General features: G+C 73.0%; 46 protein-coding genes (2 of these 46 only partly in view). 15 read left to right on the plus strand and 31 right to left on the minus strand.

Features of this window, described 5'->3' with window-relative positions; translation table 11 throughout:
* Window positions 1–2,395, minus strand: partial view of a hypothetical protein gene (locus tag ACGFMP_RS19130; protein WP_393673689.1) — the 5' portion only. Its footprint begins 431 nt before the window's first position; 2,395 of the gene's 2,826 nt are visible here — the first part of the coding sequence; its start codon is at window positions 2,393–2,395; the stop codon falls past the left edge of the window.
* A 377-nt stretch (window positions 2,396–2,772) separates the two neighbouring features.
* Between ACGFMP_RS19130 and ACGFMP_RS19135 the strand changes: the two genes are divergently transcribed.
* Window positions 2,773–3,141 (plus strand): ATP-binding protein, encoded by a 369-nt coding sequence (locus ACGFMP_RS19135; protein WP_393673789.1) that lies wholly within the window; start codon window positions 2,773–2,775, stop codon window positions 3,139–3,141.
* A 124-nt stretch (window positions 3,142–3,265) separates the two neighbouring features.
* Here the strand turns inward: ACGFMP_RS19135 and ACGFMP_RS19140 are convergent, their stop codons facing one another.
* The 4 genes from ACGFMP_RS19140 to ACGFMP_RS19155 are packed head-to-tail and all read right to left on the minus strand — an operon-like array spanning window position 3,266 to window position 8,710.
* Window positions 3,266–5,653 (minus strand): glycoside hydrolase family 3 N-terminal domain-containing protein, encoded by a 2,388-nt coding sequence (locus ACGFMP_RS19140; RefSeq protein WP_393673690.1) that lies wholly within the window; start codon window positions 5,651–5,653, stop codon window positions 3,266–3,268.
* A complete protein-coding gene (locus tag ACGFMP_RS19145) occupies window positions 5,650–6,468 on the minus strand; it encodes a carbohydrate ABC transporter permease (RefSeq protein ID WP_393673692.1) in 819 nt (272 codons plus the stop codon). The genes ACGFMP_RS19140 and ACGFMP_RS19145 overlap by 4 nt, the downstream gene beginning before the upstream one ends.
* Complete coding sequence (locus ACGFMP_RS19150) at window positions 6,468–7,397, minus strand: carbohydrate ABC transporter permease (protein WP_393673694.1); 930 nt, start codon at window positions 7,395–7,397, stop codon at window positions 6,468–6,470. Before ACGFMP_RS19150 ends, ACGFMP_RS19145 begins: the two co-directional genes overlap by 1 nt.
* Before the next feature lie 14 nt (window positions 7,398–7,411).
* A complete protein-coding gene (locus tag ACGFMP_RS19155) occupies window positions 7,412–8,710 on the minus strand; it encodes an ABC transporter substrate-binding protein (RefSeq protein WP_393673696.1) in 1,299 nt (432 codons plus the stop codon).
* A 142-nt stretch (window positions 8,711–8,852) separates the two neighbouring features.
* Here ACGFMP_RS19155 and ACGFMP_RS19160 point away from each other — a divergent pair, with 142 nt between their 5' ends.
* The 3 genes from ACGFMP_RS19160 (at window position 8,853) to ACGFMP_RS19170 (ending at window position 12,721) form a co-directional block, all read left to right on the plus strand.
* Window positions 8,853–9,872 carry a LacI family DNA-binding transcriptional regulator gene (locus tag ACGFMP_RS19160; protein WP_393673698.1) on the plus strand — a complete coding sequence of 340 codons (1,020 nt, stop codon included), beginning with the start codon at window positions 8,853–8,855 and terminating at the stop codon, window positions 9,870–9,872.
* A gap of 60 nt (window positions 9,873–9,932) precedes the next feature.
* Window positions 9,933–11,093, plus strand: a complete 1,161-nt coding sequence (locus tag ACGFMP_RS19165; protein WP_393673700.1) for a PP2C family protein-serine/threonine phosphatase — start codon at window positions 9,933–9,935, stop codon at window positions 11,091–11,093.
* A 344-nt stretch (window positions 11,094–11,437) separates the two neighbouring features.
* Window positions 11,438–12,721: a chloride channel protein gene (locus ACGFMP_RS19170; protein ID WP_393673702.1), complete on the plus strand. Its 1,284-nt coding sequence runs from the start codon at window positions 11,438–11,440 to the stop codon at window positions 12,719–12,721.
* Between the two features lie 28 nt (window positions 12,722–12,749).
* Here the strand turns inward: ACGFMP_RS19170 and ACGFMP_RS19175 are convergent, their stop codons facing one another.
* Complete coding sequence (locus tag ACGFMP_RS19175; RefSeq protein WP_393673704.1) at window positions 12,750–13,268, minus strand: methylated-DNA--[protein]-cysteine S-methyltransferase; 519 nt, start codon at window positions 13,266–13,268, stop codon at window positions 12,750–12,752.
* A gap of 164 nt (window positions 13,269–13,432) precedes the next feature.
* Here ACGFMP_RS19175 and ACGFMP_RS19180 point away from each other — a divergent pair, with 164 nt between their 5' ends.
* Window positions 13,433–14,860: an SMI1/KNR4 family protein gene (locus ACGFMP_RS19180; protein ID WP_393673706.1), complete on the plus strand. Its 1,428-nt coding sequence runs from the start codon at window positions 13,433–13,435 to the stop codon at window positions 14,858–14,860.
* Between the two features lie 91 nt (window positions 14,861–14,951).
* Here the strand turns inward: ACGFMP_RS19180 and ACGFMP_RS19185 are convergent, their stop codons facing one another.
* Both ACGFMP_RS19185 and ACGFMP_RS19190 read right to left on the minus strand, forming a co-directional pair.
* Window positions 14,952–15,650, minus strand: coding sequence for a response regulator (locus tag ACGFMP_RS19185; RefSeq protein ID WP_393673708.1), 699 nt, complete (start codon window positions 15,648–15,650; stop codon window positions 14,952–14,954).
* On the minus strand, window positions 15,647–17,008 hold the full coding sequence (locus tag ACGFMP_RS19190) for a sensor histidine kinase (protein WP_393673709.1): 1,362 nt from the start codon (window positions 17,006–17,008) through the stop codon (window positions 15,647–15,649). Before ACGFMP_RS19190 ends, ACGFMP_RS19185 begins: the two co-directional genes overlap by 4 nt.
* Before the next feature lie 166 nt (window positions 17,009–17,174).
* Between ACGFMP_RS19190 and ACGFMP_RS19195 the strand changes: the two genes are divergently transcribed.
* Genes ACGFMP_RS19195 through ACGFMP_RS19205 form a run of 3 tightly spaced genes read left to right on the plus strand, consistent with a single transcriptional unit; the run spans window position 17,175 to window position 20,448 of the window.
* A complete protein-coding gene (locus ACGFMP_RS19195) occupies window positions 17,175–18,095 on the plus strand; it encodes an ABC transporter ATP-binding protein (RefSeq protein WP_393673710.1) in 921 nt (306 codons plus the stop codon).
* On the plus strand, window positions 18,092–19,684 hold the full coding sequence (locus ACGFMP_RS19200; protein WP_393673712.1) for an ABC transporter permease subunit: 1,593 nt from the start codon (window positions 18,092–18,094) through the stop codon (window positions 19,682–19,684). Before ACGFMP_RS19195 ends, ACGFMP_RS19200 begins: the two co-directional genes overlap by 4 nt.
* Window positions 19,681–20,448 carry an ABC transporter permease gene (locus ACGFMP_RS19205; RefSeq protein ID WP_393673713.1) on the plus strand — a complete coding sequence of 256 codons (768 nt, stop codon included), beginning with the start codon at window positions 19,681–19,683 and terminating at the stop codon, window positions 20,446–20,448. Before ACGFMP_RS19200 ends, ACGFMP_RS19205 begins: the two co-directional genes overlap by 4 nt.
* A gap of 45 nt (window positions 20,449–20,493) precedes the next feature.
* Here the strand turns inward: ACGFMP_RS19205 and ACGFMP_RS19210 are convergent, their stop codons facing one another.
* From ACGFMP_RS19210 to ACGFMP_RS19225, 4 genes are read right to left on the minus strand one after another with little or no spacing between them, the layout of a single operon-like run.
* A complete protein-coding gene (locus ACGFMP_RS19210; RefSeq protein ID WP_393673714.1) occupies window positions 20,494–21,102 on the minus strand; it encodes a GPP34 family phosphoprotein in 609 nt (202 codons plus the stop codon).
* 21 nt (window positions 21,103–21,123) lie between these two features.
* Complete coding sequence (locus ACGFMP_RS19215) at window positions 21,124–21,480, minus strand: UBP-type zinc finger domain-containing protein (protein ID WP_393673715.1); 357 nt, start codon at window positions 21,478–21,480, stop codon at window positions 21,124–21,126.
* On the minus strand, window positions 21,477–22,940 hold the full coding sequence (locus tag ACGFMP_RS19220) for an ATP-binding protein (RefSeq protein WP_393673716.1): 1,464 nt from the start codon (window positions 22,938–22,940) through the stop codon (window positions 21,477–21,479). Before ACGFMP_RS19220 ends, ACGFMP_RS19215 begins: the two co-directional genes overlap by 4 nt.
* A gap of 7 nt (window positions 22,941–22,947) precedes the next feature.
* Window positions 22,948–24,624 (minus strand): FAD-dependent oxidoreductase, encoded by a 1,677-nt coding sequence (locus ACGFMP_RS19225; RefSeq protein WP_393673718.1) that lies wholly within the window; start codon window positions 24,622–24,624, stop codon window positions 22,948–22,950.
* 159 nt (window positions 24,625–24,783) lie between these two features.
* Here ACGFMP_RS19225 and ACGFMP_RS19230 point away from each other — a divergent pair, with 159 nt between their 5' ends.
* The 3 genes from ACGFMP_RS19230 (at window position 24,784) to ACGFMP_RS19240 (ending at window position 27,377) form a co-directional block, all read left to right on the plus strand.
* A complete protein-coding gene (locus tag ACGFMP_RS19230; RefSeq protein ID WP_393673719.1) occupies window positions 24,784–25,254 on the plus strand; it encodes a hypothetical protein in 471 nt (156 codons plus the stop codon).
* A 69-nt stretch (window positions 25,255–25,323) separates the two neighbouring features.
* The gene (locus ACGFMP_RS19235) at window positions 25,324–26,286 is read left to right on the plus strand and encodes an SDR family NAD(P)-dependent oxidoreductase (protein ID WP_393673720.1); all 963 of its coding nucleotides are present in this window, start codon (window positions 25,324–25,326) and stop codon (window positions 26,284–26,286) included.
* Window positions 26,287–26,513: 227 nt separating this feature from the next.
* Window positions 26,514–27,377, plus strand: coding sequence for a DMT family transporter (locus ACGFMP_RS19240; RefSeq protein ID WP_393673790.1), 864 nt, complete (start codon window positions 26,514–26,516; stop codon window positions 27,375–27,377).
* 129 nt (window positions 27,378–27,506) lie between these two features.
* Here ACGFMP_RS19240 and ACGFMP_RS19245 read toward each other — a convergent pair whose 3' ends face one another.
* Genes ACGFMP_RS19245 through ACGFMP_RS19260 form a run of 4 tightly spaced genes read right to left on the minus strand, consistent with a single transcriptional unit; the run spans window position 27,507 to window position 33,837 of the window.
* On the minus strand, window positions 27,507–30,557 hold the full coding sequence (locus tag ACGFMP_RS19245; protein ID WP_393673721.1) for an alpha-mannosidase: 3,051 nt from the start codon (window positions 30,555–30,557) through the stop codon (window positions 27,507–27,509).
* A gap of 51 nt (window positions 30,558–30,608) precedes the next feature.
* Window positions 30,609–31,505, minus strand: a complete 897-nt coding sequence (locus tag ACGFMP_RS19250; protein WP_393673723.1) for a carbohydrate ABC transporter permease — start codon at window positions 31,503–31,505, stop codon at window positions 30,609–30,611.
* The gene (locus ACGFMP_RS19255) at window positions 31,505–32,455 is read right to left on the minus strand and encodes a carbohydrate ABC transporter permease (RefSeq protein WP_393673724.1); all 951 of its coding nucleotides are present in this window, start codon (window positions 32,453–32,455) and stop codon (window positions 31,505–31,507) included. The genes ACGFMP_RS19250 and ACGFMP_RS19255 overlap by 1 nt, the downstream gene beginning before the upstream one ends.
* A complete protein-coding gene (locus ACGFMP_RS19260) occupies window positions 32,452–33,837 on the minus strand; it encodes an extracellular solute-binding protein (RefSeq protein WP_393673726.1) in 1,386 nt (461 codons plus the stop codon). Before ACGFMP_RS19260 ends, ACGFMP_RS19255 begins: the two co-directional genes overlap by 4 nt.
* 225 nt (window positions 33,838–34,062) lie before the next feature.
* Between ACGFMP_RS19260 and ACGFMP_RS19265 the strand changes: the two genes are divergently transcribed.
* On the plus strand, window positions 34,063–35,298 hold the full coding sequence (locus ACGFMP_RS19265) for an ROK family protein (protein ID WP_393673728.1): 1,236 nt from the start codon (window positions 34,063–34,065) through the stop codon (window positions 35,296–35,298).
* 169 nt (window positions 35,299–35,467) lie between these two features.
* Here ACGFMP_RS19265 and gndA read toward each other — a convergent pair whose 3' ends face one another.
* The 15 genes from gndA to ACGFMP_RS19340 form a co-directional block, all read right to left on the minus strand.
* Window positions 35,468–36,967, minus strand: coding sequence for an NADP-dependent phosphogluconate dehydrogenase (gene gndA / locus ACGFMP_RS19270; protein ID WP_393673729.1), 1,500 nt, complete (start codon window positions 36,965–36,967; stop codon window positions 35,468–35,470).
* A gap of 129 nt (window positions 36,968–37,096) precedes the next feature.
* Window positions 37,097–37,900 carry a thioesterase family protein gene (locus ACGFMP_RS19275; RefSeq protein WP_393673730.1) on the minus strand — a complete coding sequence of 268 codons (804 nt, stop codon included), beginning with the start codon at window positions 37,898–37,900 and terminating at the stop codon, window positions 37,097–37,099.
* An 86-nt stretch (window positions 37,901–37,986) separates the two neighbouring features.
* Entirely contained in the window at window positions 37,987–38,874 is an 888-nt protein-coding gene (locus ACGFMP_RS19280) for an HpcH/HpaI aldolase/citrate lyase family protein (protein ID WP_393673791.1), read from the minus strand.
* Window positions 38,875–38,906: 32 nt separating this feature from the next.
* Entirely contained in the window at window positions 38,907–40,175 is a 1,269-nt protein-coding gene (locus ACGFMP_RS19285) for a CaiB/BaiF CoA transferase family protein (protein ID WP_393673731.1), read from the minus strand.
* 86 nt (window positions 40,176–40,261) lie between these two features.
* A complete protein-coding gene (locus ACGFMP_RS19290; RefSeq protein WP_393673733.1) occupies window positions 40,262–41,191 on the minus strand; it encodes a ribokinase in 930 nt (309 codons plus the stop codon).
* Window positions 41,188–42,753 carry an ADP-ribosylglycohydrolase family protein gene (locus tag ACGFMP_RS19295; protein WP_393673735.1) on the minus strand — a complete coding sequence of 522 codons (1,566 nt, stop codon included), beginning with the start codon at window positions 42,751–42,753 and terminating at the stop codon, window positions 41,188–41,190. Before ACGFMP_RS19295 ends, ACGFMP_RS19290 begins: the two co-directional genes overlap by 4 nt.
* Complete coding sequence (locus ACGFMP_RS19300) at window positions 42,750–43,892, minus strand: ADP-ribosylglycohydrolase family protein (protein ID WP_393673736.1); 1,143 nt, start codon at window positions 43,890–43,892, stop codon at window positions 42,750–42,752. Before ACGFMP_RS19300 ends, ACGFMP_RS19295 begins: the two co-directional genes overlap by 4 nt.
* Window positions 43,876–45,237, minus strand: a complete 1,362-nt coding sequence (locus ACGFMP_RS19305; protein WP_393673738.1) for an ADP-ribosylglycohydrolase family protein — start codon at window positions 45,235–45,237, stop codon at window positions 43,876–43,878. Before ACGFMP_RS19305 ends, ACGFMP_RS19300 begins: the two co-directional genes overlap by 17 nt.
* Window positions 45,234–46,337, minus strand: coding sequence for an ADP-ribosylglycohydrolase family protein (locus ACGFMP_RS19310; RefSeq protein WP_393673740.1), 1,104 nt, complete (start codon window positions 46,335–46,337; stop codon window positions 45,234–45,236). Before ACGFMP_RS19310 ends, ACGFMP_RS19305 begins: the two co-directional genes overlap by 4 nt.
* A 175-nt stretch (window positions 46,338–46,512) precedes the next feature.
* The gene (locus ACGFMP_RS19315) at window positions 46,513–47,835 is read right to left on the minus strand and encodes an ABC transporter substrate-binding protein (RefSeq protein WP_393673793.1); all 1,323 of its coding nucleotides are present in this window, start codon (window positions 47,833–47,835) and stop codon (window positions 46,513–46,515) included.
* Window positions 47,835–48,689 (minus strand): carbohydrate ABC transporter permease, encoded by an 855-nt coding sequence (locus ACGFMP_RS19320; protein WP_393673794.1) that lies wholly within the window; start codon window positions 48,687–48,689, stop codon window positions 47,835–47,837. Before ACGFMP_RS19320 ends, ACGFMP_RS19315 begins: the two co-directional genes overlap by 1 nt.
* A 53-nt stretch (window positions 48,690–48,742) precedes the next feature.
* Window positions 48,743–49,696, minus strand: a complete 954-nt coding sequence (locus ACGFMP_RS19325) for a carbohydrate ABC transporter permease (protein ID WP_393673741.1) — start codon at window positions 49,694–49,696, stop codon at window positions 48,743–48,745.
* Window positions 49,693–50,775, minus strand: a complete 1,083-nt coding sequence (locus ACGFMP_RS19330; RefSeq protein WP_393673743.1) for a LacI family DNA-binding transcriptional regulator — start codon at window positions 50,773–50,775, stop codon at window positions 49,693–49,695. Before ACGFMP_RS19330 ends, ACGFMP_RS19325 begins: the two co-directional genes overlap by 4 nt.
* Before the next feature lie 221 nt (window positions 50,776–50,996).
* Complete coding sequence (locus tag ACGFMP_RS19335) at window positions 50,997–51,914, minus strand: dihydrodipicolinate synthase family protein (RefSeq protein ID WP_393673744.1); 918 nt, start codon at window positions 51,912–51,914, stop codon at window positions 50,997–50,999.
* Window positions 51,914–53,371 carry a sialate:H+ symport family MFS transporter gene (locus ACGFMP_RS19340; RefSeq protein WP_393673745.1) on the minus strand — a complete coding sequence of 486 codons (1,458 nt, stop codon included), beginning with the start codon at window positions 53,369–53,371 and terminating at the stop codon, window positions 51,914–51,916. The genes ACGFMP_RS19335 and ACGFMP_RS19340 overlap by 1 nt, the downstream gene beginning before the upstream one ends.
* Before the next feature lie 83 nt (window positions 53,372–53,454).
* Here ACGFMP_RS19340 and ACGFMP_RS19345 point away from each other — a divergent pair, with 83 nt between their 5' ends.
* From ACGFMP_RS19345 to ACGFMP_RS19355, 3 genes are all read left to right on the plus strand, one after another.
* Window positions 53,455–54,213: a FadR/GntR family transcriptional regulator gene (locus ACGFMP_RS19345; protein ID WP_393673746.1), complete on the plus strand. Its 759-nt coding sequence runs from the start codon at window positions 53,455–53,457 to the stop codon at window positions 54,211–54,213.
* Between the two features lie 168 nt (window positions 54,214–54,381).
* Complete coding sequence (locus ACGFMP_RS19350) at window positions 54,382–56,703, plus strand: FUSC family protein (RefSeq protein WP_393673747.1); 2,322 nt, start codon at window positions 54,382–54,384, stop codon at window positions 56,701–56,703.
* Between the two features lie 519 nt (window positions 56,704–57,222).
* Window position 57,223: a 1-nt sliver of a DUF6381 family protein gene (locus ACGFMP_RS19355; protein ID WP_393673749.1), read on the plus strand. The gene runs 191 nt beyond the window's last position; only 1 of the gene's 192 nt is visible here; the start codon is cut by the window's right edge — 1 of its three bases falls inside, at window position 57,223; the stop codon falls past the right edge of the window.

A 57,223-nucleotide genomic window follows, 5' to 3' on the forward strand; every position in this document is an offset into this window, starting at 1 on the left:
CGATCTGGACGTTGCCCAGGTGCCGGGCCGCGGTCGCGGGCGAGCCGCCGACCTGTGCGTAGGGCAGCGAGGTGGTCGGCGACGAGGTCCGCTGCACCAGGTAGGACTGCCCGGACGACACGGGGACGTTGAGGGTGCCCGAGGTGGTGGCGGCCACCACGACCGCTCCCGACGAGCCGTTGACGACCTGGACCGACTGGCCGGGCCAGGGATTGCGCACGCGCATGGTCTGCGACGACCCGGCCTGGATGGCGACCGTGACCGGGGTGCCGCCCTGCACCTGCACATCGACCTTGGTGTTGCCCTGCACCGACACCGTGCCGCTGACGTCCCAGCCGGCCGGCCAGGCCGGCGCGATCCGCAGCAGCCCGTCGTAGTCCTGCACCAGCGCCTCGTCCAGCGCGGTCGCGACGCCTGACATCTGCTCGATGTAGCCCTCGGTGCCCACGCTGTTGCCGAGGTCGGCCAGGCCGTTGATGTAGACCTGGTGGCTCTGGGTGATGGACACCAGCTTGGCCGCGACCTGGTCGGCGAGACCGAGCCTGGCGGCGTCGATCGCGTCCATGCTCCAGTCGTTGCCGCCGGTGAAGATCCGGTGGTTGTAGGTGCGCACACCCAGGTCGTGCAGCGCCCCCGGGTCGTCGGTGATCAGGTTGTACGGCCACACCGGCTCCAGGTCGATGTTCTCGCCGTTCCTGGTCTGCGCGGTCGGCTGGTAGGACCAGGCGATCACGTCGTTGCCCGAGCTGTCCGCGGACGGCGGCAGCACCTGCGTGTGGCCGAAGTCGGTGCGCGCCCAGGCCGGGATCTGGCCCTGGGCGGTGGTCAGCTGGGACACCAGCGAGCTGTCGGTGTTGAGCAGCTGGGCGGCCTTGACCACCGCGGGGAAGAGTGCCGCGTCGGCCGCCAGGTCGGTGGTCGGGTCCTGCACCGCCCACTGCGTCTCGTGCGCGTTGGCGATCGCGTGCAGCTTCCCGTCCGAGCCGACCTTCTGGTAGGCGAGCAGGAAGACCGCGGACTCCTTCATCAGCGGGTAGTACGTGCGCAGGAAGTTCAGGTCGCCGGTGTCCTGGTACTGCTGCCACACGTAGAGGCTGATCTCGGCGCCCGAGGTGATGTCCAGCGCGTTCCAGTTGGGGCTGCCGGGCTGGCTGCAGGCGGCGTTGGCGCCCGGGTTCGGATCGCCGCCGTTGCCGTTGAAACGCATGACCTCGGGCACGCAGGCGCCTGGCAGGCCGCCCATCTGCTGCTTGGTCCAGGTCTCGATGGCGGCCAGGTTGTTCTGGTAGAGGTTGAAGATCGGGATGTTGAGTGCGAAGTTGCCCGAGGACATGTTCGCCGATATCTGGGTGCGCAGATTCCACAGCCAGGTCGCGGACGGCGTCCAGTTCTGGTGATCCTGGCCGAAGTTGAACATGTCGGCGACGCCCGCCTGGCTGCCCGGGATGGTGCCGCGCATCGACGCGGCCTCCATGAACAGGTAGACGGTGCGCAGCGTCTCCATGTACTGGGCCTGGCCGTCGGAGGAGTTGGCCTCCAGCAGGCCGGTGTTGGCCCAGTAGTTGGCCCACCAGGACTGCTGCGGGCCCAGCAGCGTGGATTCGGCGGCGGTCGCGTCGGAGCCGAGCAGGCTCGACGCGGTGCTGCCGGCGTTGCCGCCGGTCCAGGTCGGGGCGCCGGCGATCACCCGGAAGGAACCGTCGGTGTTGGGGGTGAAGTTGACCCGCACCTGGGTGCTGCTGACCACCTGGGCCGACACGTTGCGGCCGCCCGCGGTCAGCGCGGCGAGCGAGCCGAAGGTGCGCCCGGAGCTGCCGGCCTCCTGGTTGTCCACCCAGGTCTCGGCGAGGGTGCCGGTCGAACCGGACGCGGCGGCCTGGGGGTTGCGGCCCGACCACAGGCTGACCGTCGCGGACTGGGCGGTGCCGGGGTCGGCGCCGGTCACGTCGACGACGAGTTCGTCCTTGGTGGCCGACACCCACGCCTTGAGCGACATGCCGCCGCCGGTCTCGGTGAGCACCCCGGTGTAGAGGTCGAGGGTGCCCTTGAAGTCGGCGGCGCCGGTGAGCCGGGACAGGCCCGGGATCTGCACCTGGCCCGGCGACTTGCGGCCCGGCAGGGTGTCGGCCCTGTTGAGCTGCGCGGTGAAGCCGCTTGCCGCCCAGGCGGCGACCCCGAGCGAGCCGTTGCCGAGCGGCAGCGACTGGGCGGCCTGGTTGTTGGGCGCGCCGAGGACGATGTCGGAGCGGCGGACCACGTTGGGGGTGTCGACGTGGAAGGCGCCGTTCTGCCAGGCGGTGGTCGCGGTCGCCGCGGTCGCGGCCGGCGCGACGGCGGGTACCAGCAGGCCGGCCGCGAGCAGCGCGGTGCCGACGAGGGCGGATGGTCGGATCATTCGGCGTCGGCCGAAAGTGTGGGGCTTTCGGTTCACGGGTGGTTCCTCCTGAGGCAACAGGACGTGTGGCACAGGTAAAACATCCGACGGACACGGGGGATGAATGGGCCACACAGTGGCGGCAGGGGAGGGCCATGTCAAGGCTTCGATCCGACATACATCGGATCTATCAAGACCACCGTGGGAAGCGGTAGTTCACCGCACGACACCCCGGCACCGGCCCCCGCGGCGGTCCCGTCGCGGCCGGGACGGCGCGCAGGACTGGACCGGTCGGCGATGGGCATGCCTTACGACGGGGGGATCGGTCCGGACCAGAACGGGGGAGGCTCACGGACAGCACGGGGAATCACTTACGGTACGCGGTACGGCGCGCCGATCTGCGCGCCGTAGCGGACACCCGCAGGCGACTGCGGGACCAGTTGCGGCAGTGGGGTGTGGCGGCGCTCGCCGACACCGCGGAACTGCTCGCCACCGAGATCGTCACCAACGCGCTCAAGCACACCGGCGGGGGAGCGGTCCTGACCGCGACACTCTCGCCGGGCCCCGCGCGCCGGCTGCGGGTCGAGGTGCACGACTCGGCAGGCAGGCGCCCGAAGCCGCGCCCGCCCGGCGGTCTGCGGCCGCCCGACGACGCCACGTCGGGCCGCGGGCTGCTGCTCGTCGAGGCACTCGCCGACACCTGGGGCATCCAGGCGCGAGGCGCGGGCAAGATCGTATGGTTCGAACTCCAGCCGATGGCGGCCTGATCGGTGCCCGCGCGGGCCCGGCCGCCGTCCGTACGCAGGAGCGCGGTCCACACGCGGAGGGGGGGGGGGGGGGGGGGGCCGGCCCCCCCCCCCCCCCCCCCCCCCCCCCCCCCCCCCCCTCCGGTCATGCCACCGGCAGCTGCTCCGTCGACGCGCTGAACGTCGCGTGCAGCCTGCGGGTGTGGTCCAGCTCGCGGACCTCCCCGGTCAGCGTGGCGGCGACGGTCAGCCGCTGGTCGGTGGACGAGGCGCCGAGCCGCAGCTCGAGCTCGCCGGGCTCCACGATGCGCTGCCCGCCGCGCCCGGTGAAGGACGCCAGGTCGGCCGGCACGGTGACCTCGACCCGGGCGGACTGCCCGGGCAGCAGGTGCACCCGCCGGTAGCCGATCAGCCGCTGGACCGGCTGCACCACGGAGGCGACCGGGTCGTGCAGGTACAGCTGCACGAGTTCCGTGCCCTCCCGCTCACCGGTGTTGCGGACGGTGAACGCGAGACGGATCTCGCCGTCCGTGCCGGCCTGCAGGTCCGGCACGTCCAGATCGGTCCACTGGAAGGTGGTGTACGTCAGACCGTGCCCGAAGCCGAACGCCGGCGTCGGGTCGATGTTGGACGACTCGCTGGACTGGCCGAGCTTCGCCGCCAGGTAGGTGGTCGGCTGGGTGCCGGCCTGCCGCGGGATGCTGACCGGCAGCCGCCCCGACGGTTCGACACGGCCCGACAGCACGCCGGCGACGGCGCCGGTGCCCTCCTCGCCGGGGAAGAACGTCTGCACGATCGCGGCGGCCTCGGTCACCGCGCGGCCGAGCACGTACGGCCGTCCGGCGAGCAGGGTGACGACCACCGGCGTGCCGGTGTCGAGCAGCGTGTCGAGCAGCTGCTGCTGGACACCGGGCAGTGCCAGTGTCTCGGCGTCGCAGCCCTCGCCGCTGGTGCCGCGGCCGAAGAGCCCGGCACGGTCACCGAGCGCGAGGACAACGATGTCCGCGTCCGCGGCCAACCGCACGGCCTCGGCGAAGCCCCCGGTGTCGTCGGTGTCGATGCCGGACCCCGCCGCGGTGACGATCTCGCTGCCGGGGAACTCGGCGGCGAGCGCCTCGCGCAGGGTGGGCAGCTCGATGCCGAGCGGCATCTCCGGGTGCTGCCCGCCGACGTGCACGGGGAAGGAGTAGCAGCCGAGCACCGCGGTGGGGACCTCGGCGTTGGGGCCGATGACCGCGATCCTGGCCGGCCGCGCGAGCGGCAGCGTGCCGTCGTTGCGCAGCAGGACGACGCTCTGCTCGGCGATCTGCCGGGCGATGGCCCGGTTCTCCGCCGGGTCGAGGTCCACCGAGCCGCGCAGCGCGGCGGCGTCGTCGAGGTCCGTGCCGGCCAGTGCCTCGGGCACCGGGTCCCAGTCCGGGTCGAGGAGCCCGAGCTGCACCTTCTGGATCAGCACCCGGCGCAGCGCGCGGTCCACGTGCGCCTCGGGGACCTGACCGTCGGCCAGCGCCTTGAGCAGCGGCTCGCCGAAGGCCTTGACGGTGGGCAGCTCGATGTCGACGCCGGCGGCGAGCGCGGCGCCGGCCGCCTCACCGAGGGTGCCCGCCACACCGTGCAGGGTCTTGAGGAAGGCGACGCCGAAGTAGTCGGCGACGACCGTTCCCTCGAAGCCCCAGGTCTCGCGCAGCAGTCCGGTCAGCAGCTCCTCGTCCGCCGCCGACGGCACCCCGTCGGTGTCGGTGTAGGCGTGCATGACCGAGCGGACGCCGCTCTCGCGGAGGGCCATCTCGAACGGTGCGAGCATCACGTCGGCGCGTTCCCTGGTGCCCATGCCGACGGGCGCGAGGTTGCGGCCCGCCCGCGAGGCGGAGTAGCCCACGAAGTGCTTGAGCGTCGCCACGATCCCGGTGGACTCCAGGCCCTGGACGTAGGCGGTGCCGACCGTGCCGATGAGGTAGGGGTCCTCGCCGATGGTCTCCTCCACCCGTCCCCAGCGGGCGTCGCGCACCACGTCGAGCACCGGGGCCAGGCCCTGGTGCACGCCGACCGCGCGCATGTCGCGTCCGATGCGGGCCGCCATGGTGCGGACCAGTTCGGGGTCGAAGGCGGCGCCCCAGGCCAGCGGCACCGGGTACGCCGTGGCGGCCCAGGTGGCGAAGCCGGCCAGGCACTCCTCGTGCGCGACGGCCGGTATGCCGAAACGGTTCGCCGCGGCGATGCGGCGCTGGGTGCGCAGCAGCGACAGCGCGCCGAGCGCCGGGTCGACGGGAGCGGTGCCGTACGACCTGGTCAGCTGGCCGAGCCCCTGCGGCAGCAGGCTCTCGAGGGTGACCGGTTCCTCCATCTCGTGCTGGTACGGGGCGACCTCGCCGCCCTCGTCGGACGCACCCACCCAGATGCCGAACAGCTGCGCGACCTTTTCCGGCAGGGTCATCGCGGCGATCAGCGCGTCGGCCCGGTCTTCCGGGGCGAGGGAGGTGTTCCTCCATGGGGGAGTGGTGGACTTTTTCTCTTCGGCCACGGTGCCGGTCACTTTCCTCCGACGCCCATGAGTCCCTGGACCAGGGCACGGCGGGCGAACAGGTAGACGATGAAGATGGGCAGCATCGACAGCACGACCGCGGCCAGCAGGCCTGGGACGTCGATGCCGTGCTCGGTCTGGAAGTTGAACAGGCCCAGGGTGATGACCTTGGACGAGTCGGACTGGGTGAGGACCAGCGGGAAGAGGAACCCGTTCCATGCCTGCAGGGCGGAGAAGACCACGATCGTGGACAGCCCGCTCTTGGACAGCGGAACGACGAGCTGGAAGAACACCCGCCATGGCGACGCGCCGTCCATGGCCATGGCCTCGTACAGCTCGGGGCTGATCTCACGCATCACACCGGTGAGGATCAGCGCGCAGACCGGCAGCGAGAAGGCCGCGGTCGGCAGGATGACACCGATCAGGTTGTCGTAGAGGCCGGCCTTGCTGATGACGTAGAACATCGGCACGATCACCGCCTGCGCGGGGATCGCGAGACCCAGCAGGAACAGCCGGAAGACCCCGGCGGTGATCCTGCCCTGGCTGCGGACGATCGCGTACGCCAGCGGAGGCACCACCAGCAGCACGATCGCGACCACCGCGGCGGTGACCAGCAGGGTGTTCAGGAAGAAGTGGCCGAAGCCGTTCGAGAAGTCCTGGGTGTAGTTGTGCAGCGTGAAGTGCTTGGGGAAGGACAGCGGGCCGTTCGACGAGTAGTCGGAACGGTCCTGCAGCGTCGCCGCGAGCATCACGTAGAGCGGCAGGCCGATCAGGAACAGCCAGACAAGCGAGCCCAGCCCGGCCAGGTAATTGGGACGGCGCTTCATCACAGGCCTTCCGACGAGCTGCGCATCTTGTCGTAGCCGGAGACCTTGACGACGATCAGCGAGATGATGGTGGCGATGACGACCAGGACCAGGGCGATGGCCGAGCCGCCGCCGTAGTCGAAGCTCTTGAAGGCCTGCTCGTACATGTAGTAGGCGCTGATGGTGGTGTCGTTGCCGGGGCCGCCCTGGGTCAGGATCAGCACCGTGTCGAAGGTCGTGAGACCGCCGACCACCATCAGGATCATCGAGGTGATCATTGTCGTGCGCAGCTGCGGCAGCGTGATCGACCAGAACTGCCGGATGCGGCCGGCGCCGTCGATCGCCGCAGCCTGGTAGAGCACCGGCGGGATCGCACGGGTGGCGCCCTGGTAGATCAGGGTGTGGAACGGCGTGTACTGCCAGGCGCCGACGAAGACCAGTACCCCGATGGCACTGCTCTGGTGGCCGAAGAGATTGCCGTCGCCGAACAGCCACTTGGCCTGGGACGGCACGCCGAAGTTCGGGTCGAGGAGCGCGCGCCACAGGATGGAGATCGCGGTCGCCGACAGCAGCAGCGGGACGAAGTAGATCGCGGACAGGATTGCCCGGTTGCGCTGTTTGCCCGCCGCCCACACCCCGAGCAGGATGCTCAGCGGGGTCTGGACGACGACGCCGAGCACCGTGATCACGACGCTGAGCCAGAGGCTCTGGATCATGACGTGGTCGTGGATCAGCGCTTTCCAGTTGTCCAGACCGGTGTACTGAGGCGAGCTCAGGCCGTCCCAGCTGGTGAAGGAGAGCACCGCGACCAGGACCAGCGGAACTACGGCGAAAAGCAGGAAGAACAGAGTGGCGGGCGCCGCCCAGGCAAAGCCTGGGCGGGCCACGGCGGCGCCGGACCGTCGTACGGACCGGCGCCTTTCCACCCTGGGTTCAGCAGAGGTGGTCATGTCGGGATCCCGGTTCAGGATGTGGGCAGGGCCTGCATGGCCTTGATGAAGCCGTCGGCGTCGAGCTTGCCGTCGAAGAACTGCTGCACTGCCTTGTGCATGGCGTCGCTGGCCGTCTGGGGGTAGGCCTGGTCCCACGAGAGCTGGAACGAGGGGGCAGCCTTGACCAGGTTGTACTGGAACTTCGAGTAGTCCGGGATCGCCGCGGTGTCCAGGAAGTTCACGGTGTTGGTGGTGGTCGGCAGGTTGCCGATCGCCATCTGCGCCTTCACGAACTCGTCGGAGTACTGGAGCTTCAGGAACTGCGCGACCGCGTCCGGGTACTTGGTCTTCTTCAGCACCGAGTAGAAGTTGTTGGTGTTGCCGACGATGTCGGTCGGGTCGCCCTTGCCGCCCGCGACGGTCGGGAAGGAGCTGAAGCCGAGGCCGCTCTTGGCGAAGTCGGGGTTGTCCTGCTGCTGCTGGGAGTAGTACCAGGAGCCCATCAGTTCGAACCCGGCCTTGGCCTGGGCCACGAGGGCCACCGAGCCGCCGTCGGTGTACTTCACCGAGTCGTAGTTGCTGCCGAAGGCGCCGGCGTCGATGAGCTCCTTGAGCTTCGCCAGCGCGGCGCGGCTGTCAGCGCTGTCCCAGGCGGACTTGTCGCCGCCCATGGCCTTCTCGAACAGGCCGGGGCCCGCGATGCGGTCGTACATGTACTCGTACCACATCAGGGTCGGCCACTGGTCGCCGCCGCCCAGCGCGATCGGGGTGACGTGCTTGGCCTTGAGGACCTTGACCGCGTTCAGCAGGTCGTCCCAGGTCTTGGGCTCGGTCAGGCCCGCGTCCGACAGCACCTTCTTGTTGTTGAACAGCATGACCGGCTGGGTGCCGCGCATCGGTATGCCGTAGGACTTGCCGTCCAGCACCGCGCTGTTGAAGACGGACGGCAGGAAGTTGGACTTCAGGCCGGGGTCCTTGGCGATGAAGTCGTCCAGCGGAAGAAGGAGGCCGGCCTTGACGAAGGGCGCGATGCTGCCGCCGCCCCAGTTGAAGAAGACGTCGGGCGCCTGCTTCGTGTTGATGATCGTCTGCAGCTTCTGCTGGTAGTCCGCACCAGGGATGGTCTGGAGCTTCGCCTTGACCTTCGACGTCTTGTTGAACGTGTCGACGATCTGCTTTTCGACCTTGTTGCTCGCGTCGCCGTACACGAGAACCGTGAAGCTGCCCGAGCTGCTGCTGCCGGAGCTGCCGCCGCCGCACGCGGCCAGCGTCAGCCCGAGGGCGAGCACCACGCTGCCGGCCACGGCACGGGGAAGCCATCTCTTCTTCATCGTCCAGCCTTTCGAAATATTTCGGCACCGTCGCCGAAAATTGCTGCGCGGTGTGACGCTAAGGTGCCGCTACGAAAGGGTCAACCCTCGGGCTCCGGGTTATCAAAGCGTTACGCGGAGATGTGCCGTACGCTGCGCTCTTATGGATGAAGAGGTGGACGAGAGTCGGGTCACGCTCGCCCAGGTCGCCGAAACTGCCGGGGTGTCGATCTCGACAGTTTCGAAGGTGCTGAACGGTCGTCAGGATGTCTCCGCCCTGACAAGGTTGAAGGTCGAACGACTGCTGGAGCTGCACGGCTACCGGCGCACGTCGCGCGGCGCTCCCGAGGCGCCGCTGATCGAGATCGTCTTCCACGAGCTCGACGCCATCTGGGCGATGGAGCTGATCCTCGGCGTCGAGAAGGTCGCCAAGGAGATCGGCGCCAGCGTGGTGCTCACCGAGAGCGGCACCCGCCACTCGCCCGGCACCGAGTGGATCGAGGGGGTGCTGCGCCGCCGGCCGCTCGGCGTCATCCTGGTCTTCTCGGCACTCCCGCACGAGTTCAAGCAGCAGCTGCGGTCCCGCTCCATCCCCTTCGTGATCATCGACCCGGCCGGTGACCCGGAGCCCGACGTGCCCTCGGTCGGTTCCGCGAACTGGTCCGGCGGCCTGGCCGCGACCCGCCACCTGATCGAACTCGGCCACCGGCGCGTGGGGATCATCACCGGTCCCGAGGACATGATGTGCTCGCTGGCCCGGCTCGACGGCTTCCGCTCCGCGATGACCACGGCGGGCATCGAGATCGACCCCGATCTGATCGCCTTCGGCGACTTCCACGTCGAAGGCGGCTACGAGCTGGCGATGCGGATGCTCGGCAGGCCCGACCGCCCCACCGCGATCTTCGCGGGCAGCGACCTCCAGGCGATCGGTGTCCTCGAAGCGGCCGGCGCGCACGGGCTGCGGACACCCGCAGACCTGTCGGTCGTCGGCTACGACGACGTCGCCGTCGCCCAGTGGTCCCGCCCGGCCCTGACCACCGTGCGGCAGCCGCTGCGCAGGATGGCCGAGGAGGCCTCCCGGATGATGCTGCGGCTGCGGGCCGCACCGTCGACCACCTCCACCACCCGGATGGAGCTCGCCACCAGCCTGGTGATCAGGCGGAGCACCGCGCCGCCCCCGTGACCTGCGCCGGACCGCCGCCATGGACAGGTGGCGCACGGCCCGCGGGAGTATTTTTGACCTATGGCACCGAGCGGCACTGCGGACGGGCCGCGCATGCCGAGGCTCGCCCGTTCGCCGGCGGCCCGGCTCGCGGCACCGCTGCTCCTCCTCGGGCTGCTGCTGCTCATCGACCAGCTCGGCGGGCCGGAGCTGCGGATCGGCGGCCTGATGGTCGCGGTCCCCGCGGTGTGCGCCTCCTTCCTCAGGCCCGCAGCGGTGCTGGTCGTCGCCCTGGCCGCGTTCCCCTGCCTGGTGGTCGCGGCCATGGGGAACGGCCAGATCGGCGCCCTCAACTTTCCCGTCACCCTCGCCACCGCCGCCCTGGTCGGCACGGCCTCCGTCATCACGGCCAGAGTCCGCAGGAGGCGCGAGCGCCAGCTGGCCCAGGCCCGCTGGGTGGCCGGAGTCACCCAGCGGGCACTGCTGCGCCCGCTGCCTGAACGGCTCGGCCGGCTCGCCATCGCCTCGACCTACATGGCCGCCGACCAGGAGGCAGCCATCGGCGGCGACCTCTACGCCGCCGCCGACCTCGGTGAAGGCCGGGTACGGGTGATGGTCGGCGACGTCCAGGGCAAGGGGCTGGCCGCCGTCGAAGTCGCCAGCGGGCTGCTCGGGGCCTTCCGCCGCGCCGCCCGCCATCACACCCCGCTGCCCGCCGTGCCCGGCTACCTCGACCGGAACCTGCGCGAGGACCTGATCGAACTCGCGGACGTCCCGCCGCCCCAGCCGGGGGATGCCGAACAGAGCGCCACACCCACGACCGCCAACTATCCGGAGCGCTTCGTCACCGCCGTGCTGGTGGACGTGGCCGCGGACGGCGACAGCATCAGGGTCGTGAACTGCGGGCACCCCTCGCCGGTCCTGCTGCACCACGACGACGTGCTCGAACTCGACACCTGCCAGCCGGCCGTACCTCTCGGCCTGGGCGACCTGACCACCGAGGCGCAGCACGTCGACCGGTACGAGCTCGCCGTCGGCGACGTGCTGCTGCTCTACACCGACGGCGTCATCGAGGCCCGTGACGTCCTCGGCGACTTCTACCCGCTCGTCGACCGGCTCGCCGGCTGGTCGGGGCTGCCGCCCGACGACCTGCTCGACGAGCTCACCGCCGATCTGCTCCACCACGTCGGACGGCGGCTCGGCGACGACGTGGCGATGGTCGCAGTCCAGCGGGTGGCGTAAGGCGGGCCCCAACGCACCCGCGCGGCCCGCGGGCGCGGATGGCGGCGCTTCGCGAGCCGCCCTGGCGCCTGCGCGGCGGATTTCGCCGCGCCCGCCGCGTGGCGCGGGCCGCCCGCGCCGCCACCACCGGTTAGTCTCGCGCTGCCGCCGGACGCCGGCGTACCACCCCGCCCCCCGGCCCGCGTCCGCCGCACGCCCCGGGGTGCGCACCGGGCCGCCCGCGGCGGCGCCGGGCAGCCACGGCACCGAGCCGAGCCAGGAGAGAACCCATCACCGAGCAGCAGTCGGCCCCCGCCGACGCCCCGCCGGGCAACCAGCCGAAAGAGGCGGACGCGCTGCGGGAGATGCTGCGCCGCCCCGAATACCGCCGGGCACTGGTCTTCTGCGCGCTGATCGGCATCCCGGTGTCGCTGGTCGCGTTCTTCTTCCTGGCCGGCCTGCACGAGCTGGAGCGGCTCATCTGGAGCGACTGGCCGCACCACCTCGGCAGGAAGCAGCCGGCCTGGTGGTGGCCGCTGCCGCTGGCCGCCGTCGCCGGTCTCGGCACCAGCCTGGTCGTGCTGCGCTTCCCCGGCCGCGGCGGGCACATCCCGGCGGCCGGGCTGCACTCGGGCGGCGCCACGGAAAAGGCGATTCCCGGCGTGATCCTGGCCGCCCTGTTCTGCCTGCCCTTCGGTGTCGTCCTCGGTCCCGAGGCCCCGCTCATCGCCCTCGGCGGCGGCCTCGCCCTGCTCTTCCGCGACCTGGCCCGCGCCCCGGCGACACCGGCGAGCACCGCCCTGGTCGGGGCCGCGGGCTCCGCCGCGGCCATCTCCGCGATCTTCGGCAACCCGCTGGTCGCCGCCGTCCTGCTGATGGAGGTCGCCGGCGTCGGCGGCGCGCAGCTCTTCGCCGTCATGCTGCCCGCACTGCTGTCCAGCGGCGTCGGCGCCATCGTCTTCACCGGATTCGGTCACTGGACCGGCTTCAAGACCGGCAGCCTCGCCATCGGCCTGCCGGCCCCGCCGCTGCTCGACACCGGCGACGTGGTGTGGTCGGTGCTGATGGCATTGCTGATCGGCGTCGTGATCCACTACGTGATGCTGACCGGCCGCCGCACCGCGGTCGCCGTCGCGGCCGACCCGCTGCGCACCATCGTGCTGTGCGCGCTGGCCGCCGGGGCCTGCGCGTCGCTCTACGCCGCCATCACCGGACGCTCACCGACCGACGTCGCCCTGTCCGGCCAGGCCACCCTGCCGCAACTGGCCACGGACCCGCACTCCTGGCCGGTGGGCGCGCTGATCGCGGTGCTGGCCTTCAAGTCGGCGGCCTACGCGGTCAGCCTCGGCAGCCTGCGCGGCGGACCGATCTTCCCCGCGATCTTCCTCGGCGCGGCGACCGGCGTGCTGCTCGCCCCGCTGCCCGGCTTCGGCGTCGTCCCCGCCATGTCGGCGGGCATGGCCGCGTCCACCACGGCGGCTCTGCGGCTCCCGGTCAGCGCGGTGGTCCTGGTCGCCCTCGTCATCGGCCACACCGGCTCGCTGCCGATCGTCATCCTCGCGGCCGTCACCGCCTTCGTGACCACCGAACTCCTTCCCGAGGGCCCCGCGATCCCGCCCTTCCGCCCGCGCGGCTCGCGGCGCTCCTGACAGCCGCGCGCCGCGCGGGGCCGGCGGGTCAGCCGAGCATCGGCTGGAGCGCGCCCTCCAGGGTCAGCAGCTCGCGCTTGCGCTCCAGGCCGCCCGCGTAGCCCCGCAGCGACCCGTCGGCGCCGATCACCCGGTGGCAGGGCCGCACGACGGACACCGGGTTCGCGCCGATCGCCGCGCCCAGCGCACGGACCTCCGCCCGCGGCACGCCCAGGCGGCGGGCGATCTCGCCGTACGTCGTGGTCGTCCCGTACGGAATGGACTCCAGCTCCTCCCAGATCCGCTGCCGGAATTCCGAGCCGGTACCGCTGTCGGCGAACGGGATGTCGAAGACGGTCAGCTCCCCGGCGAAGTACGCGTCGAGCTGCCGGGCGGCGTCGGTGAACGCCGCCGGGCGGTGGACCCACTCCGGCCGGATCGCCGGCGCGTTCTTCTGCCCGGCCATCGTCAGCCAGCTCAGCGCGGTGCGCCCGCCGGGCTCCGCGGACTCCTCGCCGACCAGCAGGAGCGGACCGACAGGGCTGTCGATCGTGGTGTGGACGGTCATGGTGGCCCCCTTCGTACGACGTACTGTCTCACCTTCGACTGTGCCCCTTCCCCGGCCGCGGTTCCGGCGGAAAACGGACGTCGCCCCACGGGCCTGCCAGGGCCGTTGTCGGACCCCTGTGGTGGGGTGGGACCGGACGGCAGGGACCGAGGGGTGGCGGGGCGATGGACGAGCGTACGCAGTGGCGACCGTTTCTCGAGCGGTGGAGCGAGGAGTGGATCGCGGTCCACGACCCGGAGCGGGACATCCCGCTCGCACCCGAGGTCGTGGCGGACACCTGGCTCGGGTTCGCGCCGGCGACCGAGGCCGGGCTCGCCGAGGCGGAGGCCCGGCTGGGGCGCCGGCTGCCGCCCTCGCTGAGGGACTTCCTGCTCGTCACCGACGGGTGGCGGAACGCGGGGCCCTTCATCGACCGGCTGGCGGGTGCCACGGAGCTGGAATGGCTGCGGGACACCCCCGACCGCAGCTGGATCGAGGCGTGGGAAGGGGTCGCGGAGGACTTCGCGGAGGACGACGACGAGGGGGATGAGGAGGACGGCGACGAGGCTGACGAGGACGAGGCTGACGACGACGAGGCTGACGAGGACGACGACGAGGGCGTCGGCGTCCGGGAGGCGAAGGTCCTCGCCCGCTCACTGCGCCTGTCACTCGAAGGCGACGCCGCCGTCATGTTCCTCGACCCGGACGACCAGGACGACGACGGCGAGTGGGCGGCCTACTGGCTCGCCTCCTGGTCGGGTGAGGGGCCGGAGTGGCACAGCTCCTTCCGCGACCTCATGCACCGGCAGTGGGTGTCCTTCCACGGCTTGCGCAGGCCGGCAGGCGCCACCCGGGACCACTGGGACGCCGAGGTGGAACGGGCTCGCCGCGACGCGCTGGCCGGTGCGGTCGACGGGCCGCTCGCGGTCTTCGCCGAGGCGCACACCTTCGGGCGCGCACGCGCCGACCTGCTGAGCATGCAGATGAAAGCCATGCTCGGCGAATGGCGCGCCGGGATCGCGAACCTGATGTGGCGTGGCGCGCAGGATGACGATCCGCGGTTCGGCCCCCTGTTCGCCGCGGAATTCCTGCCGCTGCTGGTCCGGCACGAGCAGCTCGCCCACCCCCACGACCTGCGGCCACTGCCGCGGCTCAAGGAGGCGGCACCAGAGCCGGTGCGGGCGCTCATCGCGGACCACGAGGCACGCGCCGCCGAGCCGGGCTTCCGGCCCTCCTTCGGCGATCCCGACTTCGACGCGGCCGTCCACGCCGTCGCCGCCCGGCTCGCCGCGCACCCGGCCTTCCAGGCCCCCGACCCGCCGCAGGACCCCGGGCGGGCGATCGTCGTGATCCGCCACTCGGGCAACGGCCCTGCGCACCGGCCCGACCCCCTGTCCGACCCTTCCGTGCTCGGGGCGGCCCGCGAGGCGGCCTGCGCGCAGGCATGGCCGGACCTGCTGGCGGCGCTGCGCCTGTGGCGCCCGGTGTGCGAGGACCACATCGCCCCGATATCCCTGTTCGCCGACCCGATACTGGCCCAGCTGATCACCCCGGCCCGCGGCCGCGAGATCCTGGCCACGCCCCGTGGGCCGGGACGCGGCGCCCCTGCCTGAGCCCGTCCGGTGCGGGCCGCGCGGATCCGGCAGCCCGCACCGCGTCCGCGCGGGCCCGCACCGCCTCCGCGCCGCATGTATCCGGGCGCGGTCACCCGGCCCCGTGCGGGCCGCGCGAGGGCGTCACGAGGCCCGTCTCGTACGCCGTCACCACGGCCTGGGTGCGGTCGCGCAGACCGAGCTTGGCCAGGATCCGGCTGACGTGCGTCTTCACCGTCTCCTCCGTGACCGTGAGCCGTGCGGCCAGCTCCCCGTTGGACAGGCCCTCGGCGACCAGCCGCAGCACCTCCGTCTCACGCGGGGTGAGAGCGGCAAGTTCCGGGGTCGAGCGGGTTCCGGCAGCCGGGCGGAGCCGGGTGAACTCGGCGATCAGCCGGCGGGTGACGCCCGGCGCGAGCAGGGCCTCACCTGCCGCCACGACCCTGACCGCGTCGAAGAGGCGTTCCGCGGTCACGTCCTTGAGCAGGAATCCGCTCGCCCCGGCGCACAGCGCGTCATAGACGTAGGCGTCGAGGTCGAAGGTGGTGAGGATGAGGATGCGCGGCGAGCCCTGCCCCGCCCCGGCCAGCCGCCGGGTCGCCTCGATGCCGTCCATGACCGGCATGCGGACGTCCATCAGCACCACGTCGGGGGCCAGCTCGCCGCACGCGGAGACCGCCTCCGCCCCGTCGCACGCGGTGCCGACGACGGTGAAGTCCTGCTGGGTGTCCAGCAGCGCCGCGAACCCGGTGCGCACCACATGGTGGTCGTCGGCGACCAGGATCCGCACGGGCGGGGGAGCGGTCGTCACCCGGCCACCATATCCACGCCGACGGGCAGCGAGGCCTCGATCAGGAAGCCGCCGCCCGCCGCCCGGCCGGTCCGCAGCGTGCCGCCGGCCGCCGCCGCGCGCTCCCGCATGCCGGGCAGGCCGTGCCCTCCGGCCCGCGCCGCCGGGGCCGGACCCGGGCCGTTGTCCCTGACCCGCAGCCTCAGGGACTCTGCCGTGTAGTGGAGTTCGACGTCGACCGCCGCGCCGCGGGCATGCCGCCGTACGTTGGTCAGGGCTTCCTGGACGATGCGGAAGGCGGCCAGCTCGACGCCCGGGTCCAGTGCGGTGGCCGGGCCCGACACGATCAGCCGGACCCCGGCGCCGGATGCGCACCTGGCCTCGTCGAGCAGCTCGTTGAGCTGCTGGAGCCCCGGCTGCGGGCGCCGCTCCGCGGTCGCCACCTCGGCATCCTGCCGCAGTACGCCGAGCAGGCGCCGCATCTCGGTCAGGCCCGCACGCGCGGTGTCACCGATCTCGGAGAGGCGTGCGGCGCCCGCGGCGGGCATACCGGGGGTGGTCAGCCGGGCGGTCTCCGCCTGGACCGCGATCACCGAGATGTGGTGCGCGACCACATCGTGCAACTCGCGGGCTATACGGGCGCGTTCGCCGCGGGCGGTGTGTTCGAGCAGGCTCTGCGCGATGATCCGGCGGGCCGCGCCGTGCACCCGGGCCTCGGCTCTGGCAGCCGTGGCTGCCCCTGCCAGCGCGGCGGCCGGGGCCGCGGACGCGACGAGCACCGCCAGGACGCGGGCCTCGCCGGACAACCGGGCGTCGAGCAGGGCGACGGCGGTGAACGGCAGGGCCAGCGCGAGGCCTTGGAGGGTGCGATCGCCGATTCCGCGGCCGACACGGTTTCGCTCGGTATCGCGCCCGCGGTCCGCCTCGGGCGGACGCTCGGTGCCCCGCGCCCCCCGCGGGGTGCCCGTGCCGGTCGAATCCCGTCTCCCGCGCCGGCGCGGCTGGGCGCCCACCTCCCCGCGCCCCTTGCGGGCACCGCCCGCTGGGGCGCTGGAGGTCAGCTGGTGGAGGCTCAGCGCCAGCGTCACCGCGCCCGCCGCCGTCAGGGTGCGGAAGGCGGTGAGGGACAGGGCGGCGGCCGCCGCGACCGCCGCGGCGGACGCGGGGGCGGAGAGGAAAGCCGGCGGGACCGTCGTGGTCAGGGCCAGCACGGCGACCGCGAGCAGGCCCACCGTCAGCGACTGGCCGTACACGCCGATCACGGCGGCCCGCACGGTCGCCTCGGTCACCGCGGCAGCCGCGAGCAGCGCGGCGGTCACCGCGGCAGCGTGCGGGGACGCGGCGAACTCCCGCACCCGCCTGTTCTCCGTCAGCCTCACCACAGCATTGTGGCCGCCCTCGGCGGCCCACCGCGTCCTCCCGGCCAGGGACTTCGCCGTACATCCCAGGGGGGACACCGGGCCCTTCCGTCCCCCCTGGTGGTGACGGCAAGGACCGCTCCACGGCGGGACGATCCGGCGCGCCCGCCTCCCTAGCCTTCGGCGTATGGAAGCAACCATCGAAGTCTCAGGGCTGCGCAAGCGGTTCGGGCCCACGCCGGCGCTGGACGGGATGACGTTCACCGTCACACCCGGGCGGATCACCGGGTTCGTGGGGCCGAACGGCGCGGGCAAGTCCACCACGATGCGGGTGATACTCGGCCTCGACGCGGCCGACGAGGGCACCGCCCTGATCGGCGGCGCGCGCTACCGGGAACTGCGCAATCCGCTCAGCCACGTGGGCTCGCTGCTGGACGCCGGGGCCCTGCAACCCAGCCGCAGCGCCCGCGGCCACCTGCTGTGGCTCGCCCACTCGCAGGGGCTGTCGGCCCGCAGGGTCGACGAGGTCGTCGAGTTCGCCGGCCTGGGGCCCGCGGCCCGGCGCAAGGCCGGCGGCTTCTCGCTCGGCATGCGCCAGCGGCTCGGCATCGCCGCCGCCCTGCTGGGCGACCCACCGGTGCTGATCATGGACGAGCCGTTCAACGGCATGGACCCCGAGGGCATCGTCTGGATGCGGGGCCTGCTGCGCTCGCTGGCGGCCGAGGGCCGCGCGGTGCTGGTGTCCAGCCACCTGATGAGCGAACTCCAGGACACCGCCCATCACCTGCTGGTCGTCGGCCGCGGCAGGGTCATCGCCGACACCAGCGTCGCCGACCTGATCGCGGCGGCCTCGGGCGACCGGGTCACGCTGCGCACCACCGCACGCGCCCAGGCGATGACGGTGCTCGCCCAGGCCGGCGCCGTCGTCGCGGCCACCGGCTCCGAGACGCTGACGGTGTCGGGGATCGCCTCGCAGCGCGTCGCGGCCCTGCTCGGCCGGGCCGACGTGCCGTTCTCCGAGATCGGCGCGCACCGGGCCACCTTGGAGGAGGCGTACATGGAACTCACCCGTGACGCCGTCGAGTTCCAGTCGGGAGGCACCCGGTGACGACCACCGCGTACCGCTCGGCGCAACCCGTGGGCCGCGGCGGCTTCCCGCGGCTGCTGCACGCCGAATGGACCAAGTTCAGGACCGTGCGCGGCTGGGTGATCGGCATGCTCGTCGCCTGCCTGGTCACCGTCGCGGTGGGGCTGCTGGGCGCGACGGGCAGCAGCATGAGGTGCAGCGGCCCCGCAGGAGCCGCGTGCGACCACACCCCGCTGACCGGTCCAGGCGGCGAGGAGGTCCGCGACTCGATGACGCTGGTGCACAGGTCGCTCACCGGGGACGGCGCCATCACCGCCCGGATCACCTCGCTGACCGGCCTGTACGCGCCGGACGGCAGGTCCGAGACGGGCGCCGGCCCCGCCACCGGCATGGAGGCCGGAGTACAGCCCTGGGCGAAGGCCGGGGTCATCGTCAAGGACGGCACCGGGCAGGGCTCCGCCTACGCGGCGGTGGCACTCACCGGTGCCCACGGGGTGCGGATGCAGTACGACTACACCCACGACCTGGCCGGTTCGCCGGGAGCGGTCTCGGCGTCGTCCCCGCGCTGGCTCCGGCTGACCCGCACGGGCGACACCCTCACCGGCTACGACTCGGCCGACGGCACGCACTGGCGGGCGATCGGCACCGCCCACCTGGCGCAGCTGCCCGCGACGGTCCAGGTGGGGCTCTTCGCCACCTCGCCCGAATACGTCGTGACCAGCACCTCGCCCGGCGGGTCGAGCAGCGACGGCGGGCCGAGCAAGGCCACCGCCGCCTTCGACTCCCTGACCCTGCGGGGCACGACCGGCGGCGGCTGGCGCGGCGACCTCGTCGGCGGTACCGGCCGGGGACCCGGCGCCCAGGGCGCCTCCGACCTCGGATACCGGCAGGCCGGCGGGACCTACACGCTGACCGGCAGCGGCGATGTCGCCCCCGCGGTGCCAGGGCGGGGATCACCCGGCAAGACCATCGAGAACAGCCTCGTCGGCGTTTTCGCGGGGCTGGTGGTGGTGACCGTGGTGGCCACGATGTTCGTCACCGCCGAATACCGTCGCGGCCTGATCCGCACCACTCTCACCGCGAGCCCCCGGCGCGGCCGGGTGCTGGCCGCGAAGGCCGCCGTGATCGGCGCGGTCTCCTTCGTGACCGGCCTCGCCGCCGCCGTGATCGCCGTACCGCTGGTCGGGGCGGTGGAGAAGTCCAAGGGCTTCCCACTGCACCGGGTGCCCTTCGCGACCGAGGTACGGGTGATCGTCGGGACGGCCGCGCTCTTCGCGGTCACCGCCGTCCTCGCGCTGGCGCTCGGCTCGGTCCTGCGGCGCAGCGCCGGCGCCGTCACCGCGGTCGTCGTCGCGATCGTGCTGCCGTACATCCTCGCGGTGGCCGCGGTGCTGCCCGCCGGACCCTCCCGCTGGCTGACCCGGCTCACGCCCGCCGCCGCCTTCGCGGTACAGCAGAGCCTGCACCGGTACACGCAGGTCACCGCCGACTACACGCCCGCGGACGGCTACTTCCCGCTGGCGCCGTGGGCCGGCCTCGCGGTGCTGTGCGGGTACGCGGCCGCCGTGGTCGCCGCCGCGGCCGTGCTGCTGCGCGGGAGGGACGCGTGACCGGGTTGCGCCAGGCGGTGCACGCCGAGTGGACCAAGGTCCGCACCCTCCCCGGCCTGCTGTGGCTGCTCGCGGCGGTGGCCGTGCTCACCGCGGCGGTGGGCGCCGCCGCGGCCGCGGCCGTCCACTGCCCCGCCACCGGGTGCACCCGCGATCCGGCGAAGATCAGCCTGACCGGGGTCGGGTTCGGCCAGGCCGGGGTGGCGGTCCTCGCTGTCCTGCTGATCAGCGGCGAGTACGGCACCGGCATGATCCGTACGACGGTCGCCGCGGTGCCGCGCAGGGCCGCGGTCCTCGCGGCGAAGGCGGTCGTCGTGGCCGCACTGGTGGGCACCGCCGCCACCGCCGCCGTCGGCGGCTCCCTGCTCGCAGGACGGCTGATCCTGCCGGGCAACGGCTTCACCGGCTTCTCGCCCGCGCACGGGCCCGTGCTCAGGGCCGCGGCCGGCTCGGTGCTCTACCTGGTGCTGATCGGGCTGCTCAGCCTGGGCGTGGCCACCGCGGTGAGGGATTCCGCCGCGGCGATCGGGGCGGTGCTGGGGCTGCTGTATCTTTTCCCGATCCTCGCGTCGGTCGTGTCCGACCCGGACTGGTACCGGCACCTCCAGCAGATCGGTCCCATGACGGCCGGACTCGCGGTGCAGACCACGATCCCGGGTTCCGACCCGCCGATCGGCCCGTATCCGGGGCTGGCCGTGGTCTCCGCCTGGTCCGCTGCCGCGCTCCTCACCGGCCTCGCGCTCCTCCGCTCCCGCGACGCCTGACGGTGCCACCCCTCGGTTCGGCTCAGGGGCCGGCGGGAGCGGGGATCAGAAACCGCGGCGGACGTACGTCTGGCGCGCGTCGTCGAGGCGCCGCTCGCGCCTGCGCCGCTCGGCGGCGAGCTCGTCGACGGCGTGCCCCACCGCGCCGATGACCGTGGCGACCGGGCCTGGAGGGGGCTCGGGCACCGGCGGCGGGCCCGAGATGCCGATGGCGGACGCCAGCGCGAGCAGCACCGGCTCGTCGGCGGCCCAGCGGTGCGCCGCGCGCCGCCGTCCGGGGGAGTCGGCCAGCACCATCCGGCTGGTGCGCAGCACCAGGAAGCGCCGCCGCTGCTCCCGCCCGAGCAGGCCGTCCGCCTCGAACGCGGCGAGATACGTGTCCGGCAGCCCGCGCCCCCTGCGCCACAGCCAGTCCTCGACGGTCTCACCGTCGGCCACCGGGGCGAGCGCCGCCGCGGCCAGGCCGAGCTGCGGATCTGCGGTCTCCTGCCCGCCGGTGGGCAGCACGAACTCACCGTCGAGCGTGGCCACGCCGAGGCCGAGCAGATCGATCAGCTCGGCCCCGGCCAGCGCCAGCGACAGGTCGCCGCGCTCCAGCGACCGGGTCGACGGCATGTCCATGGCCACGAAAAGCAGGTCTCGTGCGGTGGTCATCCGGGGGCGCTCCACAAAGCGTCAGTGCAGATGGGCCTGCCAGTCCCCGGGGACCCGGCCCGCGGGGCCCGGGGTGGGCTGGTGGGCGGGGTGGCTGTGCGGCGGCGCCAGTTCCGGGCCGTCCTCGACGTAACTCTCCGTGTCGTAGTTCCAGAACCAGTTCTCACCCGGTTCGTACGTCCTGATCACCGGGTGCCCGGTCGCCGCGGCGTGCCCGCGGGCGTGCTGCGACGGCGAGCTGTCGCAGCAGCCGACGTGCCCGCAGGTGGCGCACCTGCGCAGGTGCAGCCACCAGCCGCCGGCCTTGTCGCATTCCGTGCAGCCCTCGCCGCTCGGCGGGACTGCCGGGTCGATCCCGGGGGTCTGTGGCGTGCTCATTTCGTGGCCTCCTCGGCTTCCGGTGTACCGGCGGTGAGCGGCAGCCTCACCCGGAAACGGGTGTTGCCCGGCTGCGACTCGACCTCCAGGTCGCCGTGGTGCTTGTTGACCACGATCCGCCAGGAGATGTCGAGCCCGAGCCCGGTGCCCTGGCCCACCGGCTTGGTGGTGAAGAACGGCTCGAAGATCCGCTGCCGGATCTCCGCCGGGACCCCGGGACCGGTGTCCAGGAAGTCCACCACAAGCCTGCCGTGGTCCCGCGAGGTGCGCACGGTGAGTGTGCCCACCCCGTCCATGGCCGACACCGCGTTGTCGATCAGATTCGTCCACACCTGGTTCAGCTCGCCCGGATAGGCCGGGACGCGCGGCAGCGTGTGGTCGAACTCCTTGACCACCCGTACCTCCGCCCCGATCTTCCCGGCCAGCATCTGCAGGGTGCTGTCCAGCAGCTCGTGGATGTCGACCACCTGGTAGGGCGCCCGGTCCAGCTGCGAGTACTGCCGGGCGGCGTTGACGAGGCCGGAGACCCGGGACGTGGAGTCCTCGATCTCGTTCATCAGCAGCTCGGTCTCCACGGTGTAGTTCAGCCACCGCACCGCGCTCTCCAGCAGCTCGCCGTCCACCGCGGCCGCCACCTGCTCGAGCCACTCCTCGTCCAGGCCCGCCTGGACGAAGACCGGTGCGAGGTCCCAGCCGCCCCTGATGCCGTGGTCGTCGAGCCAGTCGGCGACCGAGTCCTCCTTGTCGGACGCCTCCATCGGGCTCAGGTCCTGCGCCTTGGCGATCCGCTCGACGGCCCGCTCCTGCACGCTGATCAGCGTGTCGAGGTCGGACTGCCGGTAGGGGCCGCCGGTGAGGATCTTGAGCTTGTGGCGCATGCCGGCCACCCGGTCGCGCAGCGCCGAGGTGGCCCGCAGGGCGGCGGCGGCCGGGTTGTTCAGCTCGTGGGTCAGGCCGGCCGACAGCGAGCCGAGCGCGAGCAGCCGCTCGCGCTGGCTGACCACCTGCTGGAAGGTGCGGTTGCCGAAGAACAGCCCTTCGAGCAGGTGTACGGCCATCGGGAACCAGTCCCGCATGATCTGCGCGAACTCGTCCGCTGCCAGCACGAAGAAGCGGGAGGGCTCGGTGACCCGCAGCGAGTTGGTGTACAGCTGCGGCACCCGGTCGCCCAGATACGCCTGGAAGGCGCCCGCGTACACCCCCCGCATCGAGGTGCGGTTCACCTCGATGTCGTCGTTGCCGACCTGCCGCGAGGTCACCACGGTGCCCTCGAGCAGGACGTAGAAGCAGGTCGCGGGGTCGCCCTCGGCGTACACCGGGCCCGGCTCCGCGGTCTCGATCCGGCCGGAACTGCACAGCCGGCCCAGCTGCTCGGGCGTCAGGTGCTCGAACAGGAAGAGCGACCGCAGCTCCTCCGGGTTGCAGGGCGACGTCGAGCCGGTCACGGTCACTCCGGACATGTGGTGATCACAGCCCCTCCAGATAGCGGTGCACGAGCATCACGGCCATCGCGCCCTCGCCGACCGCGGACGCGACCCGCTTGGCGGACTCGGATCGCACGTCACCCGCGGCGAAGACCCCGGGCACGCTGGTCTCCAGGTGGTACGGGGGCCGGTCCGGCTCCCAGCCGGGCGGGCGCTCGCCCTCGGCTGCCAGGTCGGGTCCGGTGATCACGAAACCGTGCTTGTCGCGGTGGATCACCCCTTCCAGCCAGTCGGTGCGCGGCGCGGCCCCGATGAAGACGAACAACCGCTGCGCGTCGACCATTTCCGTGCCGCCGTTCGAGCTGTCCCGCAGCGTCAGGCCTTCGAGGTGGTCGTCGCCGTGCGCGGCGGCGACCACGGTGCTGGTGCGGACCCGGATGGTGGGTATCGCGGTGATCTGCTGGATCAGGTAGTGCGACATGGACGCCTCCAGCGACGCGCCGCGCACCAGCAGCGTGACGGACTTGGCGCCCCTGGACAGGTAGACCGCGGCCTGGCCCGCCGAATTCGCGCCGCCGACGATGTAGACGTCCTGGTCCTCGCAGCCGGCGGCCTCGGTCAGCGCCGAGCCGTAGTAGACACCGCGGCCGGTCAGCTCGGCCAGCCCCGGCACGTCGAGCAGCCGGTAGGCCACCCCGGTGGTGAGGATGACGCTCTGCGCGGAGACCGAGGTGCCGTCGGCGAACCGCACGGTGCGGGCAGGGCCGCTGACCTCCAGCCCCGTGACCTCGCACGCCGTGAGCAGCTCGGCACCGAAACGGGTGGCCTGCCGCCGGGCACGGTCGGTGAGCTGGGCGCCGGAGACGCCGTCGGGGAAGCCGAGGTAGTTCTCGATCCTGGCGCTCTGACCTGCCTGGCCGCCGGTCGCGGTGCGCTCCACCAGGACGGTGTTCAGGCCCTCGGAGGCGCCGTAGACCGCCGCGCCGAGCCCCGCGGGGCCCGCGCCGATCACGACCAGGTCGTAGAACTCCTCCGCCGGGGTCGTCGCCAGGCCGACCTGCGCGGCCAGGTCCTGGTCCGACGGCTCGATGAGCACCTCGCCGCCGGGCGCGATCACCAGCGGCAGCCGCATCCCGTCGTGCCCGGCCGCTTCCAGCAGCCGCCTGCCCTCGGACTGGTCGGACAGATACCAGCGGTAGGGGACCTGGTTGCGCGCGAGGAATTCCCTGACCCCGGACGAGCGGGCCGACCAGCGGTGGCCGACGACCTTGGTCTCGGGCACCGGGCGGTGGTCGGAGGCCAGCCAGCTGTCGAGCAGGTCGTCCACCACCGGGTAGAGCTTCTCCTCCGGCGGGTCCCACGGCTTGAGCAGGTAGTGGTCCAGGTCGATGACGTTGATCGCGTCGATCGCGGCGCCGGTGTCCGCGTAGGCGGTGAGCAGGATCCGGCGGGCACCCGGGTAGATGTCCATGGCCCGCTCGAGGAATTCGATTCCGTTCATCTGCGGCATGCGGTAGTCCGCGAGGATCACCGCGACCAGGTCGCCGCGCAGCTTCATCTGCCGCAGCGCGTCGAGGGCCGACTCACCGGACTCGGCCCGGACCACGCGATAGCGCTCGCCGTACCGCCGCCGCAGGTCCCGGGCGATCGCGCGGGAGACTCCCGGGTCGTCGTCGACGGTCAGTAGCACGGCGCGCCGTGAGCTGTCCGGTGCTGTCATGGGCATCCCCGTCCCCATCCACGGCCTGCCCGTTTCGCTCCGAACAGGTCCGCCGTTCAGCCTAGTGGCCTGATGCGAGACCCGCAGTGCGCAGCGGTCCCGGGGTGCGGGATGATCGCCGGGCGCGCAACGATCACGCGCGGCGACGAGGGGGATCGGATGCGGGCGGGGTGGGCGGCAGTGGCCGCGGTCGCGGTGGTGTGCGCGGTGCCGATGGCGGCGGACGGAGCCGCCGCGGTGTCCGGCGGGGCGCCGGACAGCGGGCGGATGGACAAGGGCGAGATCCAGGCGGACGTGGCCGGCGTGCTCACCGGCCTCGGCATGGTGCGGCAGGACCGGAGCATGATCAGCCTGGCCTTCTACGCGGGACGCACCACGCCCATGCCGGAGGTCTGCGAGGCCCGGTGGCCGCACGCGTGGGGCACCGTGCCGCAGGATTTCCCCCGCCTGGTGTCCGCACTCGGCCGTGACGGCTGGCACCGGCACACGCGCTCCGAGACCGCGGGGGAGCGGATCGCCTCCTTCGACCGCGGGGGCTGGCGGCTGTCGGTCCTCGACTCGCGCGCGCTGCGGCGGCCGGACTTCCCCGCTTCCACACTGTCGGTCACCGCCGTGCGGCTGGACTGCTGACGCGAAGGCGGCACCGCTGACCGAAGCGGACTTGCGTTGGAGCGCACTTCAGCTCCTAGCCTCGACGGCATGACTACACCGCAGAAACCGATCGGTTCTGGCTTCGGCGCCCACAGCACCGCGGACGACGTGCTGCGCGGCATCGACCTGAACGGAAAGCTCGCGCTCGTCACCGGCGGCTACTCCGGTATCGGCCTGGAGGCCACCCGGTCGCTGGCCAAGGCCGGCGCCCACGTGGTGGTGCCGGCCCGCCGCCCCGAGGTCGCCGCCGAGGCCCTCGCCGGCATCGAGGGGGTCGAGGTCGACGAGCTGGACCTGGCCGACCTCGACAGCGTCCGCGACTTCGCCGACCGCTTCCTCGCCACCGGCCGCGGCATCGACATCGTCATCAACAGCGCCGCCGTCATGGCCTGCCCCGAGACCCGGGTGGGCCCCGGCTGGGAGGCCCAGTTCGCCACCAACCACCTCGGCCACTTCGCGCTGGTCAACCGGCTCTGGCCGGCGATCGAGCCCGGCGGCGCCCGCGTGGTGGCGGTGTCCTCCGGCGGCCACCACAACTCCCCGATCCGCTGGGACGACATCGGGTTCGAGCAGGGTTACGACAAGTGGCAGGCCTACGGCCAGGCCAAGACCGCCAACGTGCTCTTCGCCCGGCACCTCGACACGCTCGCCCGCGACCGCGGCGTCCGCGCCTTCGCGCTGCACCCCGGCGGCATCCTCACGCCGCTCCAGCGGCACCTGCCCAAGTCCGAGATGGTCGATCGCGGCTGGATCGACGAGGACGGCACGCCGCTGAACCCGGCCGGCTTCAAGTCGACCCAGGAGGGCGCGGCCACCCAGGTCTGGGCGGCGACCTCACCGGCGCTCGACGGCCTCGGCGGGGTGTACCTGGAGGACTGCGAGATCGCCGAACCGGCCCCGGCCGACGGCACCCGCGGCGGCGTCCGCGACTACGCGATCGACCCCGGGGAGGCGGCCCGCCTGTGGACCCTGTCGGCCGAGCTGACCGGAGTCGACGCCTTCGCGTCCTGACCCCGCCCGCGCCCGTCCCCCGGCATGGACCGGGCGCGCCGCGGGCACGCAACGGGGCGCCCCGGGGGCGGGAAGCCCCCGGGGCGCTGGCGCGATCGGGTGAAGGGGCGCCGGTCGGCCCGGCCGATGGCAGGTGTGGCGGCCGGCTCGGCGGATGCTGGGACGGACAGATCTCCTCGCCCGGCCGCTGACGCGACGCCGGGCCACGACGCCACCGGAGGCCGACCCTGCTGGTGCTCTGCGTGCTCTTCGCGCTCCTCGGGGCGGCGAGCAACGCGACCGGGACGGTGCTGCAACGCAAGGCCGCACTGGCCGTGCCCGCCAAGGACGCGCTGCGGCCCCGGCTGATGATGGACCTGGTCAAGCAGCCGGTGTGGGTGCTCGGCATCTGCGGTGTCGTCGGTGCCGCGCTCTTCCAGGCGCTCGCCCTGGTGACGGGACCGCTCGCGCTGGCGCAGCCGGTCTTCATCCTCGAACTCCCCTTCGCGCTGCTCATCGCCCTGCCGGTGCTGCACCGCACGCTGCCCAAGTCCGGCTGGATCTCCGTCGGCTGCATGGTCGCGGGCCTGGTGCTGGCGCTGGCCAGTGCCGCCCCGGACGGTGGCACGGAACAGGCGCCGATGTACCGCTGGATCCCTGCGGTCGTGCTGTGCGTGGCGGGGATCGCCGTCGCGGTGGCGTCGGCCAGGCACCGGCCGTCCGGCGCGGCACGGGCGGCCCTGCTCGGCTTCGGCGCCGCGGTGGCCAACGCGCTGACCGCCGCCCTGCTGAAGTCGGCCGCCAACACCTTCTCCGACGACGGCTTCGGCGCCTTCCTGGCCGCATGGCAGACGTACGGCTTCGCGCTGTGCGGGGTGACGGCGGTCTTCCTGCTGGAGAACGCCCTCCAGGCGGGGTCCATCGCGGCCTCGCAGCCGGCGCTGACCCTCGGTGACGCGACCGTCAGCCTCCTGCTCGGGGTCCTGGTCTACTCCGAGCACATCCGCACCGGCTGGTGGATCGTGCCGGAACTGGCCGGGATCGCACTGATCACCTTCGGCACCTTCCACCTGTCCCGCGCGGTGCCGCTGACCGGCGAGCTGGGCGGCTGAGCGGCACAGGACCGTCCGACGCGCAGGACGCGGGACGTCCGGCGGATCGGACGGGGCAGAGAACGGCCGCGGGCATCGCCGGCCCCCTCCGACCGGCGATGCCCGCGGACGCGGTTCCGCGCGGGGGCCTCAGCCCTGCCGCGCGGTCAGCCGCAGGGTGAGGATCTGGAAGGGCCGCAGCGTGAGCCGGACCCCTGAGCCCGCCACCTCATGGCTGCCGTCGTCCGGCAGCGGACGCTCCAGCAGGTCGGTCACCACCGCGCCGCCCAGCGCGAAACCGGGGGTGAGCGTCGCGCGCACCCGGCGGCCGTGGGCCTCGTAGAGCCGTACCACGACATCGCCCGAACGGTCGTCGGCCAGCTTGACCGCCGAGACCACCACTGCGTCCCGGTCGACGGCGACCAGCGGCTCGACCACCGCGCTGCCCGGCACGGTCCGCTCGGGCAGGTTCAGGTGGTGGCCCTCGCGCAGCGCGTCGGCCGGCTCCACCCCCACCACCAGGGCGTACCGCAGGCGGTGGGTGCCCTGGTCGGCCTCCGGGTCGGGGAAGCGGGCCGAGCGCAGCAGCGAGAGCCGCACCGTGGTCGTCGTACCGCCGTCCGGGCGCACGTCACGGGTGATGTCGTGGCCGTACGTCGAGTCGTTGACCAGCGCGGCGCCCCAGCCGGGCTCGCCGACGTGCAGGAAGCGGTGCGCGCACACCTCGAACTTCGCCGCGTCCCAGCTGGTGTTGGTGTGCGTGGGCCGCTCCACCTGGCCGAAGGGGATCTCCGCGGTGGAGTGCGCGGCCCTGACGTCCAGCGGGAAGGCCGCCTTCAGCAGCTTCTCCCGCTCGTGCCAGTCGACCACCGTGTCCACGTCCAGCCGGCGGGCGCCCTGGTCGAGCGTCAGGGTCTGCACGATCCGTGACGCGCCGACCGTACGCACCACCCGCACCCCGCCGTCCGCGGCGGTCACCTCGTCGGCCTCGGTGAGGTCGCGCACCGTGTTCCGGTAGAAGACGTCGATGTCCCAGGCGTCCCACTTGTTGGGGAAGTCCTGGTGCAGCTGGAGCAGGTTGGCCGCCGCGCCGGGGGCCAGCGCCTCGCGCCCCGCGGTGATGTCGTACGCGGAGGTGACCAGGCCGCGGCCGTCGACCACCACCCGCACGAGACCGTTGTCCAGGACGAATCCTTCGCCGTCGGCCACCGGCGGGGTACGCGCCGGCTCCCGGGTCCTGGGCGCCGCGCCCAGCGCCGGGATGCCGCCGCGCGCGTGCGGGGCGGCGTTGAAGACCACCCCGCCGGGCCCGGGCGGACCGGCCAGCGCGCGCTGCGCCGCCCCGATCAGCTCCTCCAGTTCCGCGGCCACCTCGCGGTAGGTCTGCTCCGCCTCCCGGTGCACCCAGGCGATCGACGTGCCCGGCAGGATGTCGTGGAACTGGTGCAGCAGCACCGTCTTCCACAGCCGGTCGAGCGCCTCGTACGGATAGTCGGCACCGGTCCGCGCTGCTGCCGTCGCCGCCCACAACTCGGCTTCCCGCAGCAGGTGTTCGCTGCGCCGGTTGCCCTGCTTGGTGGCGAGCTGGCTGGTCAGGGTGCCGCGGTGGAACTCCAGGTACAGCTCGCCCACCCACACCGGCGCGTCCGGGTGGTCGGCGAAGGCCTTGGCGAAGAAGTCCGCAGGCGCCTCCACCGCGACCCGCGGCGAACCGTCCAGGTCCGCCAGCCGGTCGGCGCGCGCCATCATCTCCCGGGTCGGGCCGCCGCCGCCGTCGCCGTAGCCGAACGGGATCAGCGAGCGGTCGGTGCCCGCCTTGTCCTGGAAGTTGCGCTCGCTGTGGGCGACTTCGGCGCCCGACAGGTCGCTGTTGTAGGTGTCGACCGGCGGGAAGTGGCTGAAGATCCTGGTGCCGTCGATGCCCTCCCACCAGAAGGTGTGGTGCGGGAACTTGTTGGTGGTGTTCCAGGAGATCTTCTGGGTGAGGAACCAGCGCACCCCGGCCAGTTTCATCAGCTGGGGGAGTGCCGCGTTGTAGCCGAAGGTGTCCGGCAGCCACATCTCCTCGGTCTCGACGCCGAACTCCTCCAGGTAGAAGCGCTTGCCGTGGACGAACTGGCGTACCAGCGACTCACCGCCGGTGATGTTGGTGTCGGGCTCGACCCACAGGCTTCCGGCGGGCAGGAACTGCCCGGTCTTGGCCTTCTCCTGGGCGCGGGCGTAGACCTCGGGCCGGTGCTCCTTGAGCCAGGCCAGCTGCTGCGCCTGCGACATCACGAAGCGGAAGCCGGGGTGGTCGTCCATGAGCTGGGTGACGTTGGAGACGGTGCGCGCCACCTTGCGGACCGTCTCGCGCAGCGGCCACAGCCATGCCGAGTCGATGTGGGCGTGCCCGATCGCCGAGATCCGGTGCGCCCCGGTGCTCGCGGGCGCGGCCAGCGCGGGGGCGAGCGCCGCCCGCGCCGCCGCGGCGGTGCCGCTGATGTCCCGGAGGTCGACGGCGTCCAGGGCGCGCTCGATGGCCCGCAGCAACTGCCAGCGCCGGGAGGACTGCTCCGGCAGCTCGTGCATCAACTGGCCCAGCACGTCGAGGTCCTGCACCAGTTCGAAGACACCGGCGTCGAAGACGGCCAGGTCCATCCGGCGCAGCCGGTAGAGCGGTTCGCCGGCGGGCGCGTCCGCGTCGTGCAGCCAGCTCGCCCGGTCGCCGACCGGCGTGGGGTGGAAGGTCAGCTGCTCGGGACCCGAGTGCATGACGACGGGGTTCGCCGCGGCCTCCACGAAGTACGTCAACCGCTCGCCGCCCGCGGCCGCCGCGGTGACGGGCAGGTGGGTGTTGCGCGGGTTGAGCGCCTTCACCGCGGTGCCGTCCGGCCGGTAGACCAGGCCCTCCGCGGAGAACCCGGGCTCGGTCGTGCCGAAGCCGAGGTCCACCACCGCCTCCACGGGCAGTCCCGCCCACTCCTGCGGTATCCGGCCGGTGATTTTGAACCAGCTGGTCGACCAGGCCGGCCCCCAGCGGTCCCCGACCTGCGCCGGGCCGTAGTCCGCGGCCAGCGCTGCCGCCACGGGTGCGGGTTCGCCGGGCACGTGCCAGACCGCGACGGTGAGCGGGACCGAGCGGGCATGCACGGCCGGGCGGATGCGCTCGTTCAGTACGCGGGCGAGCCGGCCCTCGGTGATGGTGGGGTCATTGTGCATGGCGGGGCCTTCCCGTCGGGTCGGTGAAGTGTCGGTGGACGAGCGGGCGCGTCAGCCCTTGAGGGCCCCGCCCAGGGCGAATCCGCCGCCGAGCCTGCGGGCGAGTACGAGATAGAGCATCACCACGGGGATGGAGTAGATGATCGAGAACGCCGAGAGCTGGCCGTACTGCGTCTGGTCGTGGGCGCTGAGGAAGGTGAAGACGTTCACCGACGCGGGCAGCTTCTCGGGGGAGAGCAGCAGGATGAAGGGGACGAAGAAGTTGCCCCACATCCCGATGAAGGTGAAGATCGTCACGACGATGACGCCCGGCCACATCAGCGGCAGCACGATGCGCCACAGCACCTGCATGGAGTTGGCGCCGTCGATCCTGGCCGCCTCCTCCAGCACGATGGGGACGCCGTCCATGAAGTTCTTCATCAGCCAGATCCCGAACGGCAGCGCCGAGGCGGCCAGGAACAGCGTGGTGCCCGGCATCGAGTCGATCAGCTCGACCCGCACGAACATGCTGTAGACGGGGATCATGACCGCGGTGATCGGCAGGCCCGTGCTGAAGAGGATGGTGTAGAGGAACGGCCTGCGCAGCCGGGACCTGAACCGCGACAGCGGATAGGCGGCCAGCACCGAGCACACCACGCACAGCAGTGTGCCGCCGCCGCACAGCAGCAGCCCGTTGAGCAGCGGCCGGTAGACGGTGTCGTAGTTCAGCACGCGGTGGAAGTTGTCGAACGTCGGTGACGGCACGGACAGTTCGAACGTCGCGTGCGAGTTGACCGACGCCAGCAGCATCCACACCAGCGGCACCAGATAGGCCACGGAGAACACCAGCAGCACGGCGTTCACGCCGATCCGGGAAGCGGCGGCCCGGCTCTGCTGTGAGCGGCCCGCGGTCACCGCCTCCGGTCGCTTGCCGGCCCGTACCGCACGAGGGCTGTCGGTGACGGCCATCAGTCCTCCTCCACCTTCAGCATGCGGATGTACACGGCGGAGAACAGCGCGCCGACCACGAGCAGGACCAGCGCGATGGCCGTGCCGTAGCCGATCAGGCTGTTCTGGAACGCCTGCTGGTACATGAAGATCGGCAGCGTCTCGGCCTTGTTGCCAGGCCCGCCGCGGGTCATGGTGTAGATGAGGCCGAACACCGAGAGCGTCTGCAGGGTGATCAGCATCAGGTTGGTCATCACCGAGCGGCGGATGACCGGCAGGGTGACCCGCCACAGCCGCTGCCACGGGCCCGCCCCGTCCACCTCGGCGGCTTCGACCAGTTCCTGCGGCACATCGTTGAGCGCGGCGGAGTACACGAGCATGGAGAAGGCCGTGCCGCGCCAGACGTTGGCGATGCAGACCGCCAGTATCGGCAGCGTGTACAGCCAGTTCTGCTGCGGAAGGTGCAGGAAGTCGAGGATCGCGTTGAGCGAGCCCTCCTGGAAGAAGAACGCGTACATCAGGTAGCCCGCGACCACCTCCGGCAGCACCCAGGCGGCGATCACCACGGTGCTGGTGATCGAGCGGACCGGTTTGGAGGCCTTCTCCATCAGTACGGCCAGCGCCAGGCCCAGGGTGTTCTGCCCGACGACGGCCGAGCCCACGACGAAGACCAGGGTCAGCTCGACCGCGTTGCTGAAGTCGGAGTCCTTCAGCGCCCGGGTGAAGTTGTCGAAGCCCACGAAGTGGGTCCCCGAGGCGCCGGTGAGCTGCATGTCGGTGAAGGCGTAGTAGACGCAGTACGCGATCGGCCCGGCCAGGAACACCACCAGCAGGATCGCCGACGGCAGCAGCGGCAGTCCCCGCAGCAGCGCGGTCAGGGACGCGGCCGGGCCGGAGGGCCGGCGGTTGTCGCCGCCGGCCCCCTTGCCCGCACCGAGGTGCGGACCCGCGCTGGTGGCACTGGTGGTCACTGTGCGCCCTGGACGGTCTTGTCGCCGCCGACCGCGGTCTTGACGTCGCTGTCGAAGGTGGCGGCGGCCTTGTCGACCGACGCCTGGCCGGTGGTCACCGACTCCATGGCCTTCTGGATGGCGGTCGACACCTGGGTGTAGGCGGGCAGGCCGGGCCGGTAGAAGGTGTTCGCCACCAGCGCGCTGAAGAACTGGTTGGTGGGAAGCGACTTGAGGTAGCCGGCGTCGGCGGCCACGTCCGAGCGCACCGGGATGGTGGCGTTCACGGTGTTCCACTGGGCCGAGGCGGCCTCGGTCTCCAGCGACTGGATGAACTTCCAGGCCAGATCGGGGTTCTTGGCCTTCGCGGGGATCGACCACGCCCAGCCGCCCGACATGCTGACCTTGCCCGTGCCGTTGCCGCTCTGGCTGGGCATCGCGGCCATGCCCATCGTGGCCTGCCAGTCGGGCCACGGCTTCGCACCGGTGCGGATCCAGTTGTTCGGCATCCACGAGCCGTCGATGTCCATCGCGAGCTTGCCCTGCGGGATCAGCTCGGTCCCGATGGTGGCGCTGACGTTGGGGTCGAGCGCCTTCTGCGCGGACGGGGCCAGGCCGGTGGAGTAGACGGTGTGGACGAAGTCCAGCGCGTCCTTGAAGCCCTTGCTGCCGATCACCCACTTCTGCTGCTTGGTGTCGTACAGCGAGTCGTTGCCTGCCTGGGTGCCGTACAGCAGCATCTCGAAGCCCTGCATCGAGGACTGCTCGCCGCCCGCGGTGCCGGTGTAGAGGTTCAGCGGGGTGACACCGGGCACCTTGGTCTTGATCAGCCGCGCGGCGCTGAGGACGTCGTCCCAGGTCTTGGGCTGCCACGGGACGGGTATGCCGGCCTGGGCGAAGAGCTTCTTGTTGTACCAGATGCCGCGGGTGTCGGTGTTGTCCGGGACGCCGTAGGTCTTGCCGTCGGGCGCGTACTTCATCGCGGTCTTCGAGGCGTCGGCGTACTTGCCCCAGTCCTGCCAGGTGGACAGGTAGCCGTCCAGCGGCTTGAGGTAGCCGGCGGCCACGTCGGTGTTGATGGTGGCGGTGTCCTCGTAGACCAGGTCGGGCGCCGTCGAGGGGGAGCGCATCATCAGCTGCATCTTGGTGTAGTAGTCGTTCTCGCTGGCCGTGATGGGCACCAGCTTGACGGTGGTCCCCGGGTTGGCCTTCTCGAACGCCTTGACCATCGGTGCGAGGTAGTTGGCCTGCACCTTGTTGTTGTTGTTCAGCTGCTGCTGGTAGACGACCTTGATCGTCTTGCCGGAGCTTCCCGAGGAGCCTGAACCGCAGCCAGACATCGTTGTCGCCAGCACGGTCGTCATGACCGTGACGCCGGCAGCTGCGAAGAGTCTCGATCGCACGCTTAACCTCCGGAGGGTGAGCCCGAGTCGGCCCGCGGGGCGCGGGAAGCCAGGGGCACCCGCCGCCCGGGACGCCCCACGATCGGCCAGGGCACGGGCCTTGGCTTGTCGGCGAAGCTAAATCCAATGGATGGAGTAAGTCAACGCTCCTGACATGTAAACTTCCGGCGCGGACGAGGCCGAACGCCGCTTCGTGCAGGGCCGGATGACAGGAGGCGACGCGCGGTGACGCAAGGCGGAACCAACCTCCCGCGGGTCGGGGGCTACAACCAGGCGGTCGTTCTCGACGCGATACGCACCGCGGGCCCGGTGAGCCGGGTGGAACTCGCCCCGCTCACGGGACTGACCAGTCAGACCGTCTCCAACGTGGTGCGCAGGCTGCTCGACGCGGGCCTGGTCTCCGAATCCGGCTACGCCCCCTCCAGCGGCGGCAAGCGCCGCACCCTGCTCTCGCCGCGCGCCGACGGCGCCTACGCGGTCGGCGTCCAACTCGACCCGGGCGCGGCGCTGATCGTGGTCGTGGACCTGTCGGGGGAGGTGCTGGCCAGCCGCCGCGTGAAACTCCCCGACGGCGGCGAACCGGCCGATGTCGTGGCCCGGGTCGCCGGCGCGGCGCAGCGGCTCACCGCGAGGACGCGGATCGACCCGGCCCGTCTGCTCGGGACCGGCATCGCGGCGCCGGGACCGATCGACGGCCCGGCCGGCGCCGTCGTCTCACCCCCGAACCTGGCCGGCTGGGGGCGGGTCCCGCTGCTGGAGATGTTCGGCGCGGCCACCGGCACCCCGGTCGCACTGGACAACGACGCCACCGCGGCTGCCATCGGCGAACGCTGGATCGGCGGGAAGAACCGGGCCGGCAGCTTCCTTTTCATCTACCTCGGCACCGGGGTCGGCGCCGGCATCGTCCTCAACAACACCGTGCTGCACGGCGACTCGGGCAACGCGGGGGAGTTCGGCCACTTCGCCGTCGACGCCGACGGCATCACCTGCGACTGCGGAAGCACCAACTGCGTCGGGCCCTACGTCAGCCCCGCGGGCGTGATCGGCGACCTGCTCGAACGGCACGGGGACGCCGCCGCCGGGCGCATCGGGCTGACGGGTGCGGCGGAGGGCGTGCACCGGGACTGGAAACTCCTGCGCCAGGCCGCCCGCCGCGGTGACGACGCCGCCGTCGATGTCGTCCGCCGCGCCGGCCGCCGCTTCGGCCAGGCCGCGAGGGGTGCGGTCGCCCTCCTCGACGTCAGCCGCGTCGTCCTCGGCGGCGAGGCGGTACGCGGTATCGAGCCGATCCTGTGCGAGGAGATCGACGCGGCCGTCAACGCGACGTCGGTGGCCCGGGTGATCCGGCGCATCAGCGTCGAGCAGAGCGTGATCGGCGAGGCCGTGGGGGCGGTGGGGGCGGCGTCCCTCATCCTGCACGGCAACTACGCGCCGGGGTGGCGCATGCTCACCCGGCCGTAGGCAGGTACGGGGGGCGGGGTCGGCCGCCGGCCGGCGTAGGACCGTGGGGGCGGCCGGGGGCGCGGTTCTGCGCGCCCCCGGTGCCTGCCGATCGCCGGAAGGCGAGCACCTTCCAGGGCGCGGGAGCCGTACGGCCGGCCCGTCGCCCGGAGAAGCCGCCGCCTGGGGCTCAGGAGGGGGAGACCTCGCGGCGCGACGGCTCGGCCCAGAGCGTGTGGAAGGTGCCGGGGCGGTCGGCGCGACGGTAGGTGTGGGCGCCGAAGTAGTCCCGCTGGCCCTGCACGAGTGCGGCGGGCAGCCGTTGTGCCCGCAGGCTGTCGTAGTAGGCCAGCGCGGCCGCGAAGCCCGGGGTGGGGATGCCCAGCTCGGCGGCCGTGCTCACGACCCGCCGCCACGCGCTCTGCGCGCCCCGCAGCGCCTCCTCGAAGTGCTCGTCGATGAGCAGCGTCGGAAGGTCTCCCCTGGCGTCGAACGCCGCCCTGATGCGGTCGAGGAACGCGGCCCTGATGATGCATCCGGCCCGCCAGATCGCCGCGACGCGGCCCTGGTCGATGTCCCAGCCGTATTCGGCGCTGCCGGCCGCGATCTGGTGGAAGCCCTGCGCGTAGGCGACGATCTTCGACGCGTACAGCGCCTGCTCGACGTCGTCCGCGAAGCGGTCGTGGGCGGCGCTGTCCAGGAGCGTCGGCGTCGGTCCCGGCAGGTCGCGCGCGGCCTCCCGCAGGGCGGCGTGGCCGGAGACGGCGCGGGCGAAGACTGCCTCGGCGATGCCGCTGACCGGGACCCCGAGGTCGAGGGCGGTCTGCACCGTCCACCGACCGGTGCCCTTCTGCTCCGCCTGGTCCAGCACGACGTCCACGAAGGGCTTGCCGGTCTCGGCGTCGTCGTGCGCCAGCACCTGCGCGGTGATCTCGATGAGGTACGAGTCCAGACGCCCCTCGTTCCAGCCGCGGAAGACCTCCGCGATCCGGTCGGGCGGCAGGTCGAGCGCCTGCCGCAGCAGGTCGTAGGACTCGGCGATGAGCTGCATGTCGGCGTACTCGATGCCGTTGTGCACCATCTTCACGAAGTGCCCGGCTCCGTCGGGGCCGATGTGCGTCACGCACGGTGTGCCGTCGTCGGCCTTCGCCGCGATGGCCTCCAGCATCGGCGCGAGTGCCTGGTAGGACTCGGCGGAGCCGCCCGGCATGATGCTCGGGCCGTGCAGCGCGCCCTCCTCGCCGCCCGACACGCCGGTGCCGACGAAGTGGATGCCGCGCTCGCGCAGCTCCTTCTCCCGGCGCCGGGTGTCGGCGAAGTGCGCGTTGCCCGCGTCCACGATGATGTCGCCGGCTTCGAGCAGCGGCGCGAACTCCGCGATCACCGCGTCGGTCGGATCGCCGGCCTTGACCATGACGATGATCCGCCGGGGCCGTTCAAGGGAGGCCACGAAGTCCTCGGCGCTCTCGGACGGCACGAAGGTGCCCTCGTCGCCGAACTCCTCGACCAGTGACCGGGTACGGGCGGCGGTGCGGTTGTGGACCGCGGTCGCGTAGCCGTTCCTGGCGAGGTTGCGGGCGAGGTTGCGGCCCATCACGGCCAGGCCCGTCACCCCGATCTGCGCCGTGCCCGGCGGTGTCCCGCCGCCGGGTCCCTTGCTGTTTCGCGCCGACTGGTCTGCGGAGGCCATGGGTCCACCCTTTGTCGTATCGCCGGATGCCGTGTTGCGGACGGTGCTGCCGGACTGCTCCTGCCCGCGATTATGGCGGACAAATCGCCCCAAAACGGAAAGGCTCGGCGTACCGCGGTCCCCGCGCCCTCAGCGTCCCGCGACCAGCAGCGTCTGCAGGATCCGCCCGCACTCCCCGGTGCCGTCGTGCAACTCGCCGTGTGCCAGGCCCGAACCGCCACCGGCCGCCGCGGTCGCGGACCGCAGGCACAGCCACTCGCCGACGGGGTCGCGGTGCAGCACCAGTGTGACGTCGGTGTTGATGACCAGGCCGCGGCGGTGGTCGAGCTCGAAGGCGACCGCCCAGCTGCTGTCCGCCGCCGTCAGCGTCCGGGTCAGCGGGGTGTCCGCCTCACCCGCCACCAGCGGGACCCGCTGCCGCGTCCAGGCCGTGCCGGGACCCGGGGTGTCGAAGCCCGGCTCCTGAGCCCCCGGGGCGCCCGGCGGGAAGCGCCACTCCATCGCCGAGACGTAGCCGTCCAGGTAGGCCCCCGTCATCGTCTGCGGCGGTTGCGGGCCCGGCAGCGCAGGCACCGGCGGCAGCGGGCTCAGGTCCGGGGTGTCGTCGGGGGCGGCCACCAGCCGCCACGCCCTGGCCAGCAGTACGGTCCTGCCGTCCGAGCTGATCCGGCCCTCCAGCAGCTCGCTGCGAGCGCCGCTGCGTATCGTGGTCACCTCCACGTCGAGGGGCCCGACCGGCACCGGGCGCGGCAGGTCGACCGTCACCCGCGCCACGCGCATTCCCGGTCTGGCCTCGTGGCGCTCCATCGCCCGGCCGACCAGCGCGGACGGCGGGCCGGCGTGCTGCGTCCCGGGACTCCAGGGACCCGCGGTCGCAGGGCCGCTCTCGTACCGCCCGCCGCCCAGACTCCGGTAGAACGCCTCACTGCTCACACGGGACTCCTCGGCCGGGGACGCTCCGCGCCGATCGTAGCGAGCCCGCACCGCGGCACGACCACGGGCCGTGGCGCGGAGCACGGTCAGCCCGTCGCCTCCGCCCTCGAGGCGAGCGCCAGCACCCGCAGGGCGCCCGCGACCACCGCCGGGTCGACGAAGCGCCCGTCCGGCAGGGCCAGCGCCCCCGGGGACGCGTCTGCCGCCGCCACCGTCTCCCGGGCCGCGGCGATCTCCGGCGCCGACGGCAGATACGCCCGCTCGATGACCGGCAACTGGCGCGGGTGGATCGCCGCCCGGCCGAGGAAGCCCAGCGCCCGCCCCCGACGGCAGGAGGCGGCGAGCCCGGCCAGGTCGCGGACGTCCGGGTAGACCGACTGGACCGGCGGCGCCAGCCCCGCCGCCCTGGCCGCGACCACCAGCCGCACCCGGGGCCACACCAGCGCGTCCTCGTCCGCGAGCCCGAGGTCCGCGCGCAGGTCCGCCTCGCCCAGGGCGATGCCCCGCACCGCCGGGTCGGCCGACGCGACCGCGAAGGCGTTCTCCACACCCAGCGCCGACTCCAGCAGCGGGTACAGGCCGGGCACGCCGCCCGCGTCGCGCATGATCCGCACCACCCGGCCGACATCCGCCGGTGTGCCGACCTTCGGCAGCCGCAGGCCGCACAGGCCGGGCAGCCCGCCGAGCGCCGCCAGGTCCGCGGCCAGCAGCGGGCCGTCCAGCGCGTTCACCCGGACGTGGACGGCGGCAGGCCCGGGAGCAGGCTGCGCCAGCAGTTCGGCCGTCGCGGCCCTCGCGTACTCCTTGCGCTCCGACCTGACCGCGTCCTCCAGGTCGACCAGCACCACATCCGCCCCGGAACGCAGCGCCTTGGCCACCATGTGGGGACGGTCCCCCGGCGCGTAAAGCCAGGTCAGGGCGATCCCGGCGGGGCGTCCCGCCGAGGCCCGCGGCTCACCGCCGGGCGCGGGCACGGAACCCGCGGCGGTGGTGCGGACGTCGGGGCTCACAGCGCGCCCTCCGCGCGGAGCGCCGCGATCTGCGGTGTGGTCAGGCCGAGTTCGGCCAGCACCTCCGCGGTGTCGGCTCCGTGCGGGCGGCCGGTCCAGCGGATGGCGCCGGGGGTGTCGGACAGCCGGAAGAGCACGTTCTGCATCCGCAGCGGGCCCAAGTCCTCGTCCTCGACCCGCGCCACCGTGCCCAGCGCGCGGAACTGGGGGTCGGCGACCACGTCGCGCACGTCGTAGACCGGGGCGACCGCGGCCTGCGCCGACTCGAACGCGGCCACCACCTCATCCCGGTCGTGCCGGGCGATCCAGTCGCCGACCACCTTGTCGATCTCCTCGGCGTGCGCCGCCCGCCCCGTGCCGGTCGCGAACCACGGCTCGTCGACGAACTCCGGGTGGCCGACCAGCCGGAGCACCCGCTCGGCCACCGACTGCGCGGACGACGACACCGCGAGCCAGCTGCCGTCCGCCGTGCGATACGTGTTGCGCGGCGCGTTGTTGGCGGAGCGGTTGCCCATCCGGGGCTGCACGTAGCCGAGCTGGTCGTACCAGATCAGCTGCGGGCCGAGGACCGCGAGCATCGGCTCGATGATCGCCATGTCCACCACCTGCCCGGCCCCCGTACGGTCCCGGCCCGCGAGCGCGGCCATCACCGCGTACGCGGTCGCCAGCCCCGCCACCGCGTCCGCCAGGCCGAACGGCGGCAATGTCGGCGGCCCTTCCGGCTCGCCGGTGGTCGCGGCGAAGCCGCTCATCGCCTCGGCGAGGGTGCCGAAGCCCGGCCTGCGCGCGTAGGGGCCGAACTGGCCGAAGGCGGTGACCCGGGCCAGCACCAGCCGCGGGTTCGCCGCCGACAGCTCCTCCCAGCCCAGGCCCCACTTCTCCAGGGTGCCCGGCCGGAAGTTCTCGATCACCACGTCGGCGGAGGCGGCCAGTTTGAGCAGCACCTCGCGGCCGCCGGGCGTGGACAGGTCGACGGTGACATTGCGCTTGTTGCGCCCGAGGTGCTTCCACCACAGGCCGACGCCGTTCTTCCCCGGGCCGTGGCCCCTGGACGGGTCCGGCTTGCGCGGGTGTTCGACCTTGATCACGTCGGCGCCGAAGTCGCCGAGCAGGGTGGCGGCGCCGGGTCCTGCGAAGAGGGTCGCCAGGTCGATCACCCGCATCCCGGACAGCGGGCCCGCTGCCCGCCCGGGGTTCTCGGGGCCCGTCGCGGGATCCTGCGGGGTGGTGGCGGGGGCCGCTTCCTGCGGAGGCGGATGGTGCATGGGTGGTACCTCTGTTCCGGTCTGTCGGTGTTTCGGTGTTCGGTGCTCCGTGTTTGGCTGTCCCGATGTTCGCGGGGCGGGCGCGCTCACGGATCGCGGCGCGCCGCTGCCGCACGGGCGTCGATCTGCGCGCGTGCCGGCATGGAAGAGGAGGCGCCGGGGCGTTCGACGGACAGCGCCGAGGCGGCGGTCGCCCAGCCGAGCGCGTCGGCCGGCGCCCGGCCCTCGCCGAGCGCCACCGCGAGCGCGCCGACGAAGGTGTCGCCCGCCGCGGTGGTGTCGACCGCATCGGCGGCCAGCGCGGGCACGGCCAGCGGCTCCCGGCCGCGTACCGCGTACAGGCAGCCCGCGGCGCCCATCGTGACCACCACCTCAGGCACCGCGTCCAGCAAGGCGCGGGCCGCCGCGTGCGGATCGCGCTCGCCGCTCAGCGCGGCGGCCTCGTGCTCGTTCGGCACCAGCAGGTCGATGAGGGAGAGCAGTTCGTCCGGCAGCGGCTGCGCAGGGGCGGGGGTGAGCACGGTACGCACGCCGTGCGCCCTGGCCGCCCTGGCGCCCGCGAGCACACCGGCCAGCGGGAGTTCGAGCTGCAGCAGCAGCGCGCCGGCCGCGCCGATCACGGCCTCGTCCTGCGACGTCAGCCCGGTCACCGTGCCGTTGGCGCCCGGCACCACCACGATCGCGTTGTGCCCTTCGCCGTCGACCACGATCTGCGCGATGCCGCTGGGGCCACGGGCCGTACGCAGCCGCGCGGTGGCGACGCCGGCCTCGTCCAGCGCGGCACGCAACTGCCGCCCGAAGCCGTCGTCGCCGACCGCGCCGATCATCGCCACCGCGCCGCCCGCCCGTGCGGCGGCGATCGCCTGGTTGGCGCCCTTGCCGCCGGCGACCGTGCGGAACGACTCCCCGGTGACGGTCTCACCGCGGGCCGGAGCGGCCCGCACGTACGCGACCAGGTCCATGTTGGCGCTGCCCAGGACGGCGATCCCGGCCTGGGGTGCGGGTGGTGCGGTCATGAACTGCCTTCCTGCGGGAGGACCGCGACTGCGGCGGTCCGCCGGGCGAGCGTGTCGAAGCCGATGCCGTCGAGGCCGCCGACCGTGGTCGACAGCCTGTTCTTCAGCGGGTCGGTCCACCGCCCGGGCAGCCCGGACGGCGAACCCGCGAGCAGCCCGGCGACGGAACCCGCCGTGGCCCCGTTCGAGTCGGTGTCCCAACCCCCGGACACCGCACGGGTGATGGAGCCGGTGAAGTCGCCCTCCGCATGGGTGAGCGCCGCGGCGAGCAGCGCCGCGTTGGGCAGGACGTGCACCCAGTGGTGGTCGCCGTACTCGGTGTGCAGGGCGTCCACCACATCCGCGAAGCCCTCGCGGGTCCCGGTCGGCTCCGCGCGGGCCGCCGCGACACCGAACCGCACCGCCCGCGCCAGCCGCGAGCCGGCGGGCACCACTTCGAGCCCGGCGGCCAGGCAGCCGTGGACGTCCGTCCCGCCGCCCGCCGCCCGGGCGATCACCGCCGCGGCGAACATCGCTCCGTAGACCCCGTTCGCGGTGTGGGTCAGTACGGCGTCCCGCCACGCCTCGTCCGCGGCGGCGACCGGGTCGCCCGGGTGCGTCCAGCCGTACACGTCGGCCCGGATGAGGGCACCGATCCACTCGCGGAACGGATTGCGCCGGGTGGCGGTGTGCGGCGGTTCGACCCCGTCCAGCAGATTGCGGTACGCGACCCGCTCGGCGGTGAAGGTGCGCCCCGCCGGGACTTCCGCCAGCCACAGCCGCGCCACGTCGGCGGTGCGGAAGCCGTGGCCTTCGGCCTCCAGCAGCAGCAGCGCGAGCAGCGGGTAGTTGAGGTCGTCGTCCTCCGGCATCCCGCTGATGTTCTCGGCCAGCGAGGTGGACCTGCTGCGGCGGTTCCACGGATGCCTTGCGGCGACCTCGGGATCCAGCCCCACCTCGCTGAACCAGGTGTCCAGCGGCCAGTTGCCCGTTCCGGCCGAGATCTCCCGGATACCGCCGAGCGTCAGCTTCTCCACCGGCTTCCCCAGCAGGCACCCGGCGGCCCGCCCGAGCCACCCGGCTTCCAGCCGGTCCGCCAGCCGCTCCCGCGCCCCGCCTTCCCCGCGGCCGGCCCCCGCGGGGCGCGCGGCCACCGGCGCTTCCGCTCCGGGCGCGGCCGCCGCGTCCCGGGACGGGTCCCGGGTGGGGGCCGTGTCCGGGTCCTGCCGAGCCGCGGTGGGCGGGCCGGCCGCGTCCTCCCGGTCCGCGGTGGTGGCGGCGGACCACGCGGGGGACGCCGCGTGGATGGCAGCCAGGGCGGTCGGTTCCGCGGGTGCCGCCGGGCAGGGCATGCCGGCGAGTTCGTCCAGCAGGGCTTCCGCCAGGGCGCGCAGGCCCGGGGCGGTGGGACCGGGGGAGGCGCCCTCGCGGTCCGGGGCGAGGTGGCCGCCCGCCGCGAGCCAGCGGCGGCGGACATCGGCGGGGTCGCGGCCGTCCTGCGCGGCCTGCCGCAGCTCATGGCCGAGCAGGTCCTCCGGCTGGACCCAGGTCAGCCGCACCTGCGCCACCGGCGGCGCCGTCACAGGCCCGCCAGAGCCGTGAAGGCCGCCTCGTGGGCCCGGCGGCGCTCGGTGTCCCGGGCGAAGATCTCCCGGGTGACGGCGGACAGTTCCGCGGCGGGACCGTACAGGTCGAGCCTGCTGGCCTGCCCGACCTCCCCGCTCCAGGCGGCGGGCACCCCCCGGGTGCCGCCGAGCACGCCGGCGATCGCCCCGCTCATCGTGGCGATCGAGTCGCAGTCCCGGCCGTAGTTCACCGAGCCGAGCACCGCGGGCTCGTAGGCACCGCCGCCGACCAGCAGCATGCCGAGGGCGATGGGCAGCTCCTCGATGGCGTGCAGCCGGGACGGCCGCCTGGCGCCGAGCGACGGCTCCCGGTAGCGCGGCCCGACCGTGTCGAAGGGCGCGACGGCATCCCGCAGCGGACCGAGCGCCTCCTCCCAGTCGTCGTAGGAGGACGCGCGCTCGCACACCGCCTCGATGGCGGCCCGGGTACCGTCCTTCGCCAGCCCGAGCGCCTGCTCCACCACGCCGCCCGCGGTCGCACCGGGGAGGAAGGCGGCCGCCACGGCGGCGGCGAAGACCCCGGCTGCCTCCCGCCCGTAAGAGGACTGGTGCGGCGCCGCGACCTCCAGAGCCTCCGTGTAGGCAGCCGCGGGATTGCCCGCGTTGACCACCCCCACCGGGGCCATGTACATCGCCGCGCCGCAGTTGACGATGTTCCCGGCGCCCGCCTCCCGGGGGTCCACGTGCCCGTAGTGCAGCCGGGCCACGATCCACTTCTCGGCCAGGAAGATCCGCTGCAACGGCAGCGCCTCCGCCTCCAGCTCCGGGATCCAGCGGGGTGTGGTGATCAGGTCGGGCACCAGGTGCTCGGCGATGTCGTATGCGTCCAGGTGGTCGCGGACCTTGGCGTACACCCGGACCAGTGCCTGCGTCATCAGGGTGTCGTCGGTGACGTGGCCATCGCCCTTGTGGTAGGGGGCGATGGGGCGCGCGGTGCGCCAGTCCTCGTGGAACGGGCCGACGACGCCGCGTACCCAGCCGCCGTGCCGCTCGGCGATCTGCTCAGGCGTCCAGCCCTCGACCGGGCCGCCGAGGGCGTCGCCGACGGCGGCGCCGACCAGGCAACCGGCGATGCGGTCCTCAAGCGTCAGATTCATGGATTCCGAGTCCTTCCTGAGCGGGGACGGCCGGCTCGACGGCGGCCAGCCGCCCGGCCAGTTCCACGAGGTCGAGGCCGGCGAGGTGCGGCAGCGCGCAGCCGGCCAGGGTCCTGCACGCGGCCCGCCAGGAGGCGGGCAGGGCGCCGGCTCCGCCGAGCGCGCCGGCCAGCGCGCCCGCCAGCGCGGGTGCGGAGTCCGCGACCCGCGACAGGCAGGCGGCGGCGGGCACCGCCTCCGCCACGGCGCCGTCACTGGCCAGCACCAGGGCGAGGGCGACCGGCACGGTGTCGGCGGCGGCGATGCCGTAGCTGTAGACGTGGTCGATGATCTGGTGTTCGAGCAGCGGGATCAGGCCGAACGCCTGCCCGTGGTCGCGGTCGTCGGCCGCGCGGGCGGACCGGGCGAGGGCGACGGCGTGCTGCGCGTTGCGCGCGATCTCGGAGCCCGGCGGCAACTCGTGCAGTGCCGCCGCCACGCAGTCCGCCGTCGGGGCGCCCGCCAGCGCGAGCGCGACGGCGGCCGCCATCGCGCGGGCGCCGTGCACCCCGTCCTCGTCCTGGGTGTAGCGCGCGTCGTATTCTGCGAGGTCCGCCGCGGCCGCCGGGTCGCCCGGGTGGACGACCGCCAGCACGCAGGCCCGCCCGCAGGCGGCGTCGTCGAAGAAGTGCGGGTTGTCGTGCCCGGTGGCGGGCGGGCGCAGGCCGGTGGCGAGATTGCCGAGCCCCGCGCGTACCGAGATCCTCGCCCGCAGCGGGATCACCGCGGACTCCACCTCGGGGGCGCGGGCGGCAGCGGCCGAGATCTCGGCGGCCAGCGACATCCACGCCAGGTCCACCGCGGCCCGCACCCGCCGGTCGCGGGTGGAGTCGCTGAGCAGCGCCCCGCGCGAGGTGAGCACCGCCTCGGCGGTGAAGGCGGCCCATTCCGCGTCGTCGGAAGGGCCGAGCCGCAGCGGCTCCGGCGGCTGGTTGAGGGCGATCGGCACCGGCAGGGTGGTCGTCTCGTTCTGCTCGGCGAAGGTGTCGAGTTCCCGGGTCAGGCGGCGGGTCCACTCGGGCATCCGTGCCGCCCTGTGGCGTGCCGCGGGCCACCCGGCGGCGTCGCCGGCCGCCAGGCCCAGCAGCAGACCCTCCACCCGCGAACGCGCCTCGCCGCCGGGCACGGCCGCCGGAGCCGCGGCAACCGCGGGCGCCGGCGGCCGCCGGTCGGCTCCGCTCCGGACATTGCTCCGGGACGCGGGGTCCCGGCGGGCCGGCCGGGGCGGGCGGTCTTCCGCCGGCGCGTCGGCGGGGACGGTGGCGGCAGTGGCGGCGGAAGGAGCGGGGCAGGGGCGGCGGGTCATGAGGCTGCCCGGCCGGCGGCGCTGTGCCGGGCCCCGTCGGGGGAGAGCAGGTCGGCGATGTCGTGGACGTGGTAGCCGGCCATCGCGGGCAGGCAGCTGCCGCGCACCGCGGCGACGGCCCGCGACCAGCGCGCCGGGATGGCCGACCAGCCGCCGAGCGTCCCGGCGAGCGCGCCCGCGACCGCGGCGGTGGTGTCGGCGTCCCTTCCCATGTTCACCGCCGTGAGGACCGAGCCGGTGAAGTCGCCCGCCGCCAGGGCGAACGCGCCGAACGCCAGCCCCACCGCCTCGGGCGCCAGGTCGGTCCACGGGTAGCCGCCGATGACGACCGCGGAGCGCAGCGCCCGCTCCCGGTCGAGCACGGTCAGATCGGTGTCCAGCCTGACCCGGCGGGCCACCGTCACCGCCCGCCGCAGCGAGCGGGCGGTCCACGAGTCCTCGGGCACCACGGACAGCGCCGCGGTGATGACGGCGGCGCAGTCCCCGCCGCCCATCGCCGCCGCCACCCCGGCGGCGACGGCCTGGCCACCGTAGATTCCCTCGCCCTCGTGGCTGACCGTGCCGTCGATCGCCACCAGCCGGGCGGCCTCGCCCGGCCTGCCCGCGGCGAAGACGCCGAAGGGCGCGGCGCGCATCGCCAGCCCGTCGCTCCAGGCGTGCCGGTGCTGTGCGGTGATCGGTGAGGCCAGCCCGCGGCGCAGATTCTCCAGGGTGCCGCGCTCGCTGAAACCGGCGCCCTTGAAGGGGCCTTCGTCGCGGTCGGCGATCCAGACGTGCCAGGCCGTCTCGACGTCCCCTGCGGTGAGGGCCGAGCCGTGCCTGGCCAGCAGCAGCCCGGACAGGATCGCGTATTCGGTGTCGTCGGTGCCGGCCGGGTCGTCGGTGACGAAGTCCTCGATGCGGCCCCAGCGTTTGCGGATCGCGGACGGTTTCATGTTCTCGGCCGGGGCCCCCAGCGCGTCACCGACGGCGAGACCGGTGAGCGCGCCGCGCGCGTGGTCGCGGGGTGAGCCGGGGGCGGGGGCGGGCCGGCGGGTGTTGTGGGGCGACGGGGTGGGATACGGGTCCGAGGTGTCGGGTGAGGCGGGAGTTGTGCTCATGCCGTGCCATTTCCTGGTGAGTCCTGCTGTGTGCGTGTCCGCCGTGCTCCCCCCTCGCGCGGCGGGGGTCGCGGTCGCGGGCCGTACGACGTTCCCGGCATGCCGGTGGCTCCTCGTCGTCGCTGTCGGATGTGCCGATGGGGTCCTGGGTCCTGAGGCGGCCGGCGCCGCGGGGTCAGGCGCGATACCGGTCGAAGACCCGGTTGCCGTCGCGCACCAGCTTCTTGCGCAGCGAGTCCAGGCCGATGTCGCCGCTGTAGAACTGCTGCAGCGCGGGAGTCGCGATCTTGTCCGACCACTCGGGGTAGCCGCGGCGGCCCAGGGCGGGGGAGGCCACCAGGTGGGCTGCCACCGACATGCCGGTGCTCCAGCCGAGCTTGCCGGTGGTGATCGACGGGTCGTGCAGCGCGTCGGTGCCGGTCGGGGCCATCCAGTCGCCCCTGGCCAGCTGCACCAGGTGGGGGGTCTGCGTCAGGAAGTCGATGAACGCCGCGGCCGCTTCCTGGTGCTTGCAGTCCTTGGACACCGAGAGCGTCTGCGGGCTGACCCCCTGGGCGCGGCCGCCGTCCGGGGCGCCGGCGCCGGCCGGCAGCGGCAGGGTGACCCAGTCGAAGCGGGCCGGCGCCTGCTGCTGTATCTGCTGGCGGTAGGAGAGGTTGAGCGGCAGCATCGCGTAGCGCCCGGCGAAGAAGCCGGGCAGCGCGTCGCCGCCGCTCATGCCGAGCGCGCTGGCAGGCGCCGATCCGTCGGTGCCGACCTGGCGGCGTACGAGCTCGGCGAAGGCGGAGTCGGCCTCGTCCAGGCGTACTTCCGTTCGCCCGTCGTCCGTGGGGTAGAGGATCCGCCCGCCGGTGGTGAGCGCGAGATTCAGCGTCACGCTCACCGGTGAACTCATCGGCCACGCCACGCCGTAGCGCTCCGCCGAGCCGCCGCCGGCGTGCGACAGCTCCTTGGTGACGTCCTCGAACTCCTGCCACGTCCACGGCTTCGCGGCGTCCGGCAGGCCGATGCCCGCCTCGGCCAGCAGGCCTCGGTTGGCCATCAGGACCCGCGGCTCCTGGAGGAAGGGCACCCCGTACAGCCCGCCATCGAAGCGGGCCATGTCCCAGGCGGCCGCGGGGATCCGGGCGCGCGTCGCGGCGGGCAGCAGCCGGGTCAGGTCGGCGAGGTAGCCGCCGGAGCCGAAGTCGGTGAGGTCGTTGCCCTCGTCGTGGATGATGTCGGGCGCGGCGCCGCCCTCGAACGAGGTGAGCAACTGGTCGTGGACGTCGTCCCAACTGCCCTGCACGTAGCGCACCTGGACCTCGGGGTGCTCGGTGTTCCACTGCGCCACCAGTGCCTTGTTGGCCTTGACGGACTCCTCCTGCCAGGCGAGGGAGAGGAAGTCCAGGGTGGGCACGCCGGACGCCGCCGACGAGCCGCAGCCGGACAGCAGTGCGGCGGAGCCGGCGGCGGCGGCGGTCGTCGCGGCGCCGGTGAGCAGGCTGCGGCGGCGCATCATCCCTTCACCGCCCCGGACAGCATCCCGCTCACCAGGCGCTTTTGGAGCAGCGCGAAGAAGACCAGGCTGGGGATGGTGGCGAGCAGCGACGCGGCGGCCAGCGGGCCGAGGTCCGCGGCGCCCTCGGCACCGGTGTAGTGGGTGAGGATCACGGACATCGTCTGCTTCTCCGGCGACTTGAGCAGGACCAGGGCGAAGAAGAACTCGTTCCACGCGGTGACGAAGGCGAACATCAGCGTCGCGACCAGGCCGGGCGCCAGCAGCGGAAGGACCACGCTGCGCAGGGTCCGCAGCCGTCCGCAGCCGTCGATCGCGGCGGCCTCCTCCAGCGACACCGGCACCGCTTTGACGTAGCTCTGAAGCATCCACAGCACGAAGGGCAGGGTCCACACCACGTAAACGACGACCAGGCCCGGCCGGGAGTCGATCAGGTGCAGATTTTTGAGGACCATGAACAACGGGATGATGATCAGCACCAGCGGGAACATCTGGCTGACCAGGATCCAGCCCGTGCCGGCGCGGCTGACCGCGCCCCTGAACCGCACCATCGCATAGGCGGCAGGTACCGCGACGGCCACCGCGATCAGTGCGGCGGCGCCCGCCACCAGCAGGCTGTTGAGCGCCGCGTGCAGCAGCGGCTGCTCGTCGAGCGCGGTGCGGAAATTGCCCAGCGTCGGATGCCGCGGCAGCCACGTCGGATCGACGGAGCCCAGCTCCCTGGGCGACTTGAAGGCGGTCGACACCAGCCACAGCAGCGGGAAGGCGAGGAAGACCAGATAGCACAGCAGTGCCGCGTACTGCCCGGTCCTGCCCGCCCGGCGGCGCAGGCCGCGACGGCCTGGACGCGGCAGCGGGCGGGGGAGGGGCTGGGGTGCGGCCTGTTCCGGTGCGGGGACGGTGGCGCTCACTGGTCATCCTCCTTCAGACGGTTGCGCAGGAAGACGGTGAGCAGCACGGCGATCACCGCGACCATCACCAGGCCCATGGCCGCCGCATAACCGAACTGCCCGTAGCGGAAGGCCTCCTCGTAGGCGAAGAGCGTCGGCAGCCGGGTCTTGCCGCCGGGCCCTCCGCTGGTCAGCACGTAGACCAGGCCGAAGGAGTTGAAATTCCAGATGAAGTTGAGCGCGGTGATGGACAGCACCACCGGCTTGAGCGTCGGCCAGGTGACGTTCGTGAAGCGGCGCCAGGCGCCGGCCCCGTCGATGGCGGCCGCCTCGTGCAGCTCCAGCGGTACGTTCTGCAGGCCGGCCAGCAGCACCACGGTGGTCTGCGGCATGCCGAACCAGACGCCCACCACGATCACCGCGGGCAGCGCGAGCGACAGGCTGGACAGCCAGTCCGTGTGGCCCGACGTCAGATGCATGTGGCGCAGGGTGTTGTTGAGGATGCCCGCGTCCGGGTTGTAGACCAGCCGCCACATGATGCCGACCACGACCTCGGGCATCGCCCACGGCACCAGCGCCAGCGTGCGGGCCAGCCAGCGGAAGCGCAGATTCTGGTCGAGCAGCACCGCGAGGCCGAGCGCGAGCAGCAGTTGGAGCGCGGTGACGCAGACCGCCCAGATCAGGCCGATCCTGAACGAGTCCCAGAACAGCGAATCGAGCCGCAGATCGGCGAAGTTGTCCACGCCGGTGAAGGACGTGGACCGGGTGACACCCGACTGCGCGTCGGTGAAGGCCAGCGACACGCCGTACAGCAGCGGTCCGACGCTGAGCACCAGCACGGGTATCAGCGCCGGCAGCAGCAGGAACCAGGCGTCCCGGTCCAGGCCGAGCATCCGGCGGCGGGCGGCAGCCGTACGCGGTGGGGGATTGCCGGCGCCCGGCCGCGGCTGGGTGGCTGTGGCAGCGCTCATGACGCCCTCACCGCGGTGGCCGCGACGTGACCGGCACCCGCAAGGAGGCCTGAGCGGCCGGCTGCCCGCGTACCCGCGGTGGACTCGCGGACCACCAGGCGGGGTGGCACGGTCTCGCAGCGCACCCGGTGGCGGCCGCCGTCGAGCCGGGCGACCAGCATTTCGGCCGCCAGCCGCCCCCTCTCCGCGGAGCCCAGGTCCACGCTGGTCAGCGCCGGGTGGCCCGCCCTCGCCAGCTCGCTGTCGTCCATCCCGACCACCGCGAGGTCGTCGGGTATGCGCAGCCCGCGGTCGTGTGCGGCGTGGGCGGCGCCGAGCGCGAGCTGGTCGTTGGCGCAGAAGACGCTGTCGATGCCGGGGTGCGCGTCGAGCAGCCGGTGTGCGGCCAGGGCGCCGGCCTCGATGCCGAAGTCGGTGGTGACGGTGTGCGCGGGGTCCGGTACGAGGCCGGCCTCGCGCAGTGCCGCTTCGTAGCCGGTCCTGCGGTTGCGCCCCGGCACGGTGTCGGCGGGGCCGTTGACGAAGGCGATGCGCCGGCGGCCGCGCTCCAGCAGGTGCCGTACCGCGAGCACGGTGCCCGACACGGAGTCGGCGCGCACGCTGTCCACGGGCGCAGGCTCGGGCAGCGAGCCGATGACCACGACCGGGCGCGCGGTGTGCGCCAGCACCTCACGATGGGCGTCGGTGACCCGGATCGGGCACAGGATCAGCCCGTCGCTCGTCCGGTCGGCGAGGCTGCGCACCACGTCCAGCTCGTCCTCGGCGACGGCGTCGGTGGAGTGCAGCAGCAGCCGGTAGCCCAGCGGTTTGGTGACGGCCTGTATCTGCCGGACCATCGAGACATAGGCCGGATTGCCCACATCGGGCATGGCGAAGGTCAGTTGCCTGGTACGACCGCCCTTGAGGGATCTGGCCACCCCGTTGGGCACGTAGCCCAGTTCGGCCGCCGCCCGCTCGACCCGCAGGACGGTGTCGGGGCGAGCCCCGTGACCATTGAGAACACGGGAAACCGAGGCGGTGGACACTCCTGCGCGTGCGGCGATGGTCTCCACGGTGGGCGGTCCGCCCGAAGTCGTCATAGTCGTCCCCTCGTCGTCCGGCGGCAAACTGTAATCGTTTACAGAACGGCCCCTCCATGGCCCCTCGTCGGAGGAGTGGTTTCCGCAATGTTGCGCGGAGGTTTCACTGACGGTCAATCAATTGTGACCTGAATCACGTCCCGGAGGGAAGCGTTCAGGAAAATCTTGTCCGCGGCGCATGTGCGCCGCGGACAAGTGGGGGGACGTTCCTGCCGTGCCGGCTACTCGACGCGGGCCAGCCCCGCCGCGGCGATCCGGTCCGCCACGGCCCGCGACTCGGCGTCCGTGAGCGGCAGCAGCGGCGCCTGGGTGTACGCGTGCCGGATCACCCCGCGGGCGACCAGCGCCGCCTTGAAAGCGCCCAGCGCACCCGACATCCGGCCGATCCTGCCGCGGTCCGCGACCTCGATGATGCCGAACAGCTCGGTCAGCCGCCGCTGTTCGGCCTGGGCGGCGGCGGTGTCGCCGCGGCGCGCGGCCTCGTAGAGCCTTACGTAGCCGTGCGGGTCGACATTGCCGAGTCCTGGCACGATGCCGTCGGCGCCGCGCGCCATCGCCAGATCCGCCAGGGTCTCCGACCCGGTGAGGCAGCCCGCCCCGCTGCCCGCCGCGCTGTCCATCACCCGCTGGAAGCCCTCCAGATCGCCGGAGGAGTCCTTGACCGCGGCGATCACCTTGGCCCGCGCCAGCTCGCCGAGCAGTGCCGCGGGGAGCTTGTAGCCCACGTTCGAGGGGATGTCGTAGGCGACCACGGGCAGGTCGAGCCCCGCGTGCAGTAGTTCGTAGTGCGCCCTGACCTCGGGCTCGCCGACGCCGACGTAGAAGGGCGCCGTCACCACGGCCGCGTCGGCGCCCAGCGCCTGTGCCCGCCTGGCGTGTTCGAGCACCCGCCGGGTGCCGGTGTCGATCGCGCCGGCCAGCACCGGGACCTGGCCCGCGGCGGTGGCGACGACCGTGCGCAGCGCGGTGTCCCGTGCCGCGTCGGTCAGCTGGGCGATCTCACCGGTGGAGCCGCCGACGAACAGGCCGTGCACGCCGGCGTCGAGCAGGAAGCCGGTGAGGCGTTCGAGCGAGGCGGTGTCCACCTCCCCGTCCTCGGTCAGCGGGGTGCACAGGGGAGGGACGACTCCGTGGAACATCAGACCTTCTCACTTGCCGAGGCTTCGGCTGTTACGGGTTTTGCGGTTGCTGCGGGATGCCGCAGGTCGGCCGCGCGCTGGAGGCGGGCCGGCACGTCGAAGCCGACCAGCAGCACGACCACGACGGTCAGGGCCAGGCCGAGCACGGCCAGCGAGGTGCCCAGGCCGAGCGGTTCCGCGATCTTGGCCCCCAGGACGGGAGCCGCGGCGCCGCCGAGCGCGCCGACGTTGTAGCTGAACCCGAGGGCGGCCGCGCGCATGCCGATCGGGTAGTGCGAGCTGATGTAGCTGGGCAGCACGCCCGATGCGCCCTGGCTGGTGCCCACCAGCAGGAAGAGCAGCACCCACAGGGCGACGGTGTGCCCCTCGCCCAGCGCGAACACCGGGTAGACGAAGGCCAGCGACACGATCAGCATGCTCACGTACGCCCGCCGGGTGCCGAACCGGTCGCCGAGGTATCCGCTGACCACCGAGCCGACCGCATAGCCGAAGCCCGCGTAGAGCAGCGCGTCGGAGACCTGCGCGGGGTCGTAGTGCAGGTCGGTCTTGAGGTAGGTCGGCAGCAGCGACTGGAGCGGCCAGGAGTAGAGGAACGCGCAGAAGACGGTGACCATCAGGCCGACCACCACCGGCCACAGGCGCTGCGCGAACCGCACCGAGAGCGCCACGAAGCAGGCGGTGATCACCGCGACCAGCAGCAGGGTGACGGCGAGCGACTGGTTGCGCAGCACCACGAGCAGCGCGACCGCGGCCACCAGGCAGACGGGGATCGTCCACAGCCGGGAGCGGCCGGTGAAGAGCAGGGCGGTGGCGCTGACCGGGCGCTCGCCCGCGTCCTTCGCCTGCTGCCACTCGGTGGCCTCCGGCAGCCGGCGTCGCAGGTACACCGCGACGATCACCGGCAGGATGCCGATCCAGAACAGCACCCGCCAGCTGGTGTGCGGCACCACCCAGGCGTAGGTCTTGGCGGCCAGCACCCCGCCCAGCGGGTAGCCGGACAGCAGCATGCCGCTGGCGGTGTTCCGCATCCGCTGCGGCCAGCTCTCGATGATGTACGTGGCGCTCGCGCTGTACTCGCCCGCCATCCCGAGCCCGACGACCATGCGGAAGGCGAACAGCGACCAGTAGTCCCACGAGAAGCCGCACAGCACCGAGCCGACCGCGTAGAGCGCGATGCTCAGCACCATCGCCGGCCGGCGTCCGAAGCGGTCGCCGAGCGAGCCCAGTGCAAGGCCGCCGAACCAGCGGGACACGAACGCGGCCGACACCAGGGTCGCCGCGGTCACCGTGGACAGGTGGAATTCCTTGGCGATCTCGGTCAGGACCAGGGTGATCAGACCGAAGTCGAAGCCGTCCATCGCGTAGCCGAGCCACGCGGCGGAGAACGCCTTCCAGTCCTGCTTCGACAGCTCTGCACGCCAGCGAAGCGGCGGCGCGACTGCGTCGTGTGTGCTCATGGGCTCGCATCCTCGGGAGCGGTGGTCCGAAACGTAGGACGTAGGACGTCCCACGTCCTACGCTTCGCGGTAACGTAGGCCGCATGCCAGCTCAGCGCAAGTCCCCCGCCGCGTCGGGTGAGGACGCCGGCCGCGGACGGCGGCCCACAGTGCAGGACCAACTCATCGAGCTCATCGTGGACTTGGACCTCGATCCGGGAGAGGCGCTGCCGCCGGAACCCGAACTGATGCGTACGCTCGGTGTCAGCCGCAATTCGGTGCGTGAAGCGCTCAAGGGCCTTCAGGCGCTCGGTATTGTCGACATCCGGCATGGCTACGGTACCTACGTCGGCACCCCCCAGCTGCGCTCGCTGGCTCCCGGCCTGCTCTTCCACACCCGGCTGGCCGTCCGCAGGGACAACCCCCGCGGCCTGCTCGACATCGTCGAGGTCCGTGCACTGCTGGAGAGCGGCCTGATCCGCCGGTCCGCCCTCGAACTCGCCGACGCCGACATCGCCCGGCTGCGTGCCGAACTCGACGCACTGGCCGCCGACGGCGACGCCGGCCGCGCCGGCCACGACCGGCGCTTCCACGAACTCCTCTACGAACCCCTCGGCAACGCCCTGGTCCTCCAGCTGATCGCCCTGTTCTGGGACGTCTACCGGCAGGTGGAGACCGAGGTGGGCAAGCCGCACACCGACCAGGGCCAAGTGGTACGCCAGCACCGCCAGGTCCTCGAAGCGGTCGCCGCCCACGACCCGGACGCGGCAGCGGCCAGGATCGCCGAGCACTTCGCCGACATCACCGCGCGCTTCGACCGCTGGACCGGCTCCGCGGGCCAGGCGGCCGTGGCACCGGCCTGAGACCCGGCCGCCGCCCCCGACACCCGCCACGGCACCGCGGGGACCCGCCGCTGCCCGGCCCCGCGGTGGGAACGCGACGCCACGGGGGCCGCCACCCGCGATACTCGACGCCAGCGGTGCGCCGGAACGGCCCGGCACCCCGCCCGGCCGACCGGAGGAGCACCCCGTATGCACACCCCGACCCGTGACCCGAGCGGCGCCCGCCAGGCGCTCCGGGCGCTGCCGTCCAGGCTGCGGGCCAAGGACCCAGGACTCGCCGCGACCCGCAGGGCAGGGCGCGGCGCCATCGTGATGCCCGCGGTGTTCGCGCTGAGCAGCAAGGTCGTCGGCTCGCCCACCATGGCCCAGTTCGCCGCGTTCGGCGCCTTCTCGATGCTGCTGCTCGTCGACTTCAGCGGCCCCATGGCCCAGCGGCTGCGAGCCCAGGCCGCCCTGGCCGTCGCCTGGGCGGCGCTGATCTGCCTGGGCACCGCCGTCTCCAGGGTGACCTGGCTCGGCGTGGCGACCATGGTCGTGATCGCCTTCCTCGTGCTCTTCTCCGGCATCGTCAGCTCCGTGCTGGCCGGTGCCACGACCGCCCTGCTGCTCGGCTTCATCCTGCCGGTGTCGCTCGCCGCACCCATGTCCGTGCTGCCCGCCCGGCTGGCCGGCGCGGGCCTGGCCGCAGGCGCCTCGATACTGGCCGTCGCCCTGCTGTGGCCGCGCCCCGCCACCGACCCGCTGGGCGCCCCCGCCGCCGCGGTGTGCCGTGCGGTCGCCGCACGGCTGCGCGTCGACGCAGCCCTCGAACTCGGCGAGGACCGGCCCACCTCCGCCGACTGCCAGGCCGCCGCCGACAATGCCGCCGCTGCCGCAGACCGGCTGCGCCACGCCTTCGACTCCACGCCCTACCGCCCCACCGGCCTGTCCACCGGTGCCCGCGCCCTGGTCAGACTGGTCGACGAGCTGACCTGGCTCACTGCGATCGTCGCGCACAGCGGCACACCGCAGCCCGCCGCCCACGGCGGCCTGGCCGCGGCCTGCCTGGTCAAGCGGGCCGCCGCACGGGCCCTCGACGAGGCCGCAGACCTGCTGGAGGGCCGACAGGCCGACCGCGTGCCGCTGCAGGCCGCCGTCCAGGAACTGGGCAAGGCACTCGACGCCATGGAAGGCGACGCCACCACCCGGCTGCCCGTACAGCGCACGGTGCCGGACGGCCCCGAGGACCCCGAGGTCACCGACTTCCTCAGCTCCCTCGACGTGTCCTTCCGGGCCCAGGAGCTGAGCTTCGCCGTCATGCAGATCACCGCCAACGTCGACCTTGCGGCCGCCGCCGAGCGGCGCGGCTGGGCCGACCGGCTGCTCGGCCGCGAGCCCGGCGGCATGGCCCGCCCGCTCACCGCCGCCCGCGAACGCGCCGCCGCGCACCTCGACCCCAATTCGGTGTGGCTGCACAACAGCGTGCGCGGCGCGGTCGGCCTCGGCCTCGCCGTGGCCCTCACCGACGTCACCACCGTCCAGCACTCCTTCTGGGTGGTGCTCGGCGCCCTGTCCGTCCTGCGCTCCAACGCGCTGAACACCGGCCAGAACGCGGTACGCGGCCTGGCCGGGACGGTCGCGGGCTCCATCGTGGGAGCCGCGCTGCTCGAGCTCATCGGGCACAGCGAGGTCCTGCTGTGGTTCCTGCTGCCGCTCGCCGTGCTGCTCGCCGGCATCGCACCCGCCGCGATCTCCTTCGCCGCGGGCCAGGCCGCCTTCACGGTGACCCTGGTGATCCTCTTCAACATCGGCCAGGTCCCCGACTGGCGCGTCGGCCTCTTCCGCGTCGAGGACATCGCGCTCGGCTGCGCGGTCAGCGTCGTGGTCGGCCTGTTCTTCTGGCCGCGCGGCGCCTCGGCGGCCGTCGGCAAAGCCATGGCGGAGGCCTACTCCGACAGCGCCGACTACCTCGCAGGAGCCGTGGGCTACGCGGTGGGCTGCTGCACCGCGGGCCCGGCACCGGCCACGGCGCCGATCGAGGCCGGCCGGCAGGCCGCCGCCTCGGCCCGGCGGCTCGACGACGCCTTCCGCAACTACCTGGCCGAGCGCGGCGCCAAGCCGGTGCCGCTCGCGGAGATGACCACGCTGGTCACCGGCGTGGTCGGGCTCCGGCTCGCCGCCGACGCCGTGCTCGGCATGTGGCAGCGGGCCGGCGACCGGCACAGCGATGCCGAGCGGTCCGCGGCCCGCTCGGAGCTGCTCTCCGGCGCCGACCGGATCTCGACCTGGTACCACGGCCTGGCCGACGGCCTCGACGGCCGGCACGCCGTGCCTGCGCCCCTCCCGGTCGACCTCGCGGCCGACAGCCGCCTCGTCGAGGCCGTCCACCGCGACCTGCGCGACGAGCGGGGGCGCGCCACCGCGACGGCCGTGCGCATCATCTGGACCGGCGACCACCTGGACGCGGCCCGCCGCCTCCAGCCGTCCCTGGCCACCGCCGCGCAGGCCGCTTCCGCCGGCCCGCGACCGTGAAGGCCGCCGTACCCGTCGCCGGGTACGGCGGTCTCCTGCGACCTGCGGCCGTGCATACCGCCGTCCCGCCGCGGAGCCCGCGGCGGTGAACGCTCGCGTAGGCGCCGTCGTGCGCGCGGCACCGGCGACGCGGGGGCGCCGGTACAGGTCCGGCCGGATGTCCCGCGTCGTGGCTGTCAGCGGGTCCGGGCCGTCCGGGGCCCGCGGTCGTGGATGCTTGCGTACCCGCCGTCGTGCGCGCGGCACCGGCGACGCGGGGGTGCCAGCAGCAGGTTCCGCCGGATGTCCCGCGTCGTGGCCGTCAGCGGGCGCGCGGCCTCCCGCGGCCGACGGTCGTGGATGCTTGCGTACCCGCCGTCGTGCGCGCGGCACCGGCGACGCGGGGGGACGCCGGTGGCCCGCTGCCGCACGGGTTTCCGGCGTCGCCGGAGCGGGGTCCTGCGGCGGCAGGCCGGGCGAGCGCCGCAGCCTTGTGCTTCGCTGGAAGGCGAGAGTCCACGCAGGGAGCGAGGTCCCGCCA

This window comes from Streptomyces sp. NPDC049040 (assembly GCF_043197715.1).
In the GTDB taxonomy this organism is placed as follows: Bacteria; Actinomycetota; Actinomycetes; order Streptomycetales; family Streptomycetaceae; genus Actinacidiphila.

Excerpts from the sequence above, each read along its gene's own strand:
- ACGFMP_RS19145 (WP_393673692.1), bottom strand. The coding sequence starts at position 6,468 with ATGAAGCGCCGTCCCAATTACCTGGCCGGGCTGGGCTCGCTTGTCTGG.
- ACGFMP_RS19150 (WP_393673694.1), bottom strand. The coding sequence starts at position 7,397 with ATGACCACCTCTGCTGAACCCAGGGTGGAAAGGCGCCGGTCCGTACGA.
- ACGFMP_RS19155 (WP_393673696.1), bottom strand. The coding sequence starts at position 8,710 with ATGAAGAAGAGATGGCTTCCCCGTGCCGTGGCCGGCAGCGTGGTGCTC.
- ACGFMP_RS19160 (WP_393673698.1), top strand. The coding sequence starts at position 8,853 with ATGGATGAAGAGGTGGACGAGAGTCGGGTCACGCTCGCCCAGGTCGCC.
- ACGFMP_RS19165 (WP_393673700.1), top strand. The coding sequence starts at position 9,933 with ATGGCACCGAGCGGCACTGCGGACGGGCCGCGCATGCCGAGGCTCGCC.
- ACGFMP_RS19170 (WP_393673702.1), top strand. The coding sequence starts at position 11,438 with ATGCTGCGCCGCCCCGAATACCGCCGGGCACTGGTCTTCTGCGCGCTG.
- ACGFMP_RS19175 (WP_393673704.1), bottom strand. The coding sequence starts at position 13,268 with ATGACCGTCCACACCACGATCGACAGCCCTGTCGGTCCGCTCCTGCTG.
- ACGFMP_RS19180 (WP_393673706.1), top strand. The coding sequence starts at position 13,433 with ATGGACGAGCGTACGCAGTGGCGACCGTTTCTCGAGCGGTGGAGCGAG.
- ACGFMP_RS19195 (WP_393673710.1), top strand. The coding sequence starts at position 17,175 with ATGGAAGCAACCATCGAAGTCTCAGGGCTGCGCAAGCGGTTCGGGCCC.
- ACGFMP_RS19210 (WP_393673714.1), bottom strand. The coding sequence starts at position 21,102 with ATGACCACCGCACGAGACCTGCTTTTCGTGGCCATGGACATGCCGTCG.
- ACGFMP_RS19215 (WP_393673715.1), bottom strand. The coding sequence starts at position 21,480 with ATGAGCACGCCACAGACCCCCGGGATCGACCCGGCAGTCCCGCCGAGC.
- ACGFMP_RS19220 (WP_393673716.1), bottom strand. The coding sequence starts at position 22,940 with ATGTCCGGAGTGACCGTGACCGGCTCGACGTCGCCCTGCAACCCGGAG.
- ACGFMP_RS19225 (WP_393673718.1), bottom strand. The coding sequence starts at position 24,624 with ATGACAGCACCGGACAGCTCACGGCGCGCCGTGCTACTGACCGTCGAC.
- ACGFMP_RS19230 (WP_393673719.1), top strand. The coding sequence starts at position 24,784 with ATGCGGGCGGGGTGGGCGGCAGTGGCCGCGGTCGCGGTGGTGTGCGCG.
- ACGFMP_RS19235 (WP_393673720.1), top strand. The coding sequence starts at position 25,324 with ATGACTACACCGCAGAAACCGATCGGTTCTGGCTTCGGCGCCCACAGC.
- ACGFMP_RS19245 (WP_393673721.1), bottom strand. The coding sequence starts at position 30,557 with ATGCACAATGACCCCACCATCACCGAGGGCCGGCTCGCCCGCGTACTG.
- ACGFMP_RS19250 (WP_393673723.1), bottom strand. The coding sequence starts at position 31,505 with ATGGCCGTCACCGACAGCCCTCGTGCGGTACGGGCCGGCAAGCGACCG.
- gndA (WP_393673729.1), bottom strand. The coding sequence starts at position 36,967 with ATGGCCTCCGCAGACCAGTCGGCGCGAAACAGCAAGGGACCCGGCGGC.
- ACGFMP_RS19285 (WP_393673731.1), bottom strand. The coding sequence starts at position 40,175 with ATGCACCATCCGCCTCCGCAGGAAGCGGCCCCCGCCACCACCCCGCAG.
- ACGFMP_RS19290 (WP_393673733.1), bottom strand. The coding sequence starts at position 41,191 with ATGACCGCACCACCCGCACCCCAGGCCGGGATCGCCGTCCTGGGCAGC.
- ACGFMP_RS19300 (WP_393673736.1), bottom strand. The coding sequence starts at position 43,892 with ATGAATCTGACGCTTGAGGACCGCATCGCCGGTTGCCTGGTCGGCGCC.
- ACGFMP_RS19305 (WP_393673738.1), bottom strand. The coding sequence starts at position 45,237 with ATGACCCGCCGCCCCTGCCCCGCTCCTTCCGCCGCCACTGCCGCCACC.
- ACGFMP_RS19310 (WP_393673740.1), bottom strand. The coding sequence starts at position 46,337 with ATGAGCACAACTCCCGCCTCACCCGACACCTCGGACCCGTATCCCACC.
- ACGFMP_RS19315 (WP_393673793.1), bottom strand. The coding sequence starts at position 47,835 with ATGCGCCGCCGCAGCCTGCTCACCGGCGCCGCGACGACCGCCGCCGCC.
- ACGFMP_RS19325 (WP_393673741.1), bottom strand. The coding sequence starts at position 49,696 with ATGAGCGCTGCCACAGCCACCCAGCCGCGGCCGGGCGCCGGCAATCCC.
- ACGFMP_RS19330 (WP_393673743.1), bottom strand. The coding sequence starts at position 50,775 with ATGACGACTTCGGGCGGACCGCCCACCGTGGAGACCATCGCCGCACGC.
- ACGFMP_RS19335 (WP_393673744.1), bottom strand. The coding sequence starts at position 51,914 with ATGTTCCACGGAGTCGTCCCTCCCCTGTGCACCCCGCTGACCGAGGAC.
- ACGFMP_RS19340 (WP_393673745.1), bottom strand. The coding sequence starts at position 53,371 with ATGAGCACACACGACGCAGTCGCGCCGCCGCTTCGCTGGCGTGCAGAG.
- ACGFMP_RS19345 (WP_393673746.1), top strand. The coding sequence starts at position 53,455 with ATGCCAGCTCAGCGCAAGTCCCCCGCCGCGTCGGGTGAGGACGCCGGC.
- ACGFMP_RS19350 (WP_393673747.1), top strand. The coding sequence starts at position 54,382 with ATGCACACCCCGACCCGTGACCCGAGCGGCGCCCGCCAGGCGCTCCGG.